General features: G+C 68.6%; 50 protein-coding genes and 6 pseudogenes (1 of these 56 running past the window's edge). 21 read left to right on the top strand and 35 right to left on the bottom strand.

From position 1 onward, the window contains the following. Window positions 1–378, bottom strand: partial view of a TetR-like C-terminal domain-containing protein gene (locus tag ACFC09_RS00280; RefSeq protein WP_376522144.1) — the 5' portion only. 282 nt of this gene lie to the left of the window's left edge; only the first 378 of its 660 coding nucleotides appear in the window; it begins with the start codon at window positions 376–378; the stop codon falls past the left edge of the window. 81 nt (window positions 379–459) lie between these two features. Between ACFC09_RS00280 and ACFC09_RS00275 the strand changes: the two genes are divergently transcribed. Then, window positions 460–1,548, top strand: coding sequence for an NADH:flavin oxidoreductase/NADH oxidase (locus ACFC09_RS00275; protein ID WP_376522142.1), 1,089 nt, complete (start codon window positions 460–462; stop codon window positions 1,546–1,548). Between the two features lie 451 nt (window positions 1,549–1,999). On the opposite strand, the gene ACFC09_RS00270 is transcribed toward ACFC09_RS00275, so the two are convergent. After that, entirely contained in the window at window positions 2,000–3,388 is a 1,389-nt protein-coding gene (locus tag ACFC09_RS00270) for an IS1380 family transposase (RefSeq protein ID WP_376522140.1), read from the bottom strand. 30 nt (window positions 3,389–3,418) lie between these two features. Between ACFC09_RS00270 and ACFC09_RS00265 the strand changes: the two genes are divergently transcribed. Further along, window positions 3,419–3,763, top strand: coding sequence for a hypothetical protein (locus tag ACFC09_RS00265; RefSeq protein WP_376522138.1), 345 nt, complete (start codon window positions 3,419–3,421; stop codon window positions 3,761–3,763). 119 nt (window positions 3,764–3,882) lie between these two features. Here the strand turns inward: ACFC09_RS00265 and ACFC09_RS00260 are convergent, their stop codons facing one another. The 3 genes and pseudogenes from ACFC09_RS00260 to ACFC09_RS00250 form a co-directional block, all read right to left on the bottom strand. After that, window positions 3,883–4,482, bottom strand: a complete 600-nt coding sequence (locus ACFC09_RS00260; protein WP_376522135.1) for a hypothetical protein — start codon at window positions 4,480–4,482, stop codon at window positions 3,883–3,885. Window positions 4,483–4,493: 11 nt separating this feature from the next. Continuing rightward, on the bottom strand, window positions 4,494–10,502 hold the full coding sequence (locus tag ACFC09_RS00255; protein WP_376522133.1) for a DNRLRE domain-containing protein: 6,009 nt from the start codon (window positions 10,500–10,502) through the stop codon (window positions 4,494–4,496). Between the two features lie 542 nt (window positions 10,503–11,044). Continuing rightward, window positions 11,045–12,434: pseudogene (locus ACFC09_RS00250) on the bottom strand (IS1380 family transposase). A gap of 145 nt (window positions 12,435–12,579) precedes the next feature. On the opposite strand from ACFC09_RS00250, the gene ACFC09_RS00245 reads away from it, so the two are divergent. Together ACFC09_RS00245 and ACFC09_RS00240 are read left to right on the top strand one after the other, a co-directional pair. Next, complete coding sequence (locus ACFC09_RS00245) at window positions 12,580–12,831, top strand: hypothetical protein (protein WP_376522130.1); 252 nt, start codon at window positions 12,580–12,582, stop codon at window positions 12,829–12,831. A 64-nt stretch (window positions 12,832–12,895) separates the two neighbouring features. Beyond that, window positions 12,896–13,693, top strand: coding sequence for an alpha/beta fold hydrolase (locus ACFC09_RS00240; RefSeq protein ID WP_376522127.1), 798 nt, complete (start codon window positions 12,896–12,898; stop codon window positions 13,691–13,693). 213 nt (window positions 13,694–13,906) lie between these two features. Here ACFC09_RS00240 and arr read toward each other — a convergent pair whose 3' ends face one another. After that, window positions 13,907–14,317 (bottom strand): NAD(+)--rifampin ADP-ribosyltransferase, encoded by a 411-nt coding sequence (gene arr, locus ACFC09_RS00235; RefSeq protein ID WP_071368260.1) that lies wholly within the window; start codon window positions 14,315–14,317, stop codon window positions 13,907–13,909. Window positions 14,318–14,636: 319 nt separating this feature from the next. Here arr and ACFC09_RS00230 point away from each other — a divergent pair, with 319 nt between their 5' ends. Next, a complete protein-coding gene (locus tag ACFC09_RS00230) occupies window positions 14,637–14,987 on the top strand; it encodes a hypothetical protein (protein WP_376522124.1) in 351 nt (116 codons plus the stop codon). A gap of 560 nt (window positions 14,988–15,547) precedes the next feature. Then, window positions 15,548–16,414 (top strand): GyrI-like domain-containing protein, encoded by an 867-nt coding sequence (locus tag ACFC09_RS00225; protein ID WP_376522122.1) that lies wholly within the window; start codon window positions 15,548–15,550, stop codon window positions 16,412–16,414. A 250-nt stretch (window positions 16,415–16,664) separates the two neighbouring features. On the opposite strand, the gene ACFC09_RS00220 is transcribed toward ACFC09_RS00225, so the two are convergent. After that, window positions 16,665–17,237 carry a TetR-like C-terminal domain-containing protein gene (locus tag ACFC09_RS00220; RefSeq protein WP_376522120.1) on the bottom strand — a complete coding sequence of 191 codons (573 nt, stop codon included), beginning with the start codon at window positions 17,235–17,237 and terminating at the stop codon, window positions 16,665–16,667. 155 nt (window positions 17,238–17,392) lie between these two features. Between ACFC09_RS00220 and ACFC09_RS00215 the strand changes: the two genes are divergently transcribed. Both ACFC09_RS00215 and ACFC09_RS00210 read left to right on the top strand, forming a co-directional pair. Next, entirely contained in the window at window positions 17,393–18,592 is a 1,200-nt protein-coding gene (locus ACFC09_RS00215; protein WP_376522117.1) for an MFS transporter, read from the top strand. An 80-nt stretch (window positions 18,593–18,672) separates the two neighbouring features. Then, complete coding sequence (locus tag ACFC09_RS00210; RefSeq protein WP_376522114.1) at window positions 18,673–19,479, top strand: alpha/beta fold hydrolase; 807 nt, start codon at window positions 18,673–18,675, stop codon at window positions 19,477–19,479. Between the two features lie 676 nt (window positions 19,480–20,155). Here ACFC09_RS00210 and ACFC09_RS00205 read toward each other — a convergent pair. The 3 genes from ACFC09_RS00205 to ACFC09_RS00195 all read right to left on the bottom strand — a co-directional run bounded on the left by ACFC09_RS00205 (window position 20,156) and on the right by ACFC09_RS00195 (window position 23,152). Next, a complete protein-coding gene (locus ACFC09_RS00205; protein WP_376522112.1) occupies window positions 20,156–20,722 on the bottom strand; it encodes a hypothetical protein in 567 nt (188 codons plus the stop codon). A 583-nt stretch (window positions 20,723–21,305) separates the two neighbouring features. Continuing rightward, window positions 21,306–22,538, bottom strand: coding sequence for an NB-ARC domain-containing protein (locus ACFC09_RS00200; RefSeq protein WP_376522109.1), 1,233 nt, complete (start codon window positions 22,536–22,538; stop codon window positions 21,306–21,308). 224 nt (window positions 22,539–22,762) lie between these two features. Then, window positions 22,763–23,152, bottom strand: a complete 390-nt coding sequence (locus ACFC09_RS00195; protein ID WP_376522107.1) for a hypothetical protein — start codon at window positions 23,150–23,152, stop codon at window positions 22,763–22,765. Between the two features lie 739 nt (window positions 23,153–23,891). On the opposite strand from ACFC09_RS00195, the gene ACFC09_RS00190 reads away from it, so the two are divergent. Beyond that, the gene (locus ACFC09_RS00190; protein WP_376522104.1) at window positions 23,892–25,070 is read left to right on the top strand and encodes a tyrosinase family protein; all 1,179 of its coding nucleotides are present in this window, start codon (window positions 23,892–23,894) and stop codon (window positions 25,068–25,070) included. A 158-nt stretch (window positions 25,071–25,228) separates the two neighbouring features. Here the strand turns inward: ACFC09_RS00190 and ACFC09_RS00185 are convergent, their stop codons facing one another. Beyond that, on the bottom strand, window positions 25,229–25,534 hold the full coding sequence (locus ACFC09_RS00185) for a hypothetical protein (protein WP_376522102.1): 306 nt from the start codon (window positions 25,532–25,534) through the stop codon (window positions 25,229–25,231). 10 nt (window positions 25,535–25,544) lie between these two features. On the opposite strand from ACFC09_RS00185, the gene ACFC09_RS00180 reads away from it, so the two are divergent. Then, window positions 25,545–25,760: a hypothetical protein gene (locus ACFC09_RS00180; protein WP_376522100.1), complete on the top strand. Its 216-nt coding sequence runs from the start codon at window positions 25,545–25,547 to the stop codon at window positions 25,758–25,760. 241 nt (window positions 25,761–26,001) lie between these two features. Beyond that, window positions 26,002–26,964 (top strand): phosphotransferase family protein, encoded by a 963-nt coding sequence (locus ACFC09_RS00175; RefSeq protein ID WP_376522098.1) that lies wholly within the window; start codon window positions 26,002–26,004, stop codon window positions 26,962–26,964. A 165-nt stretch (window positions 26,965–27,129) separates the two neighbouring features. On the opposite strand, the pseudogene ACFC09_RS00170 reads toward ACFC09_RS00175, so the two are convergent. Further along, window positions 27,130–27,234, bottom strand: a pseudogene (locus ACFC09_RS00170) (TRIC cation channel family protein); the annotation flags it as partial. 241 nt (window positions 27,235–27,475) lie between these two features. Continuing rightward, window positions 27,476–28,435, bottom strand: coding sequence for an NADP-dependent oxidoreductase (locus tag ACFC09_RS00165; RefSeq protein WP_376522096.1), 960 nt, complete (start codon window positions 28,433–28,435; stop codon window positions 27,476–27,478). A 152-nt stretch (window positions 28,436–28,587) separates the two neighbouring features. Between ACFC09_RS00165 and ACFC09_RS00160 the strand changes: the two genes are divergently transcribed. The 4 genes from ACFC09_RS00160 (at window position 28,588) to ACFC09_RS00145 (ending at window position 32,284) form a co-directional block, all read left to right on the top strand. Further along, window positions 28,588–29,430 carry a helix-turn-helix transcriptional regulator gene (locus ACFC09_RS00160; RefSeq protein ID WP_376522804.1) on the top strand — a complete coding sequence of 281 codons (843 nt, stop codon included), beginning with the start codon at window positions 28,588–28,590 and terminating at the stop codon, window positions 29,428–29,430. A gap of 273 nt (window positions 29,431–29,703) precedes the next feature. Then, the gene (locus ACFC09_RS00155) at window positions 29,704–30,351 is read left to right on the top strand and encodes a DUF1453 domain-containing protein (RefSeq protein ID WP_376522094.1); all 648 of its coding nucleotides are present in this window, start codon (window positions 29,704–29,706) and stop codon (window positions 30,349–30,351) included. 14 nt (window positions 30,352–30,365) lie between these two features. After that, the gene (locus ACFC09_RS00150; protein ID WP_376522092.1) at window positions 30,366–31,616 is read left to right on the top strand and encodes a sensor histidine kinase; all 1,251 of its coding nucleotides are present in this window, start codon (window positions 30,366–30,368) and stop codon (window positions 31,614–31,616) included. Then, window positions 31,613–32,284: a response regulator gene (locus ACFC09_RS00145; RefSeq protein ID WP_376522089.1), complete on the top strand. Its 672-nt coding sequence runs from the start codon at window positions 31,613–31,615 to the stop codon at window positions 32,282–32,284. Before ACFC09_RS00150 ends, ACFC09_RS00145 begins: the two co-directional genes overlap by 4 nt. A 103-nt stretch (window positions 32,285–32,387) precedes the next feature. Here ACFC09_RS00145 and ACFC09_RS00140 read toward each other — a convergent pair whose 3' ends face one another. The 3 genes from ACFC09_RS00140 to ACFC09_RS00130 form a co-directional block, all read right to left on the bottom strand. Then, window positions 32,388–33,485, bottom strand: coding sequence for a WxL protein peptidoglycan domain-containing protein (locus ACFC09_RS00140; protein WP_376522088.1), 1,098 nt, complete (start codon window positions 33,483–33,485; stop codon window positions 32,388–32,390). Between the two features lie 72 nt (window positions 33,486–33,557). Continuing rightward, a complete protein-coding gene (locus ACFC09_RS00135; RefSeq protein ID WP_376522085.1) occupies window positions 33,558–35,522 on the bottom strand; it encodes a fibronectin type III domain-containing protein in 1,965 nt (654 codons plus the stop codon). A gap of 133 nt (window positions 35,523–35,655) precedes the next feature. Further along, window positions 35,656–36,867, bottom strand: coding sequence for a HupE/UreJ family protein (locus tag ACFC09_RS00130; RefSeq protein ID WP_376522083.1), 1,212 nt, complete (start codon window positions 36,865–36,867; stop codon window positions 35,656–35,658). A gap of 219 nt (window positions 36,868–37,086) precedes the next feature. Between ACFC09_RS00130 and ACFC09_RS00125 the strand changes: the two genes are divergently transcribed. Next, window positions 37,087–37,722, top strand: coding sequence for a hypothetical protein (locus tag ACFC09_RS00125; RefSeq protein WP_376522080.1), 636 nt, complete (start codon window positions 37,087–37,089; stop codon window positions 37,720–37,722). 63 nt (window positions 37,723–37,785) lie between these two features. On the opposite strand, the gene ACFC09_RS00120 is transcribed toward ACFC09_RS00125, so the two are convergent. Genes ACFC09_RS00120 through ACFC09_RS00110 form a run of 3 tightly spaced genes read right to left on the bottom strand, consistent with a single transcriptional unit; the run spans window position 37,786 to window position 40,302 of the window. Further along, window positions 37,786–38,679: an SDR family oxidoreductase gene (locus tag ACFC09_RS00120; RefSeq protein WP_376522077.1), complete on the bottom strand. Its 894-nt coding sequence runs from the start codon at window positions 38,677–38,679 to the stop codon at window positions 37,786–37,788. Between the two features lie 40 nt (window positions 38,680–38,719). Continuing rightward, the gene (locus ACFC09_RS00115; protein WP_376522075.1) at window positions 38,720–39,685 is read right to left on the bottom strand and encodes an amidohydrolase family protein; all 966 of its coding nucleotides are present in this window, start codon (window positions 39,683–39,685) and stop codon (window positions 38,720–38,722) included. Continuing rightward, window positions 39,685–40,302: an NAD(P)-dependent oxidoreductase gene (locus tag ACFC09_RS00110; protein WP_376522072.1), complete on the bottom strand. Its 618-nt coding sequence runs from the start codon at window positions 40,300–40,302 to the stop codon at window positions 39,685–39,687. Before ACFC09_RS00110 ends, ACFC09_RS00115 begins: the two co-directional genes overlap by 1 nt. Before the next feature lie 160 nt (window positions 40,303–40,462). Between ACFC09_RS00110 and ACFC09_RS00105 the strand changes: the two genes are divergently transcribed. Then, complete coding sequence (locus tag ACFC09_RS00105; protein WP_376522070.1) at window positions 40,463–41,107, top strand: TetR/AcrR family transcriptional regulator; 645 nt, start codon at window positions 40,463–40,465, stop codon at window positions 41,105–41,107. A gap of 30 nt (window positions 41,108–41,137) precedes the next feature. Here the strand turns inward: ACFC09_RS00105 and ACFC09_RS00100 are convergent, their stop codons facing one another. Continuing rightward, window positions 41,138–41,395: a helix-turn-helix domain-containing protein gene (locus ACFC09_RS00100; RefSeq protein ID WP_376522801.1), complete on the bottom strand. Its 258-nt coding sequence runs from the start codon at window positions 41,393–41,395 to the stop codon at window positions 41,138–41,140. Further along, window positions 41,349–42,308 (bottom strand): hypothetical protein, encoded by a 960-nt coding sequence (locus ACFC09_RS00095; protein ID WP_376522068.1) that lies wholly within the window; start codon window positions 42,306–42,308, stop codon window positions 41,349–41,351. Before ACFC09_RS00095 ends, ACFC09_RS00100 begins: the two co-directional genes overlap by 47 nt. Before the next feature lie 56 nt (window positions 42,309–42,364). On the opposite strand from ACFC09_RS00095, the gene ACFC09_RS00090 reads away from it, so the two are divergent. Continuing rightward, entirely contained in the window at window positions 42,365–42,499 is a 135-nt protein-coding gene (locus tag ACFC09_RS00090; protein WP_376522065.1) for a hypothetical protein, read from the top strand. 32 nt (window positions 42,500–42,531) lie between these two features. Here the strand turns inward: ACFC09_RS00090 and ACFC09_RS00085 are convergent. From ACFC09_RS00085 to ACFC09_RS00065, 5 genes and pseudogenes are all read right to left on the bottom strand, one after another. Next, window positions 42,532–42,669, bottom strand: a pseudogene (locus ACFC09_RS00085) (steroid C27-monooxygenase); the annotation flags it as partial. Between the two features lie 423 nt (window positions 42,670–43,092). Further along, a complete protein-coding gene (locus ACFC09_RS00080) occupies window positions 43,093–43,617 on the bottom strand; it encodes a DUF1877 domain-containing protein (protein WP_376522063.1) in 525 nt (174 codons plus the stop codon). A 34-nt stretch (window positions 43,618–43,651) separates the two neighbouring features. Next, window positions 43,652–44,425, bottom strand: a complete 774-nt coding sequence (gene istB, locus ACFC09_RS00075; RefSeq protein ID WP_376522061.1) for an IS21-like element helper ATPase IstB — start codon at window positions 44,423–44,425, stop codon at window positions 43,652–43,654. Beyond that, a pseudogene (gene istA / locus ACFC09_RS00070) lies at window positions 44,422–46,019 on the bottom strand (IS21 family transposase). The gene istB and the pseudogene istA overlap by 4 nt, the downstream one beginning before the upstream one ends. Before the next feature lie 156 nt (window positions 46,020–46,175). Next, window positions 46,176–46,775 carry a hypothetical protein gene (locus ACFC09_RS00065; RefSeq protein ID WP_376522059.1) on the bottom strand — a complete coding sequence of 200 codons (600 nt, stop codon included), beginning with the start codon at window positions 46,773–46,775 and terminating at the stop codon, window positions 46,176–46,178. Window positions 46,776–47,201: 426 nt separating this feature from the next. On the opposite strand from ACFC09_RS00065, the gene ACFC09_RS00060 reads away from it, so the two are divergent. After that, window positions 47,202–47,993 (top strand): IS5 family transposase, encoded by a 792-nt coding sequence (locus tag ACFC09_RS00060; RefSeq protein WP_376522056.1) that lies wholly within the window; start codon window positions 47,202–47,204, stop codon window positions 47,991–47,993. On the opposite strand, the gene ACFC09_RS00055 is transcribed toward ACFC09_RS00060, so the two are convergent. The 8 genes and pseudogenes from ACFC09_RS00055 to ACFC09_RS00020 all read right to left on the bottom strand — a co-directional run bounded on the left by ACFC09_RS00055 (window position 47,950) and on the right by ACFC09_RS00020 (window position 54,031). Continuing rightward, on the bottom strand, window positions 47,950–48,495 hold the full coding sequence (locus ACFC09_RS00055) for a hypothetical protein (protein WP_376522053.1): 546 nt from the start codon (window positions 48,493–48,495) through the stop codon (window positions 47,950–47,952). The genes ACFC09_RS00060 and ACFC09_RS00055 overlap by 44 nt on opposite strands. A gap of 566 nt (window positions 48,496–49,061) precedes the next feature. Next, entirely contained in the window at window positions 49,062–49,193 is a 132-nt protein-coding gene (locus ACFC09_RS00050) for a hypothetical protein (RefSeq protein WP_376522051.1), read from the bottom strand. Window positions 49,194–49,465: 272 nt separating this feature from the next. Next, window positions 49,466–49,642, bottom strand: a complete 177-nt coding sequence (locus ACFC09_RS00045; protein WP_376522048.1) for a hypothetical protein — start codon at window positions 49,640–49,642, stop codon at window positions 49,466–49,468. After that, complete coding sequence (locus ACFC09_RS00040; protein WP_376522046.1) at window positions 49,639–50,409, bottom strand: FAD-dependent monooxygenase; 771 nt, start codon at window positions 50,407–50,409, stop codon at window positions 49,639–49,641. The genes ACFC09_RS00045 and ACFC09_RS00040 overlap by 4 nt, the downstream gene beginning before the upstream one ends. A 587-nt stretch (window positions 50,410–50,996) precedes the next feature. Further along, entirely contained in the window at window positions 50,997–52,256 is a 1,260-nt protein-coding gene (locus ACFC09_RS00035) for a CynX/NimT family MFS transporter (protein ID WP_376522044.1), read from the bottom strand. Continuing rightward, on the bottom strand, window positions 52,253–52,963 hold the full coding sequence (locus tag ACFC09_RS00030) for a FadR/GntR family transcriptional regulator (RefSeq protein WP_376522042.1): 711 nt from the start codon (window positions 52,961–52,963) through the stop codon (window positions 52,253–52,255). The genes ACFC09_RS00035 and ACFC09_RS00030 overlap by 4 nt, the downstream gene beginning before the upstream one ends. 38 nt (window positions 52,964–53,001) lie before the next feature. After that, window positions 53,002–53,327, bottom strand: a pseudogene (locus ACFC09_RS00025) (response regulator); the annotation flags it as partial. Window positions 53,328–53,437: 110 nt separating this feature from the next. Continuing rightward, the gene (locus ACFC09_RS00020; RefSeq protein WP_376522040.1) at window positions 53,438–54,031 is read right to left on the bottom strand and encodes a TetR/AcrR family transcriptional regulator; all 594 of its coding nucleotides are present in this window, start codon (window positions 54,029–54,031) and stop codon (window positions 53,438–53,440) included. Between the two features lie 469 nt (window positions 54,032–54,500). Here ACFC09_RS00020 and ACFC09_RS00015 point away from each other — a divergent pair, with 469 nt between their 5' ends. Both ACFC09_RS00015 and ACFC09_RS00010 read left to right on the top strand, forming a co-directional pair. Further along, window positions 54,501–55,241, top strand: coding sequence for an SDR family NAD(P)-dependent oxidoreductase (locus tag ACFC09_RS00015; RefSeq protein ID WP_376522038.1), 741 nt, complete (start codon window positions 54,501–54,503; stop codon window positions 55,239–55,241). After that, on the top strand, window positions 55,238–56,266 hold the full coding sequence (locus ACFC09_RS00010; RefSeq protein WP_376522037.1) for an FAD-dependent oxidoreductase: 1,029 nt from the start codon (window positions 55,238–55,240) through the stop codon (window positions 56,264–56,266). The genes ACFC09_RS00015 and ACFC09_RS00010 overlap by 4 nt, the downstream gene beginning before the upstream one ends. Before the next feature lie 217 nt (window positions 56,267–56,483). On the opposite strand, the pseudogene ACFC09_RS00005 reads toward ACFC09_RS00010, so the two are convergent. After that, window positions 56,484–56,699, bottom strand: a pseudogene (locus ACFC09_RS00005) (hypothetical protein); the annotation flags it as partial.

Raw genomic sequence — 56,699 nt, 5'->3', positions numbered from 1 at the left:
GGCTCGCACCAGAGCGAGGGTGTCCGGGTCGCAGAGGTCTTTTGCCAGGTCGGACGCATACCGTTCCAGGTCGCCGCGGAGGGTCCCGGTGTCTGGTACCACGATGTCGCCGGAGAAGCGGCTCGTGGCGACGTCGGCGAGCAGTTCGCCGATGGAGCCCCAGCGGCGATAGACCGTAGTGGCGTGCACGCCGGCGCGAGAGGCCACGACCGGGATCGTCAGTTCACTGGCTTCGTGGGTGAGTAGGTCCTTGACGGCCTGGTGGACGGCCGCCCGGACCCGCGCGGAGCGGCCGCCGGGCCGCCTTTCGGTACGGCGGGGGGATGTCGTAGCAGGCATGTGACCAGTATTGCAGTGATCACTGCCTTTGTAGCGCATCGTTCGCTGCGTTTGTGTTACGCTCAAGCCACTAACGCAATGATCACTGCGAGGTTTGCGCCTCAGGAAGTGAGTCCTACTATGTCCAGCCCGGCATTCGTGGGCCCCGAGATGAGCCCCCTGCAACTGCGAGACGTCACGGTAGCCAACCGTGTGTGGATGTCCCCGATGGCTCAGTATTCTGCCGCTGCGGACGGTAAGCCGACCGACTGGCACCTCGTGCACTACGGGGCGCGAGCAGTCGGCGGAGCAGGGCTGATCATGATCGAGGCCACAGCCGTCGGGCCATCCCACCGATGCACCGCTGCTGACCTCGGGCTCTGGAATGAAGAGCAGGCCGCCGCTCACCGGCGCCTGACCTCATTCATCTCCGAGCAGGGTGCAGTGCCTGCCATTCAACTCCAGGCCGCGGGCCGGAAAGGGTCGCACAAGCTTCCCTGGGACGGGCTGGGCCAGAACGACCCTGTGCACGTGGGTGATGGCGGTTGGGACACGATCGCGCCGTCGGCAGTTCCCTTCGGCGACCTGAGCCTTCCGCAGGAAGCCAGCCACGCTGACATCGACCAGACTGTCGCGGACTTCGCCCACTCGGCCAAGATGGCGCACCATGCGGGGTACCAGGTGGTCGAAATTCAGGCGTCTCACGGATACATCCTCCACGCGTTCCTGTCCCCGCTGTCCAATCACCGGACGGACGAGTACGGCGGAACCCTGCAGAACCGAATGCGTTTTCCTCTGCGCGTGGCCCGGGCAGTTCGACAGGCGTTCCCGGCGGAGAAGCCGGTCTTCGTCCGTATCACAGCCACGGACTGGGTCGAAGGTGGCATCCCTATTGACGAAGCGGCAGTTTTCGCCAAGGAACTGGCCGCCGTCGGTATCGACCTCCTCGATGTCACCTCCGGTGTGCTGCTGCAAGACGTGCGGGCCCGCCCGCCGGCTCGCGAAGGAGTTCACATCGAGTTCGCCGACACCCTCAAGAAGGCGTCGGGTCTCCCCGTCGCTCCTGTTGGGCAGATCGCCGATATGTCGCTGGCCGGCGAAGTCGTAGCGAGTGGCCAAGCGGACGCAGTGCTGATGGGGAGGGCACTGCTGCGCGATCCGTACCTCGTCCTCTACCACCGCCGCGACGACCCCTCGTCCTGGCCGAATCAGTACTACCGGGCCCTGTGAGAGCAGAGCCGTAGACGGAAGGTGAAGGGAAAATCCGATGACATCCATAAATCGCGCTGCCGGGGGCCCTAGGGCCGGGAGGCCGGGCGGTACGAAGACCAAGCACACGTCCGTCGGCGCTTCGCACCGCAGGCCGGGCAAGGGCGCCTTTGTCGCTCCAGGCCGGCCTCAACATTGTCGGCCCCATCGGCCGCACTGCTCGGGATCGGCACGCTGATTTCGCTCTCCGGGGTGGCGCAGGACGTCGCCTGGCTTGCCGCCGTCGGCACCGTCATCTCCGGCATCGGCTTCGGCGCCTCAGCCTCGATCCACCGCGTGAATTCTGATCACCGGTGTCGGGCGGCTTCCGGGGGTTTCTTCGGGGTGCGGGCAGCGGTGATCGCCGGGTGGCCGTCCGGTGCGGGGCCTCCGAGGTCTTTCGGGTCGTGGGCGGGCAGTTGCGTCACCTGGTTCAGGTGAGCATGCGCTGTCCGGTCGCGGTCCACAGGTCGGTGAAGTCGTCGTCCCAGCGCCAGAGTTTGGGCAGGTGGAGGGTGAGGCGGCGGGCTCCGGTGGCGATCCGGGCGGGGATGTTGATCAGGTGGCGGCGGATCGTTCCGGTCCGCGCTTTGGCGTGGAAGACGGAGGCGAGGTGGCCGGCGGCCCGGGTGAGGTTGTAGGCGGTGGCCGCGAGGGTGAGCCAGGCGGCGTTCGCGGTGAACTTCCCCGAGGGCAGATGGGCGAGCGCGGAGTCCTCCAGGTCGGCGAAGACCTGCTCGACCTGGGCGTGTTCGCGGTGCATGGGTTCGGCCTGGGCGAGCACGAACGGGCTGTCGGTGAAGATGACGTGGTGGCGCCAGACGCCGAAGAGTTCGGCCTGGCCCTCGGGCACGCTCTTGGGGTTCAGGCGCTTCACGCGGCGCACGATCAGCCGGGCGGTGGTGTGGAACGCCTTCTTCTTGCTGGTGAACGCGGTGAAGGGGACCTCAGCGATCTCTGCATCGGAGATCCAGCGTTCTTCCTCGGCGTCCCAGACCGCGGCGGCGTACTTGATCGGCGTCCAGGCGTCCTCGGCGATGTGCGCGATGGCCTCGCGGATCTTCTTCCTGACCGCGACCGCGAGGGAGAACCGTGCGCCGGCCTTGCGGCAGACCTCGACGACCTTGTGGGAGAAGTACGCCGAGTCGGCGCGGACGATGATCTGCGCGGTGATGCCCATCGCCCTCACCGTGGCCAGGGCCTCGCGCAGCAGACTCGCCGCCCCCTTGCCGGAGCCTGCCGAGCCCTTGCGCAGCCTCGTCGTCACGATCAGCGGCGCGCACGTCGCGGTCTTGACCGTCACGATCTGGAAGTGCAGGCCGCGCTGTTTGGTGTAGCCGAAGGAGGCGCCCTGCTTGGCCGGGCCGTAGACCTGCTTGACCTTGGAGTCGATGTCGACGAACACCACCTCGTCGCCGGTGGGGACCAAGCCGGTGTGCGCGGCGAGATTGCAGGTGAACGCCCTTGCCGCGGAATCGAGTTGGCGTACCTGTCCCCAGGTGAAGGCGCGCAGGAACGTGCCGAGCGTGGACGGGGCACGCACCCCGCCGAACAGTCGGGACAGGCCACCGTGGCGCAGCACGTCCAGGTCGTCGATGCTGTCCGCCCCGGCGACCATGCCGCCCACGATCGACAGGGCCTTCGCGTCGGCGGCCGTCCCGGCACCGTTACCCGCGCCGGTGAGCTTCACTTTCTCGGCCACCAACCGGGGCAGCCCGCACCGCTCGGCGAGCCGGATCGTGGGGACCAGCTCGGCATGCGCGATCAGGTCCGGGTCGTCGAACGCGGCGAACAGCGCCGCCGGGCTGTGGAAGACTCTCACTTCAGAGGTGCCTTGCTTCGTGGGACTGGTGTGGGCGTAGGAACTCCCATCATCCCAGGTCAGCGGGCACCTCTTCTCATTCCGCCGTCCACAGACCGGCTATCGCACGGTGGATCCAGGCTGAGGGGGGACCGCTGCAGCAATGCAGCGGTCCTACCCGACGAGATCTGGTTCGGGATCATCACCCGGCAGTCCATCCGCCGCGGCACATTCGCCAGCGTCAACGTCCTGGTCAAACAGATCCGCGACTACATCGACTCCTGGAACGAGAACGCGAAACCCTTCACCTGGGCCGCCACCGCCGACGAGATCCTCGCCAAGGTCCGACTTGTCCAGACCAGCGTGAAGAAACTCGTCAATAACAACTCGAAGTAACACAATCAGGATCACGAGACACTAGAGCGTCCAGTCGCCGGGCAGCAGCCCACCATTTGCCGGTCGGTCTAAGTGCTTTGACGCGGTTTTGCGCGGCGCCCTCGACGCCCCGCCGTGATTTACAGCTGAACGGCAGGATCAACCGCTCTTACCACGTGACCCTCTGCAGTCCCTCCTGTGCATTTCCAGACCGCGGTCTCATGGAAGTAACCCACATGCAGACCGCGGTCGTGCTCGCCGCAGACGGGCCAGGTCACGCGATGGTGGCTCATGACGAATTCCTGCACTCCTTCCGCCACAGCACCCAGAACCTCTGCCGAATCGGGTGTGGAGACCTCCGCCGACTTGATGTGGACCACGCCGACCGGTCCCAGGTCCGGGTCGCGCACGTAGTCGATGTAGCAGAAGTCGTCGCCGGTGGCCGCTTTCCCGGTGTCCTGCTCCGCCGACCTGGTGACCGTCTCGAAGGCCGATCTCGCCATGGAGAAGGTTCGCGCGGTCCAGGATTCACAGAACTCCGATTCCGGAATTTCTCCACGCTCGCTGTACAGCTCGGCCATCCACGTCAGTACCTCCTCGGGGAGCTGCTCCCCGTGCCGCCAGACCGCTCGCAGCATCCGGTCCTGCCAGTCCGAGAAATTCGACATCATCGCTGCCTTCCGATGGCAATGAAAGCCGGGGGGGAAGTGGTTGCCCACTTCTCCCCCGGCGGTGATCACCCCGAAGGGTCTCAGGTGAAGAGGCCGTAGACGTTCAGGTTCGGGTTCTTGGCGCAGATGTTCATGACGGTGAACTTCCCGCTGAATTCAACGTTGTCAGTCCAGTCGAACCAGAAGGTCATGCCCATGGCCTTGTACTTCCCCCGGTCCGACTCCGGTCTTCCCCTCCCGTTCGGGACACCCCAGGAGCCGTGGAAGACGTAGGTGCCCGACTCCAGGTGGCCGTAGTTCTGATTCCTCGCGGCGTAGTACAGCGGAAGGACGATGGTGTACACGAACTTCAGAGCGCCGTACTTCTTCCAGATGCTCTTCAGCTTCACGTACCAGGTCAGGCTGCACTTGGACTTCCCGGTGCAGTTCCTGCGGATGCCGAGGGTGTAATTCTTCGTACTCTTCGTCTGATAGCGGTAGTTCAGCTCACCGCTGGTGTCCGACTGACCGATCGGGTCGGCGGGGTAGATGTAGGCGCTGGTGTTGCCGCCGTAGACCGGGTCGCTCTGGAGGAAGCGGCCGGTGGTCGGATCGTAGACGCGGACGCCCATGAGGGTGTACCCGGCCAGGCCGTCGGTGGCTTTCTGGTAGGCGCCCAGGGACCCGTACTTCGCTGCGGCGGCCGTGGCGTCCAGCGGGTTGCCGTACTCGTCGTAGCGCTGGACCGTGGCGGCGGACGTCGCCAGGTCCAGCCGGACGGAGATGTCGCCGTGCAGGTTGGCCAGTTGGAGGACCGTGCCGACGGTGGCACCGGTGGTGGCGGCCAGGCCGCCGGAGAGGTCGGGGACATTCCGGCTGACAGTGGAGGCGGAACCCGCGGTGGTGACCGTCCAGGACGGAGTTTCGCAGCCACAGTTGTAGTGGTTCACCGTGGTGCTCGTGGTCGACCAGGTCGCGCCGCTGTCGCTGGTGGTCGCGGTGACCGAGGACGCCAGGCGGCCGGAACCGTCCAGGCCCCAGGTGGTACGGGTAGAGCCCACGGTTTCACTGGCCACCAGGTCGTTGGTGTAGTAGGCCAGGGTCTTGCCCGCCACCTGGGTGGTGCGCCCGAAGGCGTCGTAGGTGTAACCCCCGGCGATGAGGCGACCCGCGGTGTCGTGCGCGTACGCCGTGCTGGAGGTGGTGGGGGTGGAGCCCGCAGCCGTGACCGTGGTGGTCAGCGAGGTGCGGTTGTCATCCGTGTCGAAGGCGTAGGCGCGCGAGGTCGTCGTCGTGCCGTCGTCGTCGGTGGCCAGGGCCAGGCGCCCGGAGGCGTCGTAGCCGTAGGCGGTGGACAGGGTTCCGCCGTCGGTCTGAGTGTGACCGGTCTGCTTGCCGTGGATGGTGTAGGTCGCGGAGTCGGAGAGCACGGTGGTGCCTGAGGAGTCCGCGTAGGTCACCGACGTCTGGTTGCCCGTCGTGTCGTAGGTCGTGGCCAGGGTGTAGCCACCGGGGAGGGTCTCACCGGTGAGAGCGCCGTCGGCATCGTGGGCACCGGCCGTGAACGTCCCGGCGACCGAGTCGGTGATGGACCGGGCCTGGCCGGTGGTGGCCTCGTAGGTGTAGGTGGTGGTGGACGGCACCGAGTCGGACGCCGTCACCGGGCGGTCGAGGATGTCGTAGGTGAAGGAGCTGGTGCTGCCCGACCCGTCGCTGTAGGTGAGTGTCCGGCCCCGGGCGTCGTACGTCGAGGTGGACGTCCTGCCGTTGGCGGTGGTGCTGGCGACCTGGCCGGTGGCCCCGTCGTAGGTGATGGTGGTGGCCGGAGTGCCTGTTCCGGTGCCGCCGGTGACGGTCGTGCCGGTCGGACGGCCCGCCGCGTCGGGCGCGGTGGTGGTCGTACGGGTCACGCCGTTGGCGGTCTCGGCCTTGGTGACGACCTGGCCCCACCGACCGTAGGTGTAGACGGTGGTGACGGCCTCGGCGGGGTTGGTCCCGCCACCCGAGATGGCCGCGGCCGGAGCGGTCCTGCAGAGCAGGCCGTCCCACTCGGTCGAGGCGCAGGCGCCGATGGCGTGCGCGTCGTAGTAGGTGTACACCAGCGTGCCCGCGTCCGAGCCGGACGATTTCGGGGTGCGGGTGGTGGCCACACGGCCCGCGCTGTCGTAGCTGGTCACCTGGCCCGCGGACTCGCCGCCGCCGGTGGTGGCCAGTTCGGAGCCCGTGGACCAGTCGTAGGTGGTGGTCGTGGTCTTGGCCTCCGCGTCGGTAGCGTAGCCGGCTATGGCCGCGCCCGTGGTGGAGGAGGTGACCAGGTCGGAGACCGCCGCGTTTGCCGGGGCTCCCTCGTCGTAGGCGTAGGAGGTGTGGGCACGGGCCGGGATCACCGTGCCAGCGGCCAGGGTGGACTCGGGGGTGGTGCCGGTGAGTTCCGCGGCCAGGGTGACCTGGTGCAGCGGACCGTACTCGTCAGTCACACGGGTGCCGTCGGCGGAGTACTCCAGCACGGTGGCCAGCTGCTGGGCGCGCTCGGCGGTGGACAGATCGGTCAGGCCCAGGGCGGCCAGTTCTGTCGCCGCGTTGGCGGAGGCGCCCAGGGCGAGTTCTCGGTTGCCGGCGGTCAGGTCGGAGGACTCGTTGCCGAGCAGGTCGTACTCGGTGGTGGTGATCGCACCACCCGGGCTCACGGTGTTGGTCTCCATTCCGTTCGCGTTGATGTAGCTGATCGTGGCCCGGGCATAGGCGCCAGCTGTCAGGTCGCCGCCGGTGCTGGAGGCCGGAACGCTGTCGGCGGGGAAGAACGCGGTGGCGTCGGTGGGCGCCTCGTCCTGTCCCCAGGTGGCGACCGTCGCGGTGTCCATCTGGTACGGGGCGGCGGTGCCGGAGACCGGGACGTCGTAGACGACGGTGGTGGCCGCCGTGCCGGACGTGGTGCTCGCGGAGCCCGCGGCAAGCGCGGCACGCGAAACCTTGAGGAGCATGCCGGCCCCCGAGGTCAAGGTTGAGCCGGCCGTGCCGTAGGTGAAGGTCCAGGGCAGCTCGCCCGGCTTGGTGTACGTGGCTACGCGGCCGTCGGTGCCGTAGGTGTACTCCGTCTTCAGCAAGGGGCTGATGCGCGGGTCCCACACCTGGCGCAGCTGGCCGGAGGCGTTGTAGGCGTACGAGGCGAGCGTCTCGGAGGTCGAGGCGGAGGCACCGGGGGTGGTGGCCCACAGCTTGATGGCCGAGACCTGGTTCAGATAGTCGCCCAGTGTGCTGGAAGTGGCCGTGGTGGCCGGCGCGTAGACGTACTCCAGTACCCGGCAGCCCTTCGTGGACGGCGTCGTCTGGCAGGTCGTCGCAGTCGCCGCGCTCGTCGGCGAGACCACGTACCTCGGACGGGCCAGCTTCTTGCCGCCCACGTCCACCGTCGTCGAGAAGACCGTGACCGTCGAGTCGTCGACCGCCGAGGCCGACGAGAACACCGTCCACGTCGTCGAGGCCGGGTCCGCCTTCGCGAACACGACCGTGTTGGCGTCGGTGTCGGTCAGCGTGAACATGTTCGTGGTGGTCGAGTAGGTCAGCGTCAGGGACTCGGCACCGATCTCCGGCTGCCAGCCGCCGCTGCTCGTCTCGGTGTACGCGATCGCGCTGCCGTCACCGGCCAGTACCTCGACAGAGGTGCCGGAGGTCTCGCGGATCTGCGTATAGTCGCTCGACTCTGCGGAGACGGCCGACGTCCAGCCGGGGCCGAAGATTTGCGCCTGGCCCTCGGCGTCGGTGCTGTTGGTACGCGAGGAGAACGTACGGTCCACGCTCGCGGCGAACGCGGAGGCGTCGGTGGCCGACAGGTTGAAGTCACCGGTGAGTTCGTTGACCTGGCCCGGGCCGATCTGATTGGTGAGGGCGGTGCCCGCGTCCCGGTCGAGGGTGACCTCGGCGGTCTGCGAGTAGCCGGTGGTGGTGCCGTCGGTGAACGCGGCCCGCAGCTGGATCACGCCGTCCTCGGCGAGGGTGGAGACGGTGTTCCACGCCAGCTTGGTCGCGGTGCCGCCGCTGACGGCGACGGGCCAGGCGGAGACGGCGGAGCCGGAGGCGGTCACATCACCGACGGGCACGGTGTGCCAGATGTCGGTCTCGCCGCGCCGGTACTGCCAGGTCACGCCGGTGTAGGTGGTGAGGCCCTTGGCCGCCAGGGTGACCCGGCGGGCGGTGGTGTCGCCGTCCTGCGGGGAGAGGATCGCCGCGCCGTCGGCGCCGACGCCGAAGCTGTAGGCGGTGCTGGCGGTGGAGAGGTTGCCGCCGGAGTCGATGGTGCGCGCGTACAGCGTGTGCCAGCCGCCCACCGGGTTGATGCTGATGGTCTGCGCGTCGCCGCCGGTGCCGTTGGTCGTGTCCAGCTTCGTGTTCGGCAGGGACGCGTCGTCCAGGCCCCACTGGTAGCCGGCACCGTCCGTGGAGGAGGTGTCGAGGGTGCAGTTCACGGCGGCGGATGCCTTGGCGGTCCAGCCGTTCTGGGTGTACGTGTCACAGATGACGGTCGGTGCGACCGGCTTGCCCGTGTTCAGCACGAACGTCGTGTAGCCCGACCACGACCCGAAGTCCGTGCCGTCATACGCCCGCACCCGGTAGCGCAGATGCACGCCCGCGGGGAACGCCGACCCTGACGGGATCCCCAGCGCAGAGGTCGAGCCGGAGGCCACCGTCTTGCCGTACGCGGTGTAGGTGTAGGTGGTGTCCGCCGAGGCCGGGTCCGGGGTGATCTCGAACTGGGCCTGAGCGTTGCCGCCGTCGGCGTCGGTGACCTTTGCCGACAGGGTCGGGGTCAGCGAGGTGACGTACCGGCTGCCGTTGTAGGCGTTGACCACGCTGGGCGAGATCGCCGCGGAGGCGGTGGTGGCGTAGGAGTTGTAGGTCACGACCAGCTTCGGCGCGTAGCCGGAGGTGGTGTAGTTCGCCGAGCGGAAGCGGCGCCAGGTGGTGGGGACTTTCTCGTCGGCGCTGCGGATCTGGATGCCGTAGTTGGCGGCGCCGTTGGCCCAGTCCTGGACCATGCCGGTCAGCGTCCAGTTCGACCAGTTCGCCGGGCAGGAGGAGTCGTAGCCCCAGTGGCCGGTGTTGGTGGCCATGCTGTCCGTGGTGGTCGTCGGCTGCGTGACCCACGTGATGTTCACGGTGTCCAGCGTCGAGGTGACGCGCTTGGCCTGCGTCCCGGGGCCGTCGGTCGCGCACGTGGCGGAGTAGTACGAGTACAGTGACATCACCGCCGAGGTGATGTGCTTGCCCTTGAACTTCGACACGTCGAACTTCAGGTACGAGCGTGCGATGTCCTGGCCGGTGTCGTAGGTGCCGGACTTCAGCTCCTGCGAGCCCTGCTGGGAGTCCGGGTAGTCCGGGGTCTGCACCCACGTGTCCGTGGTCACCGCGAGCGTGGACGTCGGGTCGACGGTCATCGGATAGGTGGCCGTCGCCAAGAAGTCCGCAGCTGGGGTCAGGACCAGGGACTGTGTGCCGTCCTCTGCCGTCTCCACCGTAGTGGCGACCCGCGCCCGGTGGTCGGACTCACCAGAGACCGGGTTCTTGGTGGAGTCCCACATCATCGGCGCGGACGCTTCGGCCACCAGCTTGCCCGCAGTGTCCTTCAGCAGCAGGTGACCGGACTCGGCTTGCGACAGCTTCAGGCCGTCCAGGTTCAGCGGAATCCGGTAGGACACGGGGCCGTCGGGCTGCTGGTCCAGGACCACGTTCTCGGTGAAGCCCTGCGCGAGCGCGGAGACCGTCAGCTTCTGTCCGTCGCCGAGGTCGTAGGAGGCGGTGTTGTCCTTCACCACGGGCGTGGGCAGCTTGTCCTGCCAACCGAGCCCGAACGACATGGCCCCCTTGGCAACCGATACGAGGGCGGTGTCGCCGCCGTCGGAGACCGCGATGTCCGCCGCCGTCGCCGCCGGCGTCAGATCCGCCCCAGTGTCGGACAGCGAGGTGTCGATGTCCTGCCATACCCCGCCCTGCTTGACCCGCACCGGACCGGCGAATGCCTCGGTCTGCAGCTCACCGCTCGGGAGCGCCCACGTCGTTGAATCCGTCGTCCGCGCCGAAAGCACCTCGATCTTCCGGTCCTGCAGCCGCGCCATCAGCACCGCGGAGGACTCATCCTGTGCCTGCGCTGGACCCTCGGCCGCCGCCGAGGACACCGTCGGGAGGGCTTGCGGTGGCAGGGCAACAGCTTGCCCGGTGGACTCCACCACCAGCGCCGTCTCAACCGCCAGCACCAGCGCCACAGCCCCAGCTACCCGTCGCGCGCGTCTGCGCGCCAATGACGTAGCAGGTATGAACGGGCCCGGAGGCCCGCCCTTAAACCAAGAAACCATCACAACTCCCTAGAACGATCTTCACTTGAAGATCAACAGGAGAGGTTCTACAGGCCCACACACCCCCCTGGCCACACCTAATTCACGCCCCCCGGCAGACATAATTAACAGAACAAAACATTCGCCCCATATCTACCGTCTCGACTCGCGTCAACCTGGATCCACCGCGTGAATTGTGATCTTCGGTATCCGGCGGGTTCGAGGTGATCTTTCGGGGTGCGGGCAGCACGATGGGCCGGGTGGCCGTCCGGTGCGGGGTCTCCGAGGTTCTTCCAGGTCGTGGGCGGTCAGGTCGGTTGCGTGGTTCAGGTGAGCATGCGCTGTCCGGTGGCTGTCCATAGGTCGGTGAAGTCGTCGGCCCAGCGCCAGCGTTCGGGTAGGTGGAGGGTGAGGCGGCGGGCTCCGGTGGCGATCCGGGCAGGGACGTTGATCAGGTGGCGGCGGATGGTGCCGGTCCTCGCCTTGGCGTGGAAGGCGGCGGCGAGGTGGCCGCTCGCGCGGGTGAGGTTGTAGGCGGTGGCTGCCAGGGTCAGCCAGGCGGCGTTCGCGGTGAACTTCCCCGAGGGCAGATGGCCGAGTGCGGAATCCTCCAGGTCGGCGAAGACCTGTTCGACCACGGCGTGTTCGCGGTGCATCGGCTCGGCCTGGGCGAGGAGGAAGGGGCTGTCGGTGAAGATGACGTGGTGGCGCCAGACGCCGAACAGCTCGGCCTGTCCCTCGGGTACGGTCTTGAGGTTGAGCCGTTTCACCCGGCGCACGATCAGTCGGGCGGTGGTGTGGAACGCCTTCTTCTTGCTGGTGAACGCGGTGAAGGTGATCTCGGCGATCTCGGCGTCGGAGATCCAGCGTTCCTCCTCGGCGTCCCAGACGGCGGCGGCGTACTTGATCGGCGTCCGGGCATCCTCGGGGATCGTGGTGATCGCCTCACGGATCTTCTTCTTGACCGCGACCGCGAGGGAGAAGGCCGCGCCGGCCTTGCGGCAGACATCGACGACCCTGTGGGAGAAGTACGCCGAGTCCGCCCGGACTACGACCTGTGCGGTGATGCCCATCGCCCGCACCGTGGCCAGCGCCTCGCGCAGCAGGCTCGCCGCGCCCTTGCCGGAGCCCGCCGATCCCTTGCGCAGCCTGGTGGCCACGATGACGGGCGCGCAGGTGGAGGTCTTCACGGTGACGATCTGGAAGTGCAGACCGCGCTGTTTGGTGTAGCCGAACGAGGCGCCCTGCTTGGCCGGCCCGTAGACCTGTTTGACCTTGGAGTCGATGTCCACGAACACCACCTCGTCCCGCTTGGGGACCATGCCGGTGTGCGCGGCCAGGCGGCAGGTGAACCGCCCGTGCGGCGGACTCCAGTTGGCGCACATGACCCCAGGTGAAGGCGCGCAGGAAACTGCCCAGCGTGGACGGCGCCCGCACCCCGCCGAACAGGCGCGGCAGCCCGCCGTGGCGCAGTACGTCCAGGTCGTCGATGCTGTCCGCCCCGGCGATCATGCTGCCCACGATCGACATGGCTTTCGCGTCGGCGGCCGTACCGGCCCCGTTCTTCGCAGCGGTCAGGTGGACCTTCTCGGCCACCAGTCGGGGCAGACCGCACCGCTCGGCCAGCCGGATCGTCGGGACCAGCCCGGCGTGCGCAATCAGGTCCGGGTCGTCGAACGCGGCGAAGAGCTCCGCGGGCCTGTGGGAGACTTTCACTTACGAGGTGCCTTGCTTCGTGGGACTGATGTGGGTGTTGGAACTCCCATCATCCCAGGTCAGCAGGCACCTTTTCTCTTTTCATCGCCCACAGGCCGAGTATCACGCGGTGGATCCAGGCTCAGTACTAGCCACCTTCGGGACCTTGGCACGCGTTGCAAAGCCGCATGAGCGCGGCGCGGTGTTCGCCTTGGCGAACGTCATCAACTACCTGGGAAACAGGGTTCCCGCCGTACTCGGAGGAATCGCCGTTACCAACATCGGACTGAGGACGGCAGCGGAGATCTATGCGCTCGCAATCGCGGTGATCACTTTCGCCGCCCTAGCGCTGCGTCCGAACCAGGTACGCGTGGAGCGCCACTCAGCTACAACCGCAGAGATCGCCCCATGCAGTTGAGCTGCCCAGCAATATCCACACGCCAACCAACACGGCTTTTCACCCCCTTCGACAAGGAGAGATCATGACGACCAGGGAAAAGAAGCATTTCGAGGTTCAGCGGGATGACCACACGGCCATCAGGTACACGGTCAGCGGCCCCGCCTCGGGAACGACGCTGGCGCTCATCCATGGATGGGGCCTAGATCGGACCGACTTCGACGCGATCACCGATCACCTGACTGACGACGTTCGAGTCATCGCCGTTGACCTCGCTGAGCACGGCGAGTCGCGGTCGACACGGAACGTCTGGACGATCGAAGAATTCGGTCGCGACGTAGCCGCTGTCCTGGAAGCGGAATCGGTAGACACGGCCGTTGTTGCCGGGCACTCTCTTGGCGGGGCAGTTGCTGTCGAAGTCGGCCGACAGTTGCCCGACAAGGTGTCAGGCATCGTGGCCCTCGATGCGCTGCACTACCTGTGCCTCTTTCCCCCGCAGAGTGCGGAGCAGGCCGAGGCGATGGAGAACCTCTTCCGCCAAGACTTCGAAGGAGGGGTGCGGGGACTGGTTGAGGGAGGTTCGCCTGCTGGAACTGACGAGGCCCTCAAGGATGCCTACTTTGAGAAGATGGTCGCGGTACGGCAGCCTGCCGGCCTGCATTCCATCCTCGGTCTGGTTCACTGGGACATGGACGCAGCACTGAGCGAGACGAAGCAGCCGATCACCGTCTTCGCGGTACGAGAACTGACAGATCAGGAAGCGATCGACCGCTACGGGGACCGCCTCGACATCACCCTCGTTGACCTCGGCAGCCACCACTTCCAGGTGGAGGCGCCCGAAGGCACAGCAAAGCTTCTGGCAGGCGTGGTGGGCTCCAAGTAGGCACAGCGTATGGCGATTTACCCACAGAGAATCGCCAAGGAAACTCGTGAGCTATAGGCCACCCGTTGCACGTCATTCAGACGGATGGTCACAGCCGCCGACGCCAGTCATGAGTTTGAGCGAATCAACTTGCTCGCAATCTCATGACGGCTCGGCGGCGCTCGCAATTCTCAAATCAGCCTCGCCTTGTAGCTGAAACTATAATGATCGAGGTTAGTTGATGATTTCGGCGCGGTCGTCCATGCGGATTGCGGCCAGCCGGTCTCGCCACACCTGGAGAGCTTCGGGTGTCTGTCGCGTCCAGTCAGTGACCTCACCAACGATCCGGAGTGGTTCCCTGCTGCGATAGGAGCGGGTGGGGTTGCCGGGGAACTTCTTGTCGGTGACGTTTGGATCGTTCTCGAACTCCCCGGTCGGTTCGACGACGTACACTCGCGGGGCTCCGTCGCCTGCGGCGAGTTCGGCGGCGAGTCCCGCGCCGTCGCGCAACGCGGTGAAGTAGATGTGGTTCATCACGATTTCGGGCCGGTAGTTGGAACGGAAACCGGCGGTGAGGTGATCCCCGACCCGCAGCTCGGCCTTTGTGCCGTGAAAGAACGGCCCCTCGTCCAATGCCTCGTCCATCACCACAGGTTATCAACCCGGGCTGTCGTGACGGCCAGCTGTCCAGGACGGCTCGGACGCCGTGATCACACCAGCCAAAGCGTTGCCTGCCCAGCGCGTCCTCGACCAGCGGCGGCTGGTGAGCGTAGTCGGCGCGGAAGACACCACGGAGCCGCTCAGCTTCGGCCGTGATGCCGCGCTTGCGGCCGGCCCGTTTGAGCGCGGCCTCCAACTGCGTGCGGGTCAGTCGCGTGGCCCGGGTCGGAGTCGGGGCCGCCTTCAAAAGCTCCCGGGCCTCCGGCCGGGCCCCGGCCGTCCGCGCGACGGCCCGGATCCCGCCATGCCCCAGCAGCCTGGCCTCCGCTCCCAACAGCAAGCGACGCTGTCGCTCGTCGAGATAGAGGTGCTGCGGCAGATCGTCGTGCAGAACTATCACCGTGACCCGGCAGGCCGGCTGCGCCGGCGCACCGCCGCCGACGCCGGGCTACCGCCCTCCTCCTCGGCGGTCCTCTCTCCATACGACACCACGGCGCGCTATGTCCGCCATGAGCACATCATCAGCTGGAAGGAGTACGCCGCGCATGTCACCGAAACGTGTGCCTCCAGCAGCGTGAACGCGATCACGCACGTGGCCACCACCCTGGCCCCACGAACGACGGCCAGGCCCTGCCCGGCATCCACACGGGCCTAGCCCGTCGCGGACTGCTGCCCGCCGAGTACCTGTCGGCGGCGGCTGTACGTACCTGGTCCACCTGGAACGAGCCGCCCGCGAACACCAGATCACCGTCAGTGGGCCGCTGCCGGTCAACCTCACCCGCCAGCACCGCAAAAACGAAGGCTTCGACCGGGACGACTTCCACATCGACTTCGACCGTCGCCAGGTCACCTGCCCCAGGGCCAGGTCAGTGCGGGCTGGCACGGCCCCTACCCGACCTTCTCGCCCACCGCCGCCCCGCTGATCGTGGCCCGATTCACCAAGAGTCAGTGCCGCCCCTGCCCGGCCCGCACCCGCTGCTCCACCACCGCCGGCAGCGCCCGCACCGTGGGCCTCCCCCCACGAGAACTCCGCGACCTGCAACTCCGCGTCCGCGCCGAGCAGCAGACACCCGAGTGGCGTCGCGGGGCTCGGGCGCCGCCATGCCCTGGCTGCGGGCTGCTGCGTTCACCCGACCTGATCGGGCACAGGTTGTCGGGTCTGACAAGGTGTCTGCTGCCTAGCGTGGTGATCGTCGAAAGGGAAGGAGACCGGGCGTGCTGGAGCGTCTCAACCAGGCCCTGTGGTACATCGAGCGTCGCCTCGACCAGCAGATCGACGTGGCCGAGCTGGCGCGCATCGCCGTCACCTCGGAGTACCACCTGCGTCGGATGTTCTCCGCGCTCGCGGGCCTGCCACTGTCGGAGTACATCCGGCGCCGGCGGCTCACCGTGGCGGGTGCCGACGTGCTTGCAGGGCGTGAGCCGCTGCTGGAGATCGCGGTGCGCTATGGCTACGGCTCGGGCGAGGCGTTCGCGCGGGCGTTCCGTGCCATGCACGGGGTTGGACCGGGCGAGGCCCGGCACACCGGCGCCGTGCTCGTCTCCCAGCCCCGGTTGACCTTCCGTCTCACCGTCGAAGGGAGCAGCAGCATGCGCTATCGCGTAGCGGACAGGCCGGAATTCAGCGTCGTCGGCGTCAAGGCCCGGATACCACTGGTGCACATGGGGCCGAACCAGGCACTCATCGACTTCGTCCGCGGGATCGACCCGCAGATCCTGGAGCACCTGGAGAAGCTGTCGGACCAGGAGCCGCAGGGCATCGTCGCGGTCTGCGACGACCTGGACCCGAGCCGTGCCGAAGGCACCGAACTCGACTACTACCACGGGGTGATCACGTCAGCGGCTGCCCCTGACGGCACCGCGGTCCTGCCTGTCCCGGCCGGTACCTGGGCGGTCTTCACCACCTCGGGGCCGGCCCCGCAGGCCATCCAGGAGCTGTGGCGGGACGTGTTCACGCAGTGGTTCCCGTCCAACCCGTACCGCAGCCGCCCCGGCCCCGAGATCCTGCGCACCCGCCTGTCCCCGGACAAGACCGAAGCCGACGCTGAGCTGTGGCTTCCGGTGGAGCGGGAACAGAGCTGAACAAGGTGTCGAGCGGCGGCCGGCTGCATCATTCCGTCGCACGGGCCGCCTTCTCGGGAGGTGCGGTCGTGGAGACGGGTGCTGCGGACCACGACGGGATCGGGCGAGGTCCGGGCACCTGTCCTCGGTGGGCGGATTTTCTCTGGGCGCAGGGCTGCGACGGCGGTCTGGAATGCGCTCGCGGGCGGCTGGTACCGCTGCCGCTGCCACTGTCGGCCCGCCGGACTCGCCGCAGTCGTACGGGGTGTGGTCAGTCCGGCAGCAGGTGTGACACGAGGGCGTGTGCCCATTCGGGGGTGAGGGGCTCGTTGGTGAAGACGGCCCGGTAGTAGAGGGGAGCGAGCACGGCGTCCGTGGTGCGTTCCAGGGTCGGGGGCTGTTCGCCCCGGGCCCGTTCCCGTTCGAGGATGGCTTCGAGCTGTCGCTGGCGTTCTCCGCGGCACGCGGCGGCGCCTTGTTCTCCGCCTGTGCCGATGGTGGCGCGTACCAGGGCGAGGGTGTCCGGGTCGCAGAGGTCCTTGGCGAGGTTGTACGCATAGCGTTCGAGGTCGCCGCGGAGGCTGCCGGTGTCGGGCACCACGATGTCGCCGGAGAAGCGGCTGGTCGCGACGTCGGCGAGCAGTTCGGCGACGGTGCCCCAACGGCGGTAGACCGTGGTGGCGTGCACTCCGGCGCGGGCGGCGATGACCGGGATCGTCAATGGTTCGTTGGCCTCGTCGGCGACCAGTTCCTTGAGGGCCCGGTGGACGGCCGCGCGGACTCGGGCGGAGCGGCCTCCTGGGCGGCTCCCGGTCTGTGGGGCGGGGGAAGCGATAGAAGACACCCGACCAGTATCGCATTGATCGCTGCATCGGGAATAGTGCAGTGATCGATGCGTTTGTGTTAGCGTGAGGCCACTAACGCACAGATCACTGCGAGATTCGTATGGTTATTGACTCTGCTGTATCCGCCGTATCGTCCGACGGGGGCACACGCCGTGTGCTGCGCGGGGCCGCCTTCCCCAGCGCGGCCGTCGTCTTCGTCGTCTTCCTGGCCGCTTCCAGCGTGCCGTCCCCGCTCTACCCGATCTACCAGCAGCAATGGCACTTCTCGGCATGGGTGCTGACCGTTGTCTTCGCCCTCTACGTGGTGGGCCTGCTGGGTTCGCTGCTCGTCGTCGGGGCGCTGTCGGATCATCTCGGCCGCCGGCCGGTGCTCGCCGCGGCGATCGCACTGGAGATGGTCGCGCTCGTCCTGTTCCTCACCGCCCAGAACGTGGTCGTCCTCGCCGCCGCGCGGGTGGTGCAGGGCATCGCCACCGGGGCGGCGACCACCACCCTGAGCGCCACCCTCGTCGACCTCGAACCGCCGCACGCCCGTGGGCGCGCGGGCGTCGTCACCTCGGTGGCCCCCCTGACCGGGCTCGCGCTCGGCGCTCTCGGCTCCGGTGTACTGGTGGAGTTCGGCCCCGCCCCGACCCGGCTGGTCTATGCCCTGTTGCTCGCCGCCATGGTGTTGGCGGCGGCGCTCACCGCTCTCATGCCGGAGAGCTCCCCGCGTCGGCCTGGAGCCGTCGCTTCCCTGCGCCCACGGGCGGCGCTGCCCGCGCACTTGCGCGCGGACATCGTCCCGGTGGTCCCGGCGATGATCGCCAGCTGGGCCTTGGCCGGGTTGTTCCTCTCTCTCGGCCCGTCCGTCGCGGGCCAGTTGCTGGGGCTGCACAGCCACCTGGTCGGCGGCGTCGTCGTGACCCTGCTGGCGGGCACCGGGGCGCTCACGGTCGCCGTGCTCCGCTCCCGTTCCGCGTCCTCGCTGCTGGCGCCCTCGTCCGCGCTGCTCGGGCTCGGCGTCCTGACCGCACTCGCCGGCATCATGGCGGACCTCGTCTGGCTCGCCGCCGTGGGCACCGTCGTGGCGGGCGTCGGCTTCGGCGCCTCGGTTCTGGCGACGTTCGGCACCTTCGCCCGGATCGCCAGGCCGCACGAGCGCAGCGCGGTCTTCGCCTCCGCGAACATCATCAATTACCTCGGCAACAGCGTGCCCGCCGTGCTCGGCGGCATCGCCGTCACCACCATGGGATTGCGGACCGCCACCGAGATCTACGCACTGGCGATAGCGGCGATCGTCTCCGCCGCCTTCGTCCTGCGCCTGAACCAGCTGAGGGCGCAGCGCCGCGCCGTCGCGGCCCCGGGCGAGTGAGGTACCGGCCCGCGGCGACCGCCGTATCCCTCCCCACCGAAGACCGACACGGAACCACTCGTACGAAAGAAGGCAACACCGTGACCACCGCAAGCAGCGGGACCAGCGAGAACCTCGTCGTCCGGCGAGCGGACCACACGACGATCCGGTACACGGCCCGCGGCCCGGCCGACGCGCCGGCCCTGGTCCTCATCCACGGCTGGGGATGCGACCGCAGCGACTTCGACGCGGTGACCGGCCACCTGCCCGACGGTTACCGGATCCTCGCGGTCGACCTCGCCGAGCACGGCGAGTCCCGGTCGACGCGAGAGGTGTGGACCATGGAGGAATTCGCCCGCGACGTGGCGGCAGTACTGGAGGCCGAGTCGGTGACCACGGCTGTCGTGACCGGGCACTCCCTCGGCTCGGCGGTCGCCGTCGAGGTCGGGCGACTGCTCCCCGACACCGTCTCGCACGTGATCGCGCTCGACGGGCTGCACTATCTGGCCCTGTTCCCGGCGCAGAGCGAGGAACAGGCCGGCGCCCTGCTGGGCCTGTTCCGCGACGACTTCCCCGCGGCGGTGCGCGGCCTCGTCGCAGGGGGTTCTCCCGCCGGGACGGACCCGGCTCTCATGGACGCCTACTTCGAGAAGATGGTCGCGGTGCGGCAGCCCGCGGGCCTGCGCGCCATGGAGGGACTGGTGCACTGGGACATGGACGCGGCGCTGCGCGAGACGAAGCAGCAGATCACCGTGTTCGCCGTTCGCGACCTGGTGACACAGGAGGCGATCGACCGCTACGGGGACCGCCTCGACATCGTGCTCGTCGACCTGGGCAGCCACCACTTCCCTGCGGAGGCCCCCGAAGCCACGGCGCAGCTTCTGGACGATGTGATGAAGATCCGATGAGGTAGCGCAAACGGCGCCCCTGGCTTGCTGCTTCGTGAGGAGAAGAGTCCGGCTGTGTCCACCGGCGGCGCCTGCCCACCGTCCCCGACGGGACCCGGGCAGGCGCCGCCGCATCAGAAAACGTCCCTGAATGCCCACTCGGAGGATACGGCAGCCGGCCTCGCCCGGTCAGACCGCAACGGTGCTGTCCTTCGTGGCTCAGCAGGCCCAGCGACGAGGCCGCGCGCATCAGACGGTACGTGGCCTGGGGATGACTGCCCGCGCGCGGCGACGTCTTCGGCGGTCAGGGCGCCGTCGGCGAGATGGTCGGCTATGCGCAGCACCACCGTCGCGCAGGACCTGGGCAGCGATGGGGCCGCTCAGCAGGTATTGGGGGTTTGACCGTAAGAGTGCCTGCGTGGTGTGCGAGTCGCGTCGGCGGCGATGAGTCACAGGTGGCAGACGGAACCCGGGCACGAAGGGCCACGGTCCCAGGAGGGAACTTCTTCGTGGACGTCACAGCCCCGGCCGTCGGGCGAACGGCTCCGATGTCTTCCGGCGCGACTGGGGGGCGGATCCAGGCGGGCGTGACAGCTCGCCCAATCCGCACCGCCCTGTCCGCGTCACGGGTCGGCCGCCACGCTGGCTCAGGATCCCAGCTCGCTACAGCCCGGCCACCTTCTCCATGGACGCGCGTCTACGACTTCACCGCGTTCACCCAGGGGGCCAGGGCCTTTCGGAAGGCCGGGAGGGAGGGGTCCAGCCACTCCGTCTTCGACTGGGGCTCTCCTTGGAGGAACGTCTCCTGGGCCAGGCACTTGAACTGGTCGTCCCCCACCACCTTCGTGGTGCCGAGCCTGCGGCCGGTCCTCGCCTCGTACACCGTCACGTCGTACTGGCCCTGCCTGAAGTAGCGGACGAAGTCGTCGTTGTAGCGGCAGGTCGTCACCAGCTTGCCCTTGCCCTTGTTGACGACGCAGGCGACGAGCTGAGCCTTCGCCGGATCGGGGTGGTATGTGTCGTGGGCCGGGGCGGTCGATGTCTCGCCCGGCGACGGGAGCGGGCTCTGGTTGACGGACAGAGGCGTCGGGCTCGTGGTGGCCAGCAGCACGGGGTGCGGCCCCTTGCCCTGGTACGCGGGCTGGCCCGTCAGAAGCGTGGCGGGGCCGCTCTTGTAGCAGTACGCCTGTAGGTCGTAGGTGTTCGTCGCGACGGGGTGTGCCGCGACCGTCGGGGTGGCGGAGGAAGGGGTGGGGGTTGTCACGGCGGACGAGGACGGAGCCGCCTTCGTGCCGTCACCACCCCCGCTGCACGCCGACGCCAGAAGCGCGGAGCCCACGACCAGAACCGAAGCCGTGCCACGAATCCTAGTCACTGTCGCTGCCCCTTGCGTCCTCGTGTGTAGACACGCCCACCGCGCCGCTGACCCACCATTCTCTCGGCTCAACACCCGCCGATCAACCGCACTTTGCCGGGGCCCTCCGGCGTGTGTGCCCCAGGAAGCCGCCGAGACCACGGCTTTTGTCACAGCGGACGCCATGGGATCACTCGTCGGCGGTTGTTCAACGTGTTCTGCATGCCCGCGTACGCACCTGGGTGACGACTGCCGTGCCAGATGCTGTGAAGGTCTGCGGGCCGTCGTCCAGAGGGCGCTTACGACCTGGGGAGCAAGAGGGAGCGGGGCTCCCGACGCCGTGTGGCTCCGCTTTCCGTGTTGTCGTCGGTCCATGACGCTTCGCGTCGCCTCCCTCCTTCGCCTCGGATGCGAAGTAACGTGACGCCGCTGGTTGGATCCACCTCCTGTTGCTCCCCAGGTTGTTACTGATCTTGCTCAAGAATCGGTCGTTCTACGAGGAGACGCTCTCCTCGGGGTCAGACAGCCTGGTCGTCTGCTGAAAGAGATCGGAAAAGGACTGCGAGGCCCCCGCAAGGTCTCCAGCCGCTGCTTGCCAGACGGCGAGGGCGCTGCGAATAGCCAAGGTGTTGGTGTGGTCAGGTCCCCATACCCGCAGCGCTTGCGGGAGCAGCGCCGCAAGGGTGGCCGTGGCTGCGGAGGGTTCGCCGGTCTCACCCAGATAGCGAGCCAAGAGGAAGCGCGTCGCCATCACGTCGGTGTCGTCCGGCGGGAGTGTGCGCAACTCCTGCTCCAGGACTTCGGTAACAGTTGCCCTCGCGCTCGCCGGCTCACCCGCAAGACCCAGGTGAACGGCAAGTTCACGGTGGGCCGCGCGAGTATCGGAATGCATCGGTCCTAGCCTGTCACGGGCGGCATCAGCCACATTTCGCCCGTGATCGACGGCGGCTTGGAAATGACCAGCACTTGCGAGACTGCGTCCGGCGAGAAGCAGCACGAGATGAGTTCCGTTGGGCCTGTAGAGGGCATCTTCCGCGCACGCCGTCAGAGCATCGGCGTTCGCGCGCAGGGCTTGGGCCAGGCTGCTGTCGCGGTCGATGGCGGGCCAGACGGCGAAGAGGGCGTCGCCGGCGGTTTGGGCGAGCCGGTCGCGCTGGTCAGGGGTGAGGAAGTCCCGGCTGACACGTTGAATGAGCTGGTGAACGCGGACAGCCTGGTGAGGGGTAGTGGGGCCGTGGGCGGCCAGCGCGGCGATGAGGTAGGCGACGGCCTCGGCGGGGGTGAACAGGCCGACCTCGATCAGGCGGCGGTCTTCTCCGGCCAGAGCGGAATCGCGGCAGCGGGTCGTGACCAGGCATCTCCCGTGGCGGCTGGCGGGCGGCCACAGGCCGCGTAGGTCGTCGGGGTCGGCGACGTCGTCCAGGACGACCAGCCAGCGGCACGGCCTCGCCCCGGCTTTGGGCGTCAGCCAGGCCAGGAAGGTCCGCGCGGCCTGTTCGGGCTTGTCACTGTCGGCGCCGCAAAGCTCCCGGGCGGCCTGACCGTAACCGTCCAGCAGCGCGGAACGGGAACTTGCGGTGACCCAGACCAGCACGTCCAGGCGCTCGCCCGAGCTGTTGTCCCAGGCCGTGAGGGCGTAGTCGGCGGCGATCTGGGTCTTGCCCACCCCGCCCATACCGGTCAGGACCTGACCCAGCACCGCGGTGCCGCCTCCCTCGACCGCCATCCGTAGCCGCTCCGCCTCGGGACGGTGCTGGAAGGACTGCGCCCGCAAGGGGATCACTCCGACCTGGTGGGGCCAGGCGACGGGCGCCTGGGGCGCGGCATAGTGGTTGACTTGGTCGGCGTGGCCGATCGCTGTGCTGTGGTGGGTGGCGTGGGCCGTGTAGGCGGGGGGCGCCCCGGAGACTGTGGGCGATGCGATCGGGCTGGTGGCGGTTGCCGGTCCCTTCAGCCCTGGGAGGGATCCGGCATCGGAGGGTGGCCGATGTGCGCACCCCCATGAATGACACCGGCGGCGATCGAGCCGTCCTCGGCGCGGATGTCCGCGTTGCCGCCGACAGCCAGGCCGCCCCGGCCGGCCGACACACCGCCGTGGGAGGTGTGCTCGGCGAGCAGCGCCCGGAGATCGTCGGCCGCCTCGACCCGGTCGGCGTCATCCAGGTTTTCCAGCATCGTCTCGATACGGGCCTGCCAACCGGCCTCGTGGCGGACCCGCGCCTGCTCCGCTTCGTCAGGCCCCGAGGCGGCGGCAGCGTCCAGTTCACCAGCGGTCCGGTCGAGCCGTTCAAGCTCGGTGTTCTCTCGCCGCTCGTCTCCGCGGCCGAACCAGCGGGCCACCCGCCCGCGCAGCCCGGCCCACGCGTCTGTCCCGGCGGCGGTTCGCCGAGAATGTCCAGGAGCATCAAGGTGTTTACCTGTTGACTGAGTTACCGTGAGAGTTCGCCCGGTTCAGCGGACAGCCCGTGAAGCGCGTGACTTTCGTCCCGCCCCACGATCGGGAGAGAGACGGGCAGCACCGAGAGCTGCGCTCGTTGGTCGCACCGTGGGTCGGGCTGCTCCTGAAGACCGGCGACGTCTGTGAGCTGTACCGGTTGTTTGATCCCGCCGGGACGGTCGTCGAGTCGCTGGGTTTGACAGGCCGCACCAAGGAATCTCAACGACGAAGTCAAGCCGCCTGTGTGACTGGTGAGATGGAGACGATTTGCCGGCACCCGCAGGCGCAGCAGCGGGCTACTTTTTACAGCATCGAGAGGGTCACGGCGGACATGTCCCAGCCGGGACCGCTCCATGGTCCCAACATGCTGCCTTGACTTTACGAGCCGCACAGGTAGGTAACTCCGGCCGGGGCGCGGCGAAGAGGAGGAAGTGGAAGTTGTCGCCGGTATCCAAGTCGGTGCACCGCACGCAACGGTCATTGCATGTTGCAAAACTCCGCATCCCACATGCCGCCCGTCCTCCAGCGCCGGCGTCATCCGTAGCCTTTTCAACCTCCTTGTCCACGCGTTGCCGGATACTTCCACCGGGCAGATGCTGGAGGGAGGGGGGGCGATACACGCGAAACGTGACAGTTGGAGCGATGATGGCTCTCGTCCGCAGAGATCAGGCAATGCTGAACTACGCCGAGCAATCGGTATTCGTAGATGCCCTGTTGGAACTCAAACGCCGCGGTATTTACGACGGTTACATCAGGCAACATTCCCAGATCGGCTACAACGGCCACATGGGCCCGGCTTTCCTTCCTTGGCACCGGGAGTTCCTGCGTCGTTTCGAGCAAGATCTTCAAAAAGTGACACCGGGTCTCGCCGTGCCGTATTGGGACTGGACGACCGACAGCAGCCCGTATGCGTCGATCTGGAGCGACCACCTCATGGGTGGAAACGGGCGGGACGGCGACAGGAAGGTGACGACCGGTCGTTTCGCATTCGACGTCGGCAAGTGGGTCTGTCTCAAGATTGACATTGCCACGAACTATTTGACCAGGGAGTTGGGGGTGCACATCGGATCGCTGCCCACCGCCCAAAACGTGGCCGACTGTCTCCAGACCACGCCCTATGACAGCGAGCCGTGGGACACGACGAGCAACCCGAGCTTCCGAAACCAACTCGAAGGCTGGATCGGGCCGAACATCCACAACCGGGTGCACGAGTGGGTCGGTGGCCACATGAGACCGCTGAGCTCTCCCAATGACCCGGTGTTCTGGCTGCACCACGCCAATATCGACCGCCTGTGGGCCCAATGGCAGTACGAACACCCCGACCAGATCTACCAGCCGCAGCATGGGGCGCCACAAGGGCAGAACGAACCCGACGCCATGGATCCCTGGTTCGGGAACACCACCATTGCCAGCACACTCAACCACCAGGCCCTCGGCTACATCTACGACACGGAATGGCCTGCGGCCCAAGGGGACCGCATGCTGCCCGGTGACACTCTCGTGGCCGACCAGTACCTGATCTCCGAGAACGGTGCCTACACGTTCACGTACCAGAAGAACGGGAACCTGGTGCTGTATCGGAACGACAACAATGCTGAGCTGTGGGCCTCCGGTACCGAGGGTAAATCTCCTGGCGTATGCATCATGCAGCCGGATGGCGACCTCGCAGTCTATGACGCCGACTCCAACCGGGTCTGGCATACGAACACGGGCTCCCAGAAAAACCGTGCAAGCCGATTTTACGTCCAGTACGACGGCCACGCGAGCATCTATCGTCCGGACAGCACACTCGTTTGGAGAAAGCCGGATACAACAACGTGATGAAGTGACCGACATGCTCGCCGCCATCTCACCACAGCTGTCCCCAGCAGATGAAGGCGCCGCACGGTGCGGGTGACGATTATTACGTTCGGGCAGGTCAGGTGGCATGTGCGTACTCCAGGCTGCCGCAAAGTTGAGTGATCTTGCGGCTTTGCTGGTCAGGGCAGGCCGATGAGGTCGGGGCCGGGTGTGGGGCGCGTGCCTGAGAGGCGGCGATGTTGCGGTGCACGGCCCGGCGGAGGGTGCCGATCGCAGTTCACGCCGCCCCGCCCCGCATCGCGTTCCGCATGGCGGTTGGTGGCCTCCTTCCAGGGCAGCGAGCGCAACTCCTTGGACAGTCCGGGCTGGTAGTCCTTGACGACGAGCAGGAAGCGGGCACCCCTTCCACGCTCACCGAAGACGAACATCAGCAGCTCAAGGCAGTGCTCAATGCCTGCCCCGAGCCGGCCGCCACGTACAGCCACCGCGCACCGGGTGGTCCGCGGCTTCGGCTACGTGCTCACCCAGCCGACCGGCGTCCTGCTGCCCGCCTGGATCGAGGGCGCCGCCGAGGCGGACTTGCCGGGACTGACCCACTCCGCTCGCGGCCTCACCAGCGACCTCGACGCCGTCACCGCCGGGCTCGCTCTCCGTTGGAGCTCGGGCGGCACCGAACGAGCCGTGAACCGCATCAAAAAGACTAAAAAGTAGCTGTACGGGCGAGTCGAATCCGGACTGCTTCGCAAGATGATCCTGCTTCAGAGACCGATGGCGACGGCTCCCCACGGTCACTGCCGGCACGCCCGCTCACGGGGTCTTCCAGGCTGTGGCCCCGGCTCGATGCAGCGGTCTGAACGGTGTCTGCGGCAGCTTGCGAGGAACAGAGCAGCGTTGGCATCCCCTCCGGCGAAAACTTTTGCGCGAGCCGCCGTCCGGATGATGGGGTGGCACGGTGATCAACCACGATGAGGCGGGGGCCGTCCGACCGTTGACCCTGGCTTGGGTGAGCCAGCATGTCAACGTCGGCGAACGGATCGTCAGAACCGAGGCGCTGCACGGCGGCATCACCGCCGAAATGCGGCGGCTGACCATCGGCACGCGGGACGGAGGCACCCGTGACCTGGTGCTGCGGACCTTCGTCGACCCGTACTTCGTGGAGCACGCCGAGGACCTGCTGGACCGGGAGGCCGGCGCCCAGACCCTGCTCGCGGCGACCGGAGTGCCGGTTCCCGGACTGGTCGCGGTCGACCCGACCGCCGCGCACTGCGAGTATCCGTCGCTCCTGATGACACATCTGCCGGGCCGGACGGTCCTCGCCGACGAGGGACTGGAGACGCGCGTCCCCCTGCTGGCCCGTCAACTCACGGCGATACACGCGCTGCGACCCGACGAGCGGCCCCGGGAGTATGAGCCATGGACGACCGCCGACGCCGTCGTCCCTCCGAACGGCGCCGACACGGTGGCATGGGCCGCGGCGACAGACGTGATCCGCAAGCCCGCGCCGCTCTATGAGGGGCGGTTCCTGCACCGGGACTTCCACCCCGGCAACGTCCTGTTCGATTTGCCGTCCCCACGCATGGGAGATCCCCGGATCACCGGGGTTGTCGACTGGGTGCAGACGTCCTGGGGCCCGGCAGACCTCGATGTGGCGCACTGCTCCACCAATCTCGCCCTGCTGCACGGCCCGGCGTGGGGTCTGCGGTTCGCTGAGGCGTACGAGCAGGCCGGCGGGGTGCTGGCCGCGACTGCGAGCGAGCGGTTGTACTGGCGGCTGCTGGACGCTCTGGCGTTCGCGGCGGGCGCGCAGTGGCTGGCGCGACCGTGGCGGGAGGCGGGGAGGGCGGAGCTGACGACACGGGCCGTGGAGGAGCGGCTGGATGCCTACGTCACTGGCCTGATGGACGCGCTGGGCTGACCCGATGCAACTCGCGGCGCGGGCCCGGCGGCGAGCGCCGACCACCGCCCCGCGACGCCGTACAGCCGGCCGCCGCCGCGGGCCCGGCTGCCACGTCCGGCAGCGGAGCCGATCGCCCACTTGCACCGGGGCGCCCGTGGTGCTCGACGGCCCGCCGCCGCCCAGGCCGGTGGTTTCGGCGAGGGTTGTCACTCCGACGATGTCGAAGTCTTTCCGTACACCAAGGAAGGCACCGGACAGAGCGAATGCCACGATGCCGACCAGATCCATGGTGTACTGCACTACGCCGATCACGTGGGGGACAGCCGTGCGACTCCTTGCTTCGCAGGGCCCCCGACGGGCGGCAGATCCCCGGGGCCCGGACGGTGACGTGCGGTTGGTGAGCGCGAGCCGTCAGGAAACGCGCGGGGCAGGTCGCCCGTCCACCGGTGTTCTGACGACCGGATCGTGACCGCGGACGCCCAGGTCCGCGGCATCGACCTGCGTACCACGCCCCGCTGACCGAACTCCGTCACAGGGAGCCACGGGGCACCGTCACCACGTGCTTGCCCACGACGCCGCCGCGCTCGAACGCCTCATGCGCCGCGGCGATGTCCGCGAGCGGATACACGCTGTCGACCACCGGGCGCAGCGCGCCCGACGTGACGAGGTCGGCCACATCGAGCAGCACGGGGGTTTTGGGGTTGGCGCTGAAGGCGCGGATGCGGCGGGAGCCGTGCACGCTCGACGCGGCGATCGCGGCCAGGGCCGACGAGGACAGTCCGACGGTGACCATCCGGCCGCCCTTGGCCAACCGGCTCCGATAGCAGTGCAGTTCTGTACCGACGGTGTCGACGATGACGTCGAACGGCCCGATCCGGTCCGACGTGGTGGAGCCGTAGTCCAGGACCTCGTCGGCGCCGAGGTCGGTGAGGAGACCGGCGTGCCGGTCGCGGGCCAGCGCGGTCACATGGCCACCCATCGCGTGCGCCAACTGCACGGCTGCCGTGCCGACTCCGCCTGCCGCGCCGCGCACCAGAACCCGTTCACCGCTCGTGAGGCGCACGCTGTCGCGCAGCGCGATCAGCGCCGTAGGACCCGTGACGACCAGGGCAGCCGCCTCGACCGACGAGAGGTCCGCCGGGGCGATCGAGATACGGTCTGCGCGGACCACGACGTACTCGGCCGCCCCGGCGGTCGTGTGCCGCCGCCGGGGATGCACCATGCCCCACACCCGGTCCCCGACCCGGAAGCCCGCGACACCGGCGCCGGTCCCGGCGACGGTGCCCGCGAAGTCCAGCCCCACCCCGATCGGGAACCGGCGCCCCGACACCATCTTCAACTCCCCCGCGCGGACCATCGCGTCGTGTCCGTTCACGCTGGACGCCTCGACCGACACCAGTACCTCACCCGCGCCGGGAACGGGACGGTCCACGTCGTTGATCCGCAGGACTTCCGCCGTACCGAAACTCATGAGCTGAACGGACTTCATGTCGCTGTCCTTACGTGAAACGGTTGTGGTGGATCCGATGCTGGACCCCGCACGCGGCATCACGGTCGTTCTCCTTTTCCTGGGTCCGGCAGACCCACCCTCACGGGCTGCGCCGGCGGCATACTGGCGCCGTGACCGACTCCACGCACGCCATGAGCGGCGACCCCCGACGCGAACTCGCCGAGTTCCTGCGCACTCGCCGAACTCGGCTGCGACCACAGGACGTCGGTCTGGAGCCCGGCCCGCGGCGGCGCGTCGCCGGGCTGCGGCGGGAGGAACTGGCCCTGCTGGCGGGGGTGAGCTCGGACTACTACCAGCGCATGGAGCAGGGACGTGACGTCCGCCCCTCCGAACAGGTCCTGGACGCTCTCGCCCGCGCCCTCAACTTCACGGCCGAGGAGAGCCGCCACCTGCACAGCCTCGCCACCGCCGCACGCGTCCCGGCCCGCCTGCCGCGTTCGTACGAGCCGGAGCAGGTACCGGACACCACGCTGCGACTGCTGCGCGACTTGTCCTCGCCCGCCCTGGTCGTCGGCCGTTTCCTGGACGTGCTGGCCTGGAATCCGCTCGGCGGCGCCCTGCTGGGGGAGTTCACCCGGCAGCCGCAGAAGGAGCGGAACCTGCTGGCGCTGTTCCTGCACCCCGAGGCCGACCGGGCATGCCCGAACCGGGCGGCCACCGTCGCGGAGCTGATCGGGATGCTGCGGACGCAGGTCGCCGCTGAACCAGGACACCCGCGGGCGGTCGAGCTGGTGGGCGAACTCGCCGTCCTCAGCGACGAGTTCGCCGCCCTGTGGTCCCTCCACGACGTGGAGGAGCCGACCCGCGGACAGATGCGCCTCAACCACCCCTCGGTCGGCGAACTGAACCTGGACTGGGACGCCTACCCGATACCGGGCAACCTCGGCCCCGCGCTCCTGGTCTGCACCGCCGCCGAGGGCACCCCCGACGCCGAACGCCTCCACCTGCTCACCGGCCTGCTGGACGCTCCTTGACCCCAGGGCACCGGCGTAGTCTCATGCCCACCCGGTTCTTGGTCCGGCGCGCCCGAGGCTTTCCACGCTCCGCCCCCGGACCGCCATGACACACCATGCGGTCAGATTCTGACTTTCCGTAGTCGATCGTGCCTCTCGGCCCGTCCGGGTGGAGATGGATCTCCACCTGGAGATACGGCGCTCGGTCCAGGTCGTTCCGCCGGGCCGTGCCTAGCTTGGACGTCGTCAGCCGGGGCGTTCCGGCGTATCACAGGGAGAGAGGGAGGCGGGATCATGAGCGGTCCGGTCGAGGTCGTGCTGATTCTGGCCGCGGTGGCCTATGTGCTGGTCCGGCGGATGATCGGCGAACCCGCGCAGGCGAAGCGGATGCTGGTGCTTCCCGCGGTGCTCGCGGTGATCGGGCTGTCCGATGTGTCCGGCGCCGGACACAGCCTCGTCGCGCTGCTCTTCCTGGCCGCTACCGCCGGAGTGAGCCTGCTGCTCGGGGCGCTGCGCGGGATGAGCATCCGGCTCTCCAGCCAGAACGGGTTGGTCTTCGTCCGCTACAGCGGTGTGACGGTCGCCTTGTGGGTGGTGAATCTGGTGGTCAAGTTCGGCGCCAACCTTCTCTTCGGGGCGCTTGACCCGCACGCGGCTTCGGCCGCCGGGAACAGCTTGCTGTTCACCCTGGGTCTGGGCATGCTTGCCGAGGGGCTGGTTGTCCTGGCCCGCGCGCTTCGCACCGACAGCCGGATCGCCTGGGCCGAGGGCAAGGGCGGTGCCCCGCACACCATGTCTCCGGCCCTCGACGAGATCCAGCGGCGGATCGCCGCCGGCCGCACCGGCGGGGAGTCCGGTTCCCGTCTCGGTGATCTCTTCTCCGCCGGCGGCGCCGCGGGCGGCGGACCGGGCACCGGCTTCCGTCGTACGCCACGTGGTTGAAGCGAGGTCAGAAGGTGCCGACGAACCACCCCGATCCCGGCTCCCCGGTATCGCCGTCCGGCCCGCCGGTGTCCCGGTCCGCCGTCGAGCGGACCGGGACACCGGCGGATGAGGCTTGGGGTCCCGCCCGTTTCGCCGACGAGCTGATCCGCCCCTTCCTCACCGTCACCGCCATCGCGGTGACCGCTGTCGAGTTCCCGGGTGCGCGGCTGATCGCCCCGCCGCTGGCGACCGTGGTGTTCGCGGCGGTCGCGCTGTGTGCGCTGGGGACCCTGCTGCCGTGGACCCGCCTGCCGTCCGCTGCCCGGACCGTCCTGTGCACGGCGTACGTGGTGCTCGCCGCGGTACTGCTGCCGCTCGCCCAGACCACCCTGGCGCCCCTCTTCGCCTTCCTGGCCTGCGGGGTCGCCGGCGGGAAGCTGTCCTCCCGCCGGGCCGCCCTCGGTGTGGCCGTGACCGGTTCCCTGAGCTGCGCGGTGGCCGTGGCGGTGACGGACCGGGTCGCGCCCGGTCCCGGCGAATGGGTCTGGTGGCTCGCGCTCACGGTCGGCTTTCCGGTGTACATCGGCATGTCCAACCGAGACCGGGAGGAGGCTGTGGTCAACGCCCGCCGGGCGGCGGCCGAGGCCGAGCGTGCCGCCGAGTCGGAGGCCCGGAACGCGGCGCTGGGCGAGCGCGGGCGGATCGCCCGGGAGATCCATGATGTGCTCAGCCACTCCCTGTCGGGGATCGCCCTGCAACTGGACATGGCCGACGCGCTGACCGAGGAGGGGCGTGCGGAGCAGGCAGCCGTCGCGATCCGCCGGGCCCGGTCGATGGCGGTGGAGAGCATCGCCGAGACCCGTCGCGCGGTGCACGCCCTGCGCGAGGACACCGTTCCGTTGCCGGAGACGTTGCGGCTGATGGCCCAGGGCGCGGCCGATCCCGTGGAGTTCACGCTGAGCGGGGAGGCCGCTGACGTCCGGGTGGAGAGCGCGCAGACGGTGATTCGTGTGGCGCAGGAGGCCCTGACCAACGCGGTGAAGTACGCTCCCGGGGCAGCCTGTCAGGTGCGACTCGAATTCCGGCCGGAGACGGTGCTGCTCAGCGTGACGAACGGCCCGGCGCCGGGCGGGCCCCCCGGCGAGGAGGCTCGTGGCACGGGGATGGGGCTGGTCGGGATGCGGGAGCGGGCCGCCCTGCTGGGTGGAACACTCAACGCGGGCCCGGATCCCGGCAGCGGCTCGGGTCAGGGGTGGACGGTTCGGCTGGAGGTACCGAGGTGAGTGAAGCAGGCGGCATCCGCCTGGTGGTCGCGGACGATCAGGCGGCGGTCCGCGAGGCGCTGGCGGTGGTGCTCGGCCTGGCCGACGACGTGGAGGTGGTGGCCACCGCGACCAACGGCGAGCAGGCGCTCGCCGCGGTCGTCGCGCATGCCCCCGACGTGGTGTTGATGGACCTCAACATGCCGGTGATGGGCGGGGTCGAGGCCACCCGCCGGATCCGCGCCGACCACCCGGCGACCATCGTGCTGGTGCTCACCACCTTCGAGGACGACGAGACGATCCTGGCCGCCTTGCAGGCCGGAGCCAGCGGCTATCTCACCAAGGACGCCGGCCGGGCCGCCATCCTTCAGTCGGTGCGCAGCGCCGCCCAGGGGCAGACGGTACTGGCGCCCGAGGTCCAGCGCCGGCTGCTGAGCCTGGCCACCACCCGGCCCCGGACGGTCGCACCGGACCCGGCCGCCGGGCTCACCCTCCGCGAGCGGGAGGTGTTGCGGCTGATCGGCGAGGGGCTGCGCAACGGCGAGATCGCCGCCCGGCTGGTCATCAGCGAGGCCACCGTCAAGACACATATCAACAACCTCTTCGCCAAGGCGGATCTTCACTCCCGGGCAGAGGCGGTGCGTTACGCCCTCAGTGTCGAGCTGCCGGAGGTACCGGCGGCCGAATAGGCGTACCGGCGGCGGGTGTTGCCGAGCGTCCCTTGCCCGCTTGCGTTCCGAAGGATGGGCGCGGCGGCTTTCAGCGTTTGGAGTCACCCTGATGTCGGCGGGGTCAGTCCGTCGTCCTGGGCTGCGTGTTCCGCGTGTGGTCCTCTCGGAGTGCCTGTTCGACGGCGCTGCGTACGCGGGCGTCCTCACGCAGCTTGCGGCGCGCGCTGGCGCGGCGTGCGAGCAGGAGACCGCCGACGACAGCCGCGATCACCACGACCACGAGCACGAGCAGCGTCCACGGGACGGCCCAGCCGTGGGCCGTGGCCTCGACCGGCGTGAGCGAGGTGGTCGAGCCCGAGGCGTCGGTGAGGAGCGGGGTGAGGGTCGCGGTCGCGGCCAGACTCACCGCCGGGGCGACGCCGTGGACGGGCAGCTTCACCTTCCAGCTTTCACCGGGCAGCAGCTCCGGCAGAGCGGCGATGCCGCCGGCCTCCGTGCGCAGCCATCCGAACGGGCCGGTGACCGAGGCCGTCTGACGGGCCGACAGGATGGCGTTGCCGACGTTGTGAACGGTGTAGGTGACGGTGGCGTCGCCCCTGGCGAACGGGTTGACCGAGCCGGAGTAGTCGACGTGCAGGTTCTCGATCGCGAGCTTGGGCTTGAGTGCGCCGCTGACCCGCAGCTTGATGCGGATGCCGAGGCGGCGGTCCACGTTGATGCCTGCGGCGTCGTCGGACTGCTTCAGAGAGGTGAGGATGCCTCCCACGTGGTCGCCGGGCGTAGCGTTGGCCGGAACGGCGACGGTGAAGGGTATCTGCGCGGTCTTGCCGGGCTGGATCAGGACGCTGTCGCGGTCGGCGTGGACCCAGGCGCCGATGCCGACGGACTTCTTGTCCTTGGTGATCAGGTCGAGCCGGCCGGTGTCGGTGGTGTAGCCGTCGGCGGCGTAGAGCGCGAGCCGGAGCGGGGTCTTGCTGTGGTTCGCGACGACCATGGCGTCCTTGACCTGGCCGCCGGGGTTCACGTTGTAGCTGTAGCTGGACCGGTCGTCGCCGTACCCGTTCGGGGCCGTCCTGACCGTCCAGGTGACGTCGCCGTCCGCGGCGCGAGCGGGTCCGACGCTCGGGCCGGTGATCGCGCATGCGATGAGCAGGGCCAGGGTGAAAGCACGCATGAGCGCGCTGCCGGCGGTCTTCCGGTGGTTTACGGGTGCGTGCATTTCGGGGTTCTCCTGGCGCGGGAGGCGGGGCGGGCACCGGACGGTGCCCGCCTCGCCAGGTGGAAGGCGCGATCAGCTGCTGAGCGCGGTGATCGTCAAGGTGGAGCGGTAACCGCCCTTGGTGACGGTGTCCGGGATCTTCAGGTCCAGGTCGGCGCCGAGCTTGGCGGTGCCACGGGCGTGGCCCTGGTCCGCCGAGCCGATGCCGCGCGAGATGGACAGACCCGGGCCGTGGTCGTCGTAGCCGGAGGCCACCGGCTTGCCGGCCTTGGCGCCCGCGCCGCCGTCGAGGACGTACGGCGTCCAGCCGAGGTACGAACCGGAGAACGTCTTGTCGGCGTCCCGGAAGTCGCTCACGTTGGCCGAGACCGTCCACGGGGCGAGCGAGCGGCGGGTGTCCGACACGAGGATCGGGTTGATCTTGCCCCCGGCCTCGAAGTGGTCGCCGTTCTTCTCCACGGCGGTGCCGAGGTCCACCAGGCCGTTGTAGCCGTCGATCGTCCAGCCGAACTCACCGGGAGCCGGGTTGGGGACGTTGACCTGGAGGTCCTGCTTGTCACCGTGGTACGGGTGCACCGTCACCTTGTCGACGACCGAGCCCACGGGCTGGTCGGCGGGGGTGTTGTTGCACGGCGCGGCGTCCGAGTTCGGGGCCGCGCAGGTGCCGCTGCGGAGGTTCTCGACGACGAGCTTGTCGTTCCGCACCTGGACCTTGACGTAGGAGCGGACGTGCTCCTGGTTCTGGACCGAGTTGTACCAGTAGTTCTTCGGGTTGAGCGGGTCGGCGCCGTTGCCGGCACCGCTCGTCCCGCTGTTGTCCGGCGTGGTGATGTCGTAGTACTTGGAGCCCGAGGCCGAGTTGCCCGTCACGTAGAGGACACCGCCGGGACCGGGGTAGACATCGGCGGCGCCGGGCTGCTCGGCCGGGTTCGCCTTCTCGCCGTTCTTGATCAGGTAGCTACGGGAGTAGCTGTGGTCGTGGCCCTGGAGCACCAGGTCGACGCCGAGCTTGGAGAACGTGGTCGGGAAGTCGACACGGCGCGTCTTGTTGTCGCTGTCCTTGGCGTGGCTGGCCGGCGAGTAGATCGCGTGGTGGTAGACGAGGACCTTCCACTTGGCCTCGTCGCCGTGCTTGTTGATGACGTCGGTGACGTAGGCGGTGTGGGCCGCGTCGCCGCCGCCGTTGGCGGAGTTGTAGCTGTTGCTGTTCAGGTCGATGAACAGGACATCCTTGTAGATGTACCAGTAGTCACCGCCGGACTTGGTGCCCGCGGGGTTCCCGTTGTCGTAGTACGGGGCCGAGCGGTCGGTGTTCGGGGTGCTGAAGTGCTGCTCGTATGCCTTGCCGCCGACGTCGTGGTTGCCGATGGTGGCGGCCCACGGGTACTGGCGCAGGCCGTCGGGCGCGAGGAAGGCGTTCCACTGGGACTCGTTGTTGGCGCTCTCGACCTGGTCACCGCCCGACACCAGGAGTTCCGCGTTCGGGTTGGCCTTCAGCGAGACGTCGACGGTGTCCTGCCAGCCGGCCTGGTCCTGGGCGAGGTCGCCGGACGAGCCGATCTGCGGGTCGCCGTAGAACAGGAAGTCGTAGTCGCCTTCGAAGTCCTGCGTCTTGAAGGAGTACGCCGAGGACCAGTTGCCCTCGGTACCGACCCGGTAGGAGTAGGCCGTGTCCTCCTTCAGGCCGGTGATCGTCGCGTGGCGGTTGAAGCCGCCGCTGGTGGCGATGTTCGCCGCACCGGCGGCGTCGAAGGTAGCGGTGCCGGCGGGGAATTCACCGTTGACCACCTGGGCGGTCGGCGCGACCTGGACGACCTGGGTGGTGTCCGCCGACGAGTACCAGGTCACGGTGCGCTGGGTCTCGTTGGCACCCACGCCGAGGACGATGCCGCTGAGGGCGGCGGTGTCCGCGGCGCTGGCGGGGGACGCCAGGGTGCCGCCGAGAGCTACGGTCAGGCCGAGAAATGCCGCCGTGGCGCCTGTGGCCACACGGCGCCGCACAGGCCCGAAGGCATGCGAGGGGTTGCTCGATCTCATGTGTTTCGTTCTCTGTTCCTTTTGTGCACTTCTGGTGTGCATGAGTGGAGAACTTGACACTCAGCTCGCGAAGTAAAGTGCGCGTAAAGGTCAGGTCACCAGATGGTTGAGTCTGGCCCAAGATCCGTATGGTTCAGAATCCGGACACCCGTTGCACAAACCACACCAGCCCCATGACGGAAACGCCGGCGGATATCGCCCCGGTGGCCCAGAGGCCGGCCCTGCGCGATCGGCGGCGCAGCAGGAGGAGGAGCGGGAACACGACGGCGATGATGGCCAACTGGACCGCCTCGATGCCGACGTTGAACACCAGCAGCGACCACAGCAGCGTCCACGACCATGCCGCCTGGATCCCCAACGCACCCGCGAAGCCGAGGCCGTGCACGAGCCCGAAGCAGAACACGACGCCCAGCCGCATCCAGCCCGCCCTGTCCAGGCTGAAGTGGCCCTGCCCCGCCGCCTCCAGGTCCATCGCGTGGTCACCCCGGCGACTGATCCGCCACAGGTACCAGCCGGCGACCACGGCGATCGACAACGCGATGACGGGCTCCACGATCTCCCCGGGCACGTCGACCAGACCCAGGGCGGCCAGCATGAACGTGACCGAGTGCGCCAGGGTGAAGCTCGTGGCCGCGAGCACGATCTCCCGCGGACGCCGTGAACCGGCGATGAGCGCCAGCAGGAACAATATGTGGTCGATCCCCGTCAGCAGGTGCTCGGCACCCAAGCGGAAGAACTCCCAGAACCGCTCGTACCAAGCCTGCGCGAGGGAGAAGGACGGATGCGCGGCGTCGAGGGCCGCGCTACCGGAGCGGCCGTCGATCTCGTACGTGACGATCGTCTTGACACCCTTGACGTAGCCCTCCGCGTCCGGAAACAGTTCGCTGCGGACCGACTGCTCACCACCCCCGCCGGGGCAGGCCCAGTCGAGTGGGAGCGTCACGTACGGCACGCCCTCCCGCTGACCCACTCTGAAGTTCCCGACGTGTGAAGGTGTGCAGGCTTTGCCGGCGGCGGCGACCGAGAAGCGCTTGGTCGCGTACGCGACGGCCGACGTCGCGTGGGCTGTGAGCGCCGCGGCCTGCTCGCCGGCGTCGCCGGATTCAAAGGCGCTCGTTCCGTCGCGGAAGAGGGAGTCGTCATGCTCGGAGTCGGCGGCGGACACGACGAACAGGTCGTACTCCAGGCCGAGTGTCGTCCGCAGACTGCCTCCGTCGGACGGGGCGAGGTGGGCATACACGGTCGAGGTGAACCCGTGCGCGAGTGCGGGCTGCTGCCCCGTACACAGGAAGGCGATCACCGTTGCCGTGATCCCGACGAGAGCGCGACGGACGCGGTGTGACATGTGGTTCCTCCAAGGTTGCCCGTGCACCGTGCAAGCCTTGAATGAACCGGAACCGGCGTGTTGACGAACCATGCGAAAACAAGTTCGACATGGGCTCTCCCCGTATGGAGACGGCGGAAGCCGGGAGGTGAAGATGAGGGCGCACCACCCGCCATCTCTCGGAGGACGATCGCCTTGCGCCCCCCGTTTCGGCCCGTCGCCGCGCTGGCAACGGCCGTCGTGTTCGCTTTGCCAGTCACGGGATGCAATTCCGGCGACGACTGGTCACGGCCGCACCCCGAACCGACCGCTGTCGGCACCCCAGGCCCGGGGTTCGTCGACCCCGCCAACCCACCCGCCCCCGAAGCGACCGCTACCCCGCAGCCCGGCTCCTGGACCGGAGTCCACCCCTCCGACGGCTACCGCGTCGTCCTCCTCACAGCGGGTGACGACCGCCCCACCAAGACGCTGGTGAAGGCGGTCGAGGACTGGGCCAAGGACGAGCACGTCGACCTGCGCACCGTGACCGCCGCCCACTCAGCGGATCTCATCCCGAGCATCACCCGTGCGCTCGACCTGCACCCCGACCTCGTCGTCAGCGCGGGCAACGACCTCATAGACCCCCTCGCGACAGTTACCCCCAACCACCTTTCGCAGCAGTTCCTCGTGGTGGGCGCGGAACTGGCCGAACCCACGAGCAACGTCACCGCCGTCGACTGGTCCGGCGCGTCCTTCCGCGGTGAGGGCCTCGGCATGTCCTCCACCTACGACCCCGCCTCGTTCACCAGCTCCCGCTGCGCGGCCGCGATCCACGCCGGAGCCGCAGCGGTGCTCACCGGCGTCACCGGCATCGTTCTCTGGCTCAACGAATACTGAACACTGCGCACGACCGGCAAGTCCGGTTTCGCGATCTTGTGCCAGGGGGCCGCGCGACCGTCGTCAGGACTCCGCGGGCTGCGACCATCGGGAGGGGTTCAGGTCTTCGAGCAGGCCGGGGCCGGTCGGTGTCCAGCCGAAACGCTGCCGGGTGAGGATGCTCGACGCGGGCTTGTCGATGGCGGCAAGGCGTCCGAGGAATCCGAGTGCGTCCGGGTCGACGGCCCGTACCGGCACGTTCAGTTCGCGGCCGATCGCCGTGGCTGTGTCGATAATCGTCACGCCTTCCTCACCGACGGCGTGCAGCACGTGTGCGGCGGGCGCGGTTTCGAGCGCGATACGGAACAGCCGTGCGGTGTCGTCGACGTGGACCGCCGGCCAGCGCGCGGACCCGTCCGCGACGTATCCGGACACTCCGGCTCGCCGAGCGATCCGGAACAGCGACCCGGCGAAGCCACCGCGTCCGCCCGCGGCATGGACGGTGTGCGGCAGTCTTACGATCGCGGATCGCACTCCCTGTCCGGCCAGTTCCAGCACGGCGCGGGCGTTGGCCGCGCGCCCGTCGAGTCCGTTGGCCGTGTCGCCGTCGTCCGCCTCGGTGGCGGCCCGGCCCGGGACGGCCGGAAGGGTCGCGGCGGCGATCAGCGGCCTGTCCGTTCCAGCCAGCGCGGACCCGATCGCGTCGATCGCGCGGCGGTCGGTGTCGACGGCTCCGGCGAAGTCGGCGAAGTCGTGGATGAACGCAAGGTGGATCACCCCGTCGGCAGCGGCGGCTCCCTCCCGGATCGTGTCAAGATCGGAGAGGGTGCCGCGCACCGCCTCCGCCCCCATGCCGTCGAGGGCGTCCGCAGCCGCATCGGAACGGGCGAGCCCGGCGACCCTGTGGCCCCCGGCGAGTAGTTCGGGGACGAGCGCTTGGCCGATGTGCCCGGACGCACCTGTGACGAATACCTTCATGACGAACCTCTCACGTTCGAGAACACTGGTGCTCGGGGTGTCAAAGTCGCAGCAGTCGACGGGCGTTGCCGTGGGCGATCTTCTGCTTGTCGGCATCCGGGAGGGCCGTGTGCGCGAGCGCGGCGACCGCGGCACCGGTGTTCTCGTAGGGGTAGTCGACGGCGAACAGCACCGCGTCCGCGCCGATCACATGCACCAGCGCCTCGACGGCGGCGGGAGACAGGACGCCGCTGGTGGTGGCGAAGATGTTCGTGCCGAAATACTCGGACGGCCGACGCCGCAGCGGCTGCTGAACGGTGATGGTCGCGTACCGGGAATCGAACCGGGACAACTGGAACGGCAAGAACTCGCCGCCGTGCCCAAGGATCATCCTGGCGGCCGGGTGGCGGTCGAACACCCCGGACATCACGACGCGCATCGCGTGGCCGCCGGTCGTGGCCTGCCAGCTCCACAAGGCACCGTCCAGCTCAGGGTGGCCGTCGAGTACGTGCCAGCGGTCCGCCGGCGGCATACCCGGGTGCAGATACAGGGGGACGTCGAGTTCGGCCAGGGTCGCCCATACCCGATCGAAGACCGGGTCGTCCAGGTATCTGCCCTGGATGTGATCGTTGACCAGGGCGCCCTTGAACCCGCGTCGTTCAACGGCACGGCGCAACTCGGTCACGGCGGCGTCCGGGTCTTGGAGCGGGAGCGCGGCGAACGCCGCGAACCGGGTCGGGTGGGCGTCGACGATCGCGGCGAGGGAATCGTTCACGTACCGGGCGTTGTCGACGGCGCGCTGCGGATCGGGGTCCGCTTCGATGCCGGGGACGGTGAGGGAGAGCACCTGCATCGCGATCCCGCCCGCGTCCATGTCCGGCAACCGGAGGTCCGTGACGTCGGGCAGCCGCGCCATCACGTGGTCGAAGAACCCCGGGTCGGTGTTGTCCGGCATCGGAACGGGCGGCCGGCGTTCGGCGAGACCGGGAATGGCGACGGCCTCTTCGAGAGCGATGTACCCGACCATCACGCTTTGCCGACCGGGACGAGGATCCGCGCGTCGTGCGTCGGGTGCTCGGCTTCGTCGAGCATGAGCGCGGCGACGGTGGCGCGGGACACGCGCGGCGGCAGGAACGGCCTCGGGTAGCTGTCCAGCGGGATGTTGCGGCGGGTGGCGCTGATACCGCCGACCTGTAGATCCGGGGCGTGGAACACGGTAGCGCCGCCGTCGAGCACGATCCTGTCGGCGTCGGCCTTCTCCTGGAGCTGTTTGCCGATGGCCATCTTCATGACCGCCTGGTACATCCCGCCACCGGCCCCGGTCGAGACCCCGGAACCGAGCGCACCGAGTGACAGGGTGCGCACCGGCAGCCCGGCCAGCACCCGCGCACCGGCGATCAGCGTTCCCGGCCCGTCGCCCTTGCTGATCCCGAGCGCGGACATCACCACGTCCGCATCGCTGAGGTCCGGGAACGACGGGGGCTGGGTGACATCGGCCTCCCGGACCTCGACGGTGCCCTGTCCGGGCGCGGCATACACCTCCGGCCTGCGCACGAGTGCGACGACTTCGTGGCCGCGCTGCACGGCCTGTTCGACGATCAAGTGCCCGACCTTGCCGGTGGCACCGAGGACCACGACACGCATGGACAACCCCTTTGACTGAACAAGTGTTGGCGATGTGAGTAAACAAGTGTTGGTTATCTCTGTCAAGGGCGCTTTCCCCCGGGGCGCGGGCAGGGGACGGGTCGTTAGACTGGTCAGTCGGCTGAACAATCGTTGGCGAGCGCATGGGAAGGGGCGGCTTGTGGAACAGGCCACTCGACGGCGGAACCCGCGCGGGCAAGGCCAGGTGCTACGCGAACAGCTGATCGAGGCGACAGCACGCCTGCTCGCAACGATGGACCGGCCCGAGACGCTCACCCTGCGCCAGGTCGCCCGCGAGGTCGGCGTCGCACCCGCCAGCATCTACAGTCACTTCGCCGACCTCTCCGCACTCGTCGAACACGTCCTGAAGCTCCGCTACGACGAACTCGGCCGCCTCATGAACGACGCCGCGGCCACGACCACGAGCCCGCTCGCGGAACTCGTCGCCAGATGCACCGCATACGTGCACTGGGGTGTCGGGCATCCCGGCGAGTACCGCACCATCATCGGCGGCGGGATGCCCGAGCAGCTTGCGTCGCTCAACGCTCATGGCGCCGGCGAGGAACTGATGAACGCCCTCGTACGTGTGCTCGCGGCCGCCGGCCGGCCGGACGGCGAACCGTCCACAGCCGACGAGCAGTGGCAGGCGGGACTCATCCTCTGGACCGGGATGCACGGTCTCGTATCGCTCTACAACAGCCACGGCAACCTGCCCTGGCCCGCGCTCGACGACCTCCTCGCTCAGCTGCTCAGCCTCCACACCGGCCGCCCTGCGACCCGGATCGAGGACCTCATGGCCGGTTAGTACTCCAGCAGGGCTTCGAAGACGCCGGCGTCAGGCTTCCTCGTCGCGTTCGGCGGCGGGCCGGGCGGGTATCTGCACGCTGTAGCCCATACGGTGCAGCAGCCAGGCACGGCGCCACTGGTGGACCGACTTCTCACTCACCCGTAACTCCCGGGCGATGCACGGAACTTCCACATCCTCCTCGAAGAGGTCAACGGCCCGCATCCGTACCTCTTCCCGGCGCCCGCGCTGTTCGTGGTGCTCAACGCGCGCGTCGGTTGTTCTTGCCGTGGGAAGCGGCCACGTCAGCCGTGTTCGCCGGTGGGGCCGGCTGCGGGCTGCGTGGACGTGACCGTGAGGAGGACTGCCTGCTGCTCACTTCCGGAGAGTAGGAGGCTGTCGCTGACGCGACGGCCGAATTTGGCTGGTTGTAGCCCTGGATGGCATTTGCCAGTGCCGAGGGCACATAACCGAGCTGCTTGGCCATTTCGACGGCCTCGTGCTGCGCCGAGGTGTCCCGCCTGGCTTCCACGCGAGCCATCTGGTACCGCATGGCAGCCATCTGTGCCGCGTCCCGTTGGATGATCTTCAGGGCGGCAGCCTCCACGGGGGACACGGGTGCCGGCAGGGGCGTCGAAAGCCTCTTCCCCTCTGAACGAACCGGGGGCGTAGCCTCGTCATTCAACCGCTTCAGCTCGTTGGTCTGCTGCTGAACCTTCTGTCCCGCCCCGTACATTCGCTCCCGCAGTCGGTGTGGCAGCAGCTGTTCCTGCTCCGATCCCGGCAGCGGCCCTTCCTCGCTGTGTTTGCTGTGCTCCTCGATCTCCTGTTTCAGCTGCTCCGCCTCGCGCTGGTCGACGTCCTCGAATTTCTTCTGGGTCGCTCCCAGCTGCGGAACATCCGTAACCTTCAGGTTCACATACTTCAGCAGCTCCCCTGCAAGCTCCAGCATCCGCTCGCTCAGATACCTCATCCCCTGCTGCCGCCCGCGCTCGGTGCGCTGCACCTCCAACCCCTGGCGACGTTCCTCGGGCGTTGCTTCCGGCAGAAGCCCCGACCGTTCCTTCCGCCGTTCCAGCGAGTCCGCCCGCTGTTTCAACACGTTCTGCAACTGTCCCAGCAGTCTCTGCAGTTGTTCCCACCGCTGCTGCAGTTTCTCCGGACTCCGCTGTTCCTGCTCCTGGTGTTCCTGCCCTTGGGCCGGTTCCTGGGGTATCGGCATGGTGACCATGATGCCCGTCCGGGTGGAGGGGCGCGAGTACGCCGTCAGTCAGGCGTATGCGGCCGGCGACGGTGTGTGGAGCCTCCAACCAGTGGAACGGCGAGGGCGCGCGGAAGCTGCCGGCCTTCCGGGTCGAGAGCCTCCTGGAACTGTCCGGACAGATCGGCCGGTTCAACGCGGGAGAGCGCTGACCGTCGTCGCCCAGCCGTACGGCCGGTCGTCCGGTTCCGCAGCGGGCGATCTCCTCCGCCGTCGCGGCCGGGCGCTCGCGCTCGCAGAGGTCCCACTGGCCGGGGAGGGTGAGGAAGGCGTGCATGCAGTGGGCGATGGCGTTTCGGGTGGTCCCGTTGCCCGCGACCGCCGGCGAACAGACAGCGCCTTCTCACCGTGTCCGGGTGTGCCTTGCGCGACTCGGCGGCGCCCATGGCACCACCGGCTCGTCGTTCTCCTGTGCACCGGCGCTCCGGTCGGCGGACTGTGCAGATCGCAGCTACGCCATGGCCTGCGGAACCAGCGAGGCGTTCTCCGGCTGGTACGCCGCACTCCGGCTGGTGCCCTCGCCGTAGGGGTTGACCCGGGGCGAGTACGCCACCGGACCCACCGAGGGAGGTTGGGCCGTCCCCTCGGCATGCGTGTACCCGCCGTATTCGCCGTGGTGCACACCGCCGAGCCCGCCTGCTGTCAGGTCGGCCCAGAATGCGTGTGGACGTTCGCGTAATTCCCCGGCCGGAACGTCACGTAATTCCCCAGGTACTGGGTCGTGAGCCGACTATGAAGTCCTGGGTCAGTCCCACCAGAGCACGAGGAGAAGGTGCCGTTGGGATGCAGCAAGGTAGAACTCGCACAGGGCATTGAAGTGCCCCAGCAGGTACTTCCTCGGGCCACCGACGATCTTGTTCGCTCCATGACCGATCAAGGAAGCGGCCTCGGTGTCTTCGGTCGGCAGGTCGGCCAGGACGGCCGGGAAGTCGATCTGGCCGAGCAGTTCCGAGACGCGGGCCACTTGAGCTGCGGAAAGGGCGGTGGGAGGCGGTCCGAAGGGACCGATGGCATGCGGGTGTGTGTTGAGGAAGCCGAGATCGATCGCCGAGTCGCCCTCGGTGGCCTGCCGGAGAGCATCGAGGTGGACGTCGTCGAGACCTGCCAGCTCGCAGACCCGTTCCAACATGGCCGGTGCCCAGTCCAGGTCCAGGGCATCCAACGACGGCGGGTCCCAGTTGGGATCTCCATCGGTCGACGTGCCGGCTGACTGGCGGCAGGCGGCGAGATACTCCGCCGGGACGCGGGCGAGTTGTTGGGTGACGGCCATGACGGCAGTATCCCGACGGCGTCCACCGGTTTTCCTACTTGGTTGGGGTCTTGCCGTTCTTGTCGGTGGGGCTCTTGGGGCGCTTGTTGGGGCGGTAGCTGGGGCCGTTCATGATGACCTGGTGGCTGGTGTTGATCAGCCGGTCCAGGAGGGACTCGGCGACGACGGGGTTGGGGAAGAGGGGATACCAGTCGCTGGGCGCCCGGTTGCTGGTGATGATCAGGGACCGGCCCTGCCGCTCGCTGACCAACTCGTAGAGGTCGTCGGCATGGGCCGCGGAGAGCTGTCGCATGGCGAAGTCGTCGAGGATGAGCACGTCGGGCCGTACCAGTTCACGGATCCGCTTCTCCCAGGTGCGGTCCGCGTGGCCGCCGGCGAGTTCGGCGAGGATCCGGCTGGTTTTGGCGAAGCGGACGTGGGCGCCCTGGCGGACGGCGAGGTGGCCCAGGGCCTGGGCGATGTGGGTCTTGCCGACCCCGACGGGGCCGAACAGGATGACGGACTCGCCCGCATGGAGCCAGCGCAGGGCGCCGAGGTCGCGGATCTGGGCTGCGGGGAGCTTCGAGGAGGCGGTGAAGTCGAACTCCTCCAGGGTGACTTGTTGTTCGAACTTCGCGCGCTGGAGCCTGCGTTGGAAGGCGACGGTCTCGCGGCGGGTGATCTCGTCCTGGCAGAGGACCTGGAGGAAGTCCAGGTGACCGAGCTCGCCGCCGTGGGCCTGGGCGAGGCGGGCGTCGAGGGTCTCCAGCATCCCGGACAGCCGCAGGGACTTCAGGGACTCGCGCAGGGCGGTGTCCATCACGCTCATCGTGCCGCCACCTCGTCTTCGCCGTGGACCTGGTCGTCGTGGGCGCCGTCCGGTGTGTCCGGGGGCATCTCGGAGCCGAAGAGCCCTTGTGGGCCGTGGAGGAAGGCCGCGGCGCCTGCGTCTCCGCTGGTCTCGGGCTCGGGATCGGTCTCGGTGCCGGCGACCAGGATGCCCTTGATGGTGCGATAGGACGGGTCGCCGACCGTGATTGCTCTCGCGCAGGCGGCCTCCAGGCGCGTGTCGCCGTACTTCTTTCGCAGCCCGAGAACCCCCTGGGCGGTGCGGAGCCGGTAGAGCGCGTTGACCTCCAGCAGCTGGTCGATGACCTCGCGGCAGGCGTCACCGATCTCGGACGCCTGGGTGCGGCACCAGATGGGCGTCTTCATCTGGAAGGCGATCTTCTCCGGCGGGTAGTCGCTCTTGTCGGTGCGTTTTCCCTGTTCAAGGGCGGCATGGGTCTTGACCAGGCTGCCGTCGAGGAAGACCTGCACCATCGTGGCGGTGGAGCGGACGTCGACCCTGCGGCCGATCAGCTTCCAGGGCACCGAGTAGAGGGTGCGACCGACCTTGATGTGGATGTCCGGGCCGACCACGGCAGTCGACCAGCGGGCCAGGGTGAACGGAGTAGGCGGCAGCGGCAGCAGGGCGGCGGCCTCGACGGCGCCGAACACTGCCATCGGGGCGGCCCCGCCCAGCGGCCGGCACTGGCGGCGCCCGGCGACCTGCTGGCTCCAGGTGATGGCCTCGGTCTGCATGTGCTCGATGGAGGTGAACTCCCGCCCGCGCCAGAATGAGTCGCGGACGTAGGGCATGGGCCGCTCCACCCTGGGCTTGTCCTTCGGCTTCGAAGCCCTAGCCGGATCCACCAACGCTCCGTAGTGGGTGGCGAGTTCGGCATACGACTTGTTGATTTTCGGGTCGTAGAGATCGGGCTTGTCGACCCCGGTTTTCAGGTTGTCCGGCACGAGACGGCGCGGGACGCCGTCGAAGTAGCGGAAGGCCGCGACGTGCGCTTCGGTCCATGCGTGCTGGTCCAGGTGCAGCACCGGACGGACGAACATGTGCCGTGAACAGGGCAGCACCATCACAAACGCCCAGACCCGGTGCCGTTTGCCGGTGCGCGGATTGATCCACTGCCCCAGGAACCCGTAGTCGATCTGGGCCTCCTCGCCCGGCTCGATCTCGTCGCGCAGGACGGTGACCTGCGACCGGCTCACCTCGTCGGGCAGCGTGGCGTGCACCCAGCGGCGGAACGAGGAGATCGACACCTTCAGCTTGTGCTCGTCCCGCAGCCGCTGGTGGATCGTGGAGACGGTCACAGTCCCGAGTAATTCCTTGATGTAGTCGCGGTGTTCGTCGATCTCCGGCCAGGTCACCTGCCGCAGCCGCTTGTCGATGAGCCCGGGGAACCATCCCTCGATCAGCCGACCCCAGTCGGCCTCGCTCATCGGCGGCCGCCCGGGGTGATGCCGGACGCCTCCGCCGGCGCCAGGTACTTCCTGACCGTCTTGCGGTCCACCCCCAAAGACGCGGCCAGCGCGCTCTTCGAGCGTCCCGCGTACCAGTGGACGTAGATCTCGGTGATGTCGACCACGACGAACGTTCTCCTTGCCATCCGGGCTGCCCATCGGCCTTCGGGACCACAGGTCGAGGACCATCCACAGCTCCGAGATGACCAGGTCCATCGATCCCGAACACCGCCGTACCCATGGACAATTAGGAGAATTCGGCATGGGGAATTACGTGACGCTCAAACCACACCAAGTGGGGAAAAACTTGATCGTCGACAGAATGCGTCCACGTTCACACCGGAGAACATTGGTCTTGGGTAGTCGGGCTGTGCGTCGTTCCCTGACGCCTCGACACCGAGCCAAGACTTCAGATCGTCCTGCCAGCCCAACGCCGTCGCGCAGACCTGCTCGTCCAACCCCTTCGCGTACCTCAGTTCATTCTGCACTCTGGGGTCGCGCAGGTTGAGCAAAAGATCGGCTATGACCGACGTCACCGACCCATCCGACGGGTTCAGCGGCACCACCAACGGCTTCACACCCGACAGACCGAGACTCGTCCAAGCCAGCGCCACCCCCATCCCCGCCGGCGGCTCCTCAGGCAACTTCAACAGCGGCTGATAAGCCTCATACACGTCCTTTGCCACACTCTGTTGCAGATTCTCGTCCTTTATGAGGATTCTTCGTGCCCGAAGGAGCTGCGAGGCGACTCGGTTCCACGCCCGCCTTGTGGAGCCCGCCTCCTGCGCCGCCTTGTCCCGCTTCCGCTGCTCCCAGTCCCGTAGCTTCGGGATTCGGCTCCAGCTGTCTGCTTCGGCTACCGGCAGATCGCTTTCCTGCAAGGCATTGCGCTCCGCGCCCCTTCGTCTCCAGGCGTTTCCGACGCCCATGCAACGCGCCGCACCAGCATCCGGTTCACGGCGGCGTCTACCGGTGTTTGCCGCACCTGACTTGAGGATGTGGCATTCAGCGCGAGCGTCGTTTCCTGACGCGGGAAGCTTAGTAGCTGTTGTCGTTCCGATCTTTAGGGGTGGGCGTCGAACAGGAGTCTCGGTCGGGTGATCGCGGCCGTTCGTGGGCATGAAGGCAGGGCCTCTTGGTAGCTCGGGGTTGCGAAGCCGACCGAGATCCAGGAGCCCCTGTTGCCGCAGTTGTACGTGCTCGCGCCGTTGGAGTTCAACTCGGCTGTTCTGTCGTGTGATTGTGTCGCTCACCGGTTCGGGAACGCGGCCGATCATCTGGAACGTGTTCCGAGGTATCCCTCGGACATGACGGACGCGGAGTGGGCTCTGGTCCGGCCGCTGCTGCCGGTGCCGGGCTGGATGCGGGGCCGGGGCGGGCAGCCGGAGGCGTACTGCCACCGGGCGATACTGGACGCGATCCGGTATCTCGTGGACAACGGGATCAAGTGGCGGGCGATGCCGGCCGACTTCCCGCCGTGGGACCGGGTCTACGCGTTCTTCCGCCGCTGGCGCGACCACCTGCTGGTCAGGGAGTTCCACGACCGGCTGCGCGACCGGGTCCGCCAGAAGGCGGGCCGGGCTGCGGAGCCGACGGCCGGCGTGATCGACTCGCAGTCCGTCAAGGCGGACGCCGTCGTCGGCACGGACAGCCGCGGCTTCGACGGCGGCAAGCTGATCAACGGCCGCAAGCGGCACGTCGTGGTCGACACCCTCGGCCTGCTGCTGGGCGTCATGGTCACCGCGGCGGACACCGGTGACCGTGCTGCCGCGAAGATGCTGCTCGCCCGGGTGGCCGGCGCCCACCACCAGCTGGAACTCGTCTGGGCCGACGGCTGCTACACCGGCAGCCTCGTCGAGCACTGCCTGGCCGCGTTCGCCCTGGTCCTGGCGATCGTCAAACGCAGCGACGACACGCGCGGCTTCGTGGTGCTGCCCAAGCGGTGGATCGTCGAGCGGCTCTTCGCCCACCTGATGCGAAGCCGCCGCCTGGTGCGCGACTTCGAACGATCCACGACCAGCGCCGAGGCGATGATCATGTGGTCGATGAGCATGATCATGACCCGCCGCCTTGCCCGCTCACGTTCCGCGCGAGCGTGAACCGGCCCGGCTGCCGCTCGGCCAGCCAGCCCCGCGCGACCAGGCGCTTCGCCTTCGACCGCAACGCCTCCACCTTCGCCGGGACCGCGTCCAGGCCGAACAAGACGGCCATCTCCTGGCAGGTCAGCGGCCCTTGATGAAGGCGATGGCGGTCCGTGAGGGCCTGCAGGATGCGCTGGTAGTCCGCCGACAGCGCCGACACGTCCAGCCCCTCGCGCCACACCGGCACCTGCGCCTTCGGCTTCGCTGCCGTCGACGCAGACGATGCCTCCTCCACCTGTCCCTGCGCCGGCCTCGCCGGTTCGGTCCGTGCGTGATCTGCGGTTTCGTCCACCGGACCCAGCACCTCGCCGACCCGCGAGCGGGCGATGACCCACTCCTTCCATTCCCGCTCGGCCACGGCCAGCTCGGCCTGGACGCGGTCGGCCTCCTCCCGCAGCTCGTCCACACGACGGCGAGCACCCAACTCACGCTGCTCGAGCAACTTCACGACCGAAGGCATTCGGCCTCCCCAGGAACGATGACACGACAAGCCACCCCTCCCACGAGAGCACCGAACCTATGCCTGACCAGCGAAGACACCGGTCCCAGGTTCGGTACGACAACAGCTACTTAGAACTCCTGACAAAGTGGGAGGTTCCTCAGTCGGCGCCAGCAGATGAGGGAGAAGAGCTGATCGCACGAGCGTGAAACCACTGGCACGCGCTCCCGCCCTCCCACTCCAACCCCACCGGCCCGCACCACAGACCAGCCAAGATCCAAGGCCCCGTCACACCGCCAGGAGGTTTCTGCGATGTCATGCCGACCCGCAGCCGCTGCCCGGCGACAACCGCTGCGGTGCCCCCGAGACAGCGGGCCCCCGGCCACGGCCGGCCGAATGCGGGGGTCTGTCCGGCCAACGGCTCTGTCTGGTAATCGGTGGCGGCGCTGGGTAGTGATCACTGGAGTACCAGCAGCTCGCGCGCCATATGCAGGAGGCCGACGAGGCCACCGCGGACGAGGGCCCGCGTAGCCGCTCTGGGCGCAGGCGCACGCCTACTGCCGGTTCGCCGTCGACAACCCCGTTCACTACCGGCTGATGTGCGAGATCAGCCAGCCACGCCTCGACGCGTCCGAGCTGCCGCAGTCGCCGTACCCGGGCAGCCGCTCGACGCCGGTGAGTGCGGTGCCGGTCCGGTCCTCGCCGCCGATGACATGCATCCCGCAGGCGCTGCTGCGACGGTGGATCAGCGTGCCGCCGTCGGCAGAACCGCCGATGAAGGTCTTTCAGCCCCCGGGGTTTCGCCCAGGCCGATGCGGTTGATCGGGTCGCGCGGGGCGACACGGACCCGCCCCTGGATCCGTTCGTCGGTGTCATCGCGGGCGGAGACCACGAGCCGCGGTCGGCCCACGCCCCGGCTGGGTGGTGCGGTGGTGTGGACGTGGGGAGCGCGCTGGTGTCCGGGGGCGTCCGTGGACGCGCTCGCGGTGGGCTACCGGCGGAACGCCGAGATGGTGGTGCAGGCGGCGCCGGTCTGGGCTGGGTTCTCGGGGAGTTGCCAGTTGCCGCCGCGGTCCTCCTTCGAGAGGCGGGCGGCGAGTTCGGGAATGTGCAGGAAGCAGGCCAGTGCGGTGGTGGCTTGGAAGGCATCGATCGCGCGCTGGGTCATCGGCATGCCCAGGCGCAGCAGGCGCGGGTTGACTTCGCCCTGGATCTCGTTGACGAAGGGACGCAGCACGCGGTCGTAGTGCGCCAGTGCGGTCGGCAGGTCGCCCGGGTGTCGGTTGATCTCGCCGGCCAGGACGTGGGCGCCGGCCAGGGCGCCGGAGACGCCCATGCCGCTGTAGGGGAGGCGCAGTGCGCGGCGTCACCGGCCAGGACCACGCGGCCCTTGGACCAGGTGTCCGTGCGGACCTGGACGATCTCCTGGGAGTAGAAGAACGGGCTGGTCTTCATGCCTTCGATGAAGCGTTCGGTCTGCCATCCGGCGTCGCGGAACCTGTTCGCCCAGAACTCCTGCTGGCGCTCGACGGGTTCCCGGTGGATCGCCGAGGCTTCCTCGGATTCTTCCCGTACGACGAAGTACACCTGGGTCTCGGTCGGGTTGTGGCTGCGGCGCATGATCTGACGGCCGCCCGGGACCATGCAGGTGTCCCGGATGTTGCTGTCGGACGCTGTGCGCGGGATGAACCAGTAGGCCATGTGGATGCCGACCCGCCAGTACGGGTCGAAGCCCGCAGGGAGGATCGCTCGCCGGATGCGCGATCCCTGCCCGTCCGCGCCGACCAGGAGGTCGAATTCGCCGGAGGACCCGTCGGAGAAGTGCCCGATGACCTTCTGTTCGTCCTGCTCGAAGCCGTCGACGCGCACGCCGAAGACATACTCGGTGTCGTCCTTCGTCGCATCGTGCAGGATGCGCACCAGGTTCCCGCGCATGATCTCGTACTCCGACGTGAGGGTCTGCCGGCCTTCCCGGAGGTGTTGGCCATGATCGTCGCCTTGGCCCTGCCGTGTGCGTCGACGAAGGCGACGCACAGGCCAGATCCGCCACGGTGTGTTCGGCGCTCGTGGCACCGAGGACGGCGACGAAGTCGCCGGGGCTTACCGCGTGTTCGGGAGGGTGCCGCCACTCGGAGGCCACCGCGCCGACCCGCTCCCAGAGTTCGCCGTAGGTGAGCGTGTCGAACCGCTTCAGGAGGCGCAGCGTGGTGCGGCCCGTCTCCGGGTCGGTGACCGGCTCCGTGGCACGTTCGCCCAGGGCGGGACGGTCCGCGTATGCCTCCATCACGGTGGCGATCAGATCGGCGAGCGGCAGCCCGGGGCGCCGGATCGCCTCGGTGACGGCGTCCAGGGGCGCGGTGTCACGGAACTGGGCGTCGGTCGCGTACAGGCGGGCGCTTCGTCGGTCGGTCCGTGCGTCGAGCTCGTCGGTGGGGGGTTGGGAGCGAGACACGAGTGATGTCCTTCGCGGCCGTGAAAACCTGTTCAGGCACACGGCGTCGCCGTTCGGGCAGGAGATCGGATCAGTGGGAGGGCCGGCGTAGGTGACGGTCCTGTCCCGCGCCGTGTCCGGTGACCGCCGTGGCGATGCCGAGGACGGCCAGGACGGCGAGCGGAAGCGTCCAGCTGTGTGTGGCGTCGTGCAGGATGCCGAGGAGGAGGGGGCCGGCCGCCGCCACGAGGTAGCCGATGGACTGGGCCATGCCCGCCAGTGCGGCGGCTTCGCCGGAGCTGCCGGCGCGCTGGCTCTGGAAGGTCAGCGCGAGGACGAGGCACGCGCCGCCGCCGAGTCCGAGCAGGGTGCACGCCAGGACGGACAGCGCGGGGGCGGCGACCAGTACGGCGAAGCCGCCCGCCAGGAGGGCCGAGGCGCCGGCCGCGGTCCAGCGCTGGTCGTGCCGGCCCCGGGTGAGCAGGGGCAGCAGGCTGCTGGCCGCCAGGGACACCACCTGGTAGTAGAACAGCATCCATCCGGCCGTGGTGCTGCTCGTGCCGCGGTCGATCAGGATGCTGGGCAGCCACGCGACGGCGGTGTAGAAGGCCAGGGACTGCAGGCCCATGAAGAGGGTGACCTGCCAGGCGAGCCACGACCGCCAGGGCACCGGGCTGTGGGTCCCGCCGGTGGACGCCTGTGGCTTGTCACCCCGTATTCGGGGCAGCCAGGCGAGGAGCGCCGCGACGGTGAAGGCGACGCCCCAGGCCAGCGCGGTGCGCCAGGAACCCGGCACGGTGTGGGCCAGCGGCGCGGAGATCCCGGAGGAGACCGCGGCCATGAGTCCCATGACGGTGACGTAGAGAGCGCTGACGCCCTGGATGCGGTGTGCGGGCACGCTCCGCCTGATCAGAGCGGGCAGCAGCACATTGCCGAACGCGATGGCCGCGGAAAGGATCACTGTTCCGGCGAACAGGCAGGCCACGGAGGGAAGGGAGCGGACCACCGTCCCGACGGCCAGCACACCGAGTGCCGCCACCAGCAGGCGGGCGCTGCCGAACCGGTGGGAGGCTCGGGCCACGAGGGGCGACGTCGCGGCGAACGTCAGCAGCGGGAGGGTGCTCAGCAGTCCGCCCCAGCTCGATGTCAGACCGCTGCCGTGCTCGATGTCCGGCAGCAGGGTGCCGACGCCGGTGAGCGTGGTGCGCAGGTTCGCCGCCACGAGGCAGATCGCGATGAGGAGTCCGGCGGACACGGCGGGCCGGGCGCCGTCGGCGGCCGGTGTCCCGTCGGCGGCGGGTGTCCCGGTGGCGGAGTGCCGGCGGGACACCGGGGTCGGCTGCGGGCTCACTGGTCCTCCGCTGCACGTGCGTCGGCGGTTTCGTGGTCGTGGGTGAGCCGGACGATCGCGGCCGCGGCGCCGCGGGCGCCGTCCGCGTCCCGGGCCTCGATCGCGTCGACGAGCCGCCCGTGCAGGCGGGCGTGCTCCTCGGCGTGCGCGGCGTCCCAGGGCAAGCCCCCCAGGTGCGAGGTGAGCGCTGTGCCGAGGTAGTCGTACACCTCGATCAGCAGGTCGTTCCCGCTCGCCCGGACGACGGAGCGGTGGAAGAGCGCGTCGACGCCCGTGGCCGCGGACGCGTCCTCGCCGGCGGTGGCCGCTTCGGCGTCGGCCAGCAGCTCCCGCAGCTGCTGCACCTGCCCCTCGGTACGGCGCAGGGCCGCGGCGCCCGAGGCGTACTCCTCCAGCACGGTCCGCAGCTCCAGCACGTCGTCCCGGTTCGCGGAGCCTGCCCGCCGCACCATGACCGACTGGAGTTCGCTGGAGGAGCGGACGTAGGTGCCGTCACCGGCTCTGGGCTCCAGCAAGCCGAGGTGCACCAGTGCACCGATCGCCTCCCGCAACGTGCTGCGGCCGACCCCGAGTTCCTCGATGAGGGCCTGCTCCGGCGGGATCCGCGTCCCGACCGGCCAGCCCCCTGCCTCGATGTGCGAGCGGAGGTTCTCCACGAGCTGGGCGGACAGGCTGGCCGTGCGCCGTGGTGCGCTGATGCGTTTCATGGGAATACCGTACACAAACATCAGACATTTGAACATCGTCTCTTTTGGTGCGCACGTCCACCCGCACCGCCGGCCGGTGCTTCCGCGGCCAGGGCCGGATCCACGAAGCGCAGGCCCGTGTGGACGCGGCGGATCGCGTCGACCAGTTGCTCGGGCGGGGAGTCCTTCACGACGTATCCGGCCGCGCCCGCGGACATCGCCCGCGAGAGGTAGCCGGGCCGGCTGAAGGTCGTGCAAAGGTCGTGCAGATGATGGTGCGGCAGCCGGGCAGCGCCCGCTGGAGATCGGCGGCGACGGCCAAGCCGTCCCGGCCGGGCATCTGTACGTCGAGCAGCGCGATGTCGGGCAGGGTCCGCAGCGCTGCCCCCTCAGCCAGCCACCCCGTACGCCGGACTGTCAGCGCATCATGCCGGTGCCGGTGCCGGTGCCGGTGTCGGTGGCTGGACCAGTCGGTGCGCGGGCACCTCTGCCCGGTCAGGTCGGGGGATGGCCGTGTCGGAGGAGTACTGAGATCGCGTCGATCAGCTCGCGGGTCGATGTCTCCGTGTCGACGATGCTCTGGGACAGGAAGACCCCCATGCCTATCGCCATCAGGGCCGCGGTGAGTCGTTCGGGTTCGAGGGCGTCCGGATTGGCCCGCACGACGAGTCGGGTCAGCGCTGTACGCAGGGCCGTGCCCAGTTCCTGCCGCGAACCCGGGAAGGCCGGGTCCCGGAGCTGCTCAGCCCAGAACTGGCCCACCGTAAGCCGTGGTACGGAGCCAGGCGCACACTGCAACAGGGTGTTGTGCAGGAGGTCGATCACTTCCGCAGTGTCGAGGACGTCGGGGCCGTGCGCGGCGGCGTCGAGGACTTCGATGACTGGCGTGAGGATGGCCTCGGAGACCGCGTCGACCAGCTCGTCCTTGCCCGCGAAGTGGCGGTAGATGCCACCGACGGACATGTTCGCCGCCGCGCAGATCTCCGAAATGGAGGTGGCGGCGAAGCCCTTGTCGGCGAAGCAGTCCGCGGCGGCGTCGATGATGGCACGACGAACACGGTCGCGGCGGTCGTTCGATATGCGAGGCATGGCGGGGATCAAGGGGATGGTGGGCGGACAGTGGAGGGGTGATTCTCCCACGAGATCGCCTCTGGTGGGAACGATGGACGGCCGCGCCCCGCAATCGCCGGAGCGGTCCCGCGCCGATGTCGTCCCCGTCACAGGGGCTGGGATGCGCGTGTCGCGGCGTCCGCCCGGGAATCCAGCGCCTTGCAGCGCCTTGCATGCCTTGCAGCGCCAGGCAGAGCTTGGCGGTCGGCCGCTCACCGCTGATGCGCTGTAGCGGGCGGCGAGTGTCATGCGCGGAAGAAGCTCGGCCCGTTGCCACTGTGCCGCCGGGCTCGGACCCCGGCAGGCGGGGCATCGCCCGGTTGCTTCCGGGCAAGCGTTCGCGGAGTCGGCAGGCAGGCGGTCCTGGCTTGACGGGTGCGGTCGGCGGTAACTTTAATAGCGAGCGATCGTTTCCTATTAGCCCTGCGGGGCTGCTGAGGAGGACAGGATGGCGACGCAACGAACTGCTCTCGTCACCGGTGGTGGCACGGGGATCGGACGAGCGGTGGCCGAACAACTGGCCGACCAGGGTTGGTCGGTAATGATCACCGGCCGCCGAGAGGGTCCGCTGCGCGAGGTCGCGCAGGGACGGGACGCGATCGCGGTGCACGTCGCGGACGTCTCCGCCGAGGGCGCGGCAGGGGACATGGTCCAAGCGGTCCTCAGTGAGTTCGGACGGTTGGACGCTCTGGTCAACAACGCCGGTATGTTCTCCCCCGCCGGCACGGCCGAGATCGCCGTCGGTCACCTGGAGGCGCTGTTCCGTACCAACGTGCACGGCCCGATCCGGCTGGTGGCCGCGGCTGCGGACGCACTGGCCGACACCGGCGGCAGCATTGTCAACATCACCAGCGCCGTCGCGAGCAAACCCGCTGCTCAGGCGCTCTACTACGGGGCGAGCAAGTCCGTGCTGGATTATCTGACGCGTAGCTGGGCAGCGGAACTGGCCCCGCGCGGAATACGGGTCAACGCGGTCGCACCCGGCCCGACCGAGTCCGACATCCTCTCCACGATCGCGCCCCCGGAGATCGTCGAGCACATCAAGACGGCCGAGGCGGCGAGTCTGCCGCTCAAGCGGCGTGGAACCGCCGACGAGGTGGCACGGTGGATAGTCGCCCTGGCCGACCCGGCGGCATCCTGGGTCACCGGCCAGGTCCTGGCCGTGGACGGCGGTATGTCAGTCTCATGAGCCGTCGAGTCCTGGTAATCGGCGCCGGTCCCGTCGGGCTCGGCCTCGCCCACGGTCTGCACAACCGGGGCGCCGAGGTGACGGTGGTGGAACGGGCCCCCGAGCTGTCCGAGGTCGGATGGGCGATCACACTGTCCGACCTGCACCGCGACGCGCTGAACCGGCTCGGCTACCCAGCGAGCCTGTGGCAGCGGGAACCGATGGGGTACGAGTACGTATTCGACGCGCACACCTCACTTCCCGTGAACACCTTCGAGTTCGGCCGCACCGTAATGCTGGAGCGGTCGCTGCTGCAGATGCGTCTCCTCGATCCGGTCCGTGACCTGGTGCGCACCGGCACCACGCCGGTTTCGGTCGAGGACGACGCCAGCGCCGTCGGCGTCCGCTTCGACGACGGCACCACCGGCGAGTACGACGCCGTCATCGGAACCGACGGCGTCCACTCCTGGACCCGCCGCAACGCCCTCGACGGCCCCGCGCCGCTCGACATCGGCTGCGCCGTCATCCGTTTCCGCGTCCCGAACAAGACGGGTGTGACCTTCGCAGCCCGCACCACACCAATCCACGGCTCCCGACTGGGATACTTCCTGAACGACGGGGGCGAGACCCTGCACTGCATGGTGTTCGTCAACGATCCGGCCGGCCGCCACCACGACACCCCGCTGAGCACACTGGCCGAACGGTTCACCGCCCTGAAAGGTCCCCTCGGCCATGTGGTCGAGGCCATGCGGTCCGAACCCGACCGGCTCTGCGTCGACATCAAACAGGTCACCACCAGCGTCTGGGCCCGTGGCCGCGTCGCGATCGCCGGAGACGCCGCCCACGCCATGAGCCCGGCTCTCGGACAGGGCGCGGGAGCCGGATTCGAGGATGCGGCGGTACTCTCGGACCTGCTCACGGCGCCCGGACTCCCGGTCGAGCACGCTCTCGCCGGTTACGAACAAATCCGCCGTCCCGCCGTGCACGACCTGCAGTACCGCTCCTTCAACGCCGCTCGCGACCTCGTACTCGACGAGAAGCCCTGAGGCAACCACGCGACACAACCCGAAACACAACCCGAAACACAACCCGAAACCCCAGACGGGGCATCGGAGCCTGAGCCGGGATCGTCCCGGTGCGACAGTGCCGTGAGTGGCGACGGACCGTGTTGACATCACCGTTGACATCATCGCCATGACCCAACTCTGCCGGCGTCCTGGACAAGTGCGACAGCGTTGGTGAAGCCCTCCGTCGTACGGGTGCCTAATTGATCTGCCGGACGGACTTCACGTCGCCATTCCACTGCGGCCATTCGACTTCGGCGGTGCCAGGCGATCCGTACCCTGCGAAATGTGCCCAACTCTGCCGGAGGGGCCTGCCTTTGGCCTCGACGGTGGACCAGTCGGTGCTGCCCAGCACCGGGCTCCCGGCCCACGCCTCTCGTGTCCCCAGCAGGAAGGGGGTCTCGGCGCCGTGCAC

The sequence above is a fragment of the Streptomyces sp. NPDC056161 genome, assembly GCF_042268025.1.
In the GTDB taxonomy this organism is placed as follows: domain Bacteria; phylum Actinomycetota; class Actinomycetes; order Streptomycetales; family Streptomycetaceae; genus Streptomyces.
The sequence above is the reverse complement of the archived record's forward strand: the minus strand, read 5'-3'. Positions and strand labels throughout refer to the sequence as shown.

Excerpts from the sequence above, each read along its gene's own strand:
- ACFC09_RS00275 (WP_376522142.1), top strand. The coding sequence starts at position 460 with ATGTCCAGCCCGGCATTCGTGGGCCCCGAGATGAGCCCCCTGCAACTG.
- ACFC09_RS00255 (WP_376522133.1), bottom strand. The coding sequence starts at position 10,502 with ATGGCGCGGCTGCAGGACCGGAAGATCGAGGTGCTTTCGGCGCGGACG.
- ACFC09_RS00240 (WP_376522127.1), top strand. The coding sequence starts at position 12,896 with ATGACGACCAGGGAAAAGAAGCATTTCGAGGTTCAGCGGGATGACCAC.
- arr (WP_071368260.1), bottom strand. The coding sequence starts at position 14,317 with ATGGACGAGGCATTGGACGAGGGGCCGTTCTTTCACGGCACAAAGGCC.
- ACFC09_RS00230 (WP_376522124.1), top strand. The coding sequence starts at position 14,637 with ATGCCCCAGCAGCCTGGCCTCCGCTCCCAACAGCAAGCGACGCTGTCG.
- ACFC09_RS00200 (WP_376522109.1), bottom strand. The coding sequence starts at position 22,538 with ATGGCGGTCGAGGGAGGCGGCACCGCGGTGCTGGGTCAGGTCCTGACC.
- ACFC09_RS00190 (WP_376522104.1), top strand. The coding sequence starts at position 23,892 with ATGATGGCTCTCGTCCGCAGAGATCAGGCAATGCTGAACTACGCCGAG.
- ACFC09_RS00165 (WP_376522096.1), bottom strand. The coding sequence starts at position 28,435 with ATGAAGTCCGTTCAGCTCATGAGTTTCGGTACGGCGGAAGTCCTGCGG.
- ACFC09_RS00160 (WP_376522804.1), top strand. The coding sequence starts at position 28,588 with ATGAGCGGCGACCCCCGACGCGAACTCGCCGAGTTCCTGCGCACTCGC.
- ACFC09_RS00155 (WP_376522094.1), top strand. The coding sequence starts at position 29,704 with ATGAGCGGTCCGGTCGAGGTCGTGCTGATTCTGGCCGCGGTGGCCTAT.
- ACFC09_RS00140 (WP_376522088.1), bottom strand. The coding sequence starts at position 33,485 with ATGCACGCACCCGTAAACCACCGGAAGACCGCCGGCAGCGCGCTCATG.
- ACFC09_RS00135 (WP_376522085.1), bottom strand. The coding sequence starts at position 35,522 with ATGAGATCGAGCAACCCCTCGCATGCCTTCGGGCCTGTGCGGCGCCGT.
- ACFC09_RS00130 (WP_376522083.1), bottom strand. The coding sequence starts at position 36,867 with ATGTCACACCGCGTCCGTCGCGCTCTCGTCGGGATCACGGCAACGGTG.
- ACFC09_RS00120 (WP_376522077.1), bottom strand. The coding sequence starts at position 38,679 with ATGAAGGTATTCGTCACAGGTGCGTCCGGGCACATCGGCCAAGCGCTC.
- ACFC09_RS00115 (WP_376522075.1), bottom strand. The coding sequence starts at position 39,685 with ATGGTCGGGTACATCGCTCTCGAAGAGGCCGTCGCCATTCCCGGTCTC.
- ACFC09_RS00110 (WP_376522072.1), bottom strand. The coding sequence starts at position 40,302 with ATGCGTGTCGTGGTCCTCGGTGCCACCGGCAAGGTCGGGCACTTGATC.
- ACFC09_RS00095 (WP_376522068.1), bottom strand. The coding sequence starts at position 42,308 with ATGCCGATACCCCAGGAACCGGCCCAAGGGCAGGAACACCAGGAGCAG.
- ACFC09_RS00090 (WP_376522065.1), top strand. The coding sequence starts at position 42,365 with ATGCGGCCGGCGACGGTGTGTGGAGCCTCCAACCAGTGGAACGGCGAG.
- ACFC09_RS00080 (WP_376522063.1), bottom strand. The coding sequence starts at position 43,617 with ATGGCCGTCACCCAACAACTCGCCCGCGTCCCGGCGGAGTATCTCGCC.
- istB (WP_376522061.1), bottom strand. The coding sequence starts at position 44,425 with ATGAGCGTGATGGACACCGCCCTGCGCGAGTCCCTGAAGTCCCTGCGG.
- ACFC09_RS00060 (WP_376522056.1), top strand. The coding sequence starts at position 47,202 with ATGACGGACGCGGAGTGGGCTCTGGTCCGGCCGCTGCTGCCGGTGCCG.
- ACFC09_RS00055 (WP_376522053.1), bottom strand. The coding sequence starts at position 48,495 with ATGCCTTCGGTCGTGAAGTTGCTCGAGCAGCGTGAGTTGGGTGCTCGC.
- ACFC09_RS00050 (WP_376522051.1), bottom strand. The coding sequence starts at position 49,193 with ATGCATGTCATCGGCGGCGAGGACCGGACCGGCACCGCACTCACCGGC.
- ACFC09_RS00045 (WP_376522048.1), bottom strand. The coding sequence starts at position 49,642 with ATGACCCAGCGCGCGATCGATGCCTTCCAAGCCACCACCGCACTGGCC.
- ACFC09_RS00040 (WP_376522046.1), bottom strand. The coding sequence starts at position 50,409 with ATGCGCGGGAACCTGGTGCGCATCCTGCACGATGCGACGAAGGACGAC.
- ACFC09_RS00030 (WP_376522042.1), bottom strand. The coding sequence starts at position 52,963 with ATGAAACGCATCAGCGCACCACGGCGCACGGCCAGCCTGTCCGCCCAG.
- ACFC09_RS00020 (WP_376522040.1), bottom strand. The coding sequence starts at position 54,031 with ATGCCTCGCATATCGAACGACCGCCGCGACCGTGTTCGTCGTGCCATC.
- ACFC09_RS00015 (WP_376522038.1), top strand. The coding sequence starts at position 54,501 with ATGGCGACGCAACGAACTGCTCTCGTCACCGGTGGTGGCACGGGGATC.
- ACFC09_RS00010 (WP_376522037.1), top strand. The coding sequence starts at position 55,238 with ATGAGCCGTCGAGTCCTGGTAATCGGCGCCGGTCCCGTCGGGCTCGGC.